Genomic DNA, 57,671 nt, shown 5'->3' on the forward strand with positions numbered 1-57,671 from the left:
AACGAAAAATAGGGCGTTTCGGCTTTTAGAAGTTAGCTTGACCGAACAAAATGCTGTACGGTTTTCCCCCCTTGTCTTCTTTCCATCCTTGTCCTCCTTGTCTTGTCCCCACCTAAGAGTAAAAAACCTACACCTGTCAGCCCTCTTGTAGGGGGGAACGAGGGGGGTGGGAGAAGGGGTTAGGGGATGAGGGTGAAACACTTGCCAGTATTAGTTCTCACCTTAAGTTGACATGCATGGATAGTATCGTGTCCCTACAAATGGTGATTTAGATGCCAAGAAAGCGTAAGCTCTGAAACGGTTATGCATTTAATTGGCATACCCTACACCTCACAGCCCTGACAACGATTTCACTATCGTTTATTTAGATGCACATCAGTTTAATCGAATGAATCCCGCTACTGTCAAAGAAACGCTAATCATTTTCACCCGCTATCCCGAACCGGGAAAAACCAAAACACGCATGATTCCCGCCCTAGGAGAGAAAGGTGCAGCAAACCTGCAACGCCAGATGACAGAAAATACTCTGGCTAAAGCCAAAAAACTACAAGCATTTCATCCTGTATCTGTAGAAATTCATTTTGCTGGCGGGAATCAACCGTTAATGCAAGCCTGGTTAGGTGCTGATGTGATTTACTATCAACAAAGTGAGGGAGATTTAGGCAAACGAATGGTATCGGCATTTGAGAAATCCTTTACGGCGGGAATGACAGGTGTAGTAATTATTGGGACAGATTGCCCCGATTTAAACCCTCAAATAATGGCTGAGGCATTTCAATGGCTGGAAACCCATGATTTAGTATTAGGACCGGCACAAGATGGGGGATATTATCTGATTGGTTTGCGGCGGTTAATTCCGGAACTCTTTGTGGGAATTGATTGGGGAACCTCGCAAGTTAGGCAACAAACCGTCGAGATTGCCGATCGCTTGGGATTAGCGATCGCATCTCTGCCCATACTCCATGATATTGACCGTCCCGAGGATTTGGGCAGGTGAGAACACCCGTTTATTTTGCCAAAAGAGAATAGAAGTAATTCTAATGTAATGAAAACCGAAACGATTTCAGTTATTATTCCCGTTTTAAATGAAGCGAATACGATTGGTTCTATCTTAGAGAGGCTTGTAGATACTGACAATGTGGAGGTTATTGTCGTTGATGGGGGGAGTCAAGATCAAACCGTCAGTGTAGCGCGATCGCGAAATGTCCAGGTTATTTCTACCCCACCCGGTCGCGCCTGTCAAATGAATGCAGGTGCAGCAACAGCGACGGGTGATATCCTCCTCTTTCTCCACGCCGATACCCGTTTACCAGCAAACTTTGATCGTTTAATCCGCCAAGCGCTGCAAGAACCCCAAACCATTGCGGGGGCGTTTGAATTAGGCATTGATTCTCAACAGTTTGGCTTGCGTCTAATTGAACGACTGGTAAATTGGCGATCGCGGCTTTTTTCGATGCCTTATGGCGACCAAGCTCTATTTTTAAAAGCGACTGTTTTTCATGATATAGGAGGTTTTCCAAATTTGCCAATTATGGAAGATTTTGAATTCATTCGTCGCTTGCAACCACAGGGACGGATTACGATTGTTTCAGAATCGGTTCTGACATCAGGACGACGCTGGCAACGATTGGGAATTCTTAAAACCACCCTAATTAATCAGCTTATTATTTTGGGGTATTTTTGGAGAGTTTCTCCTGACAAACTGGCGCGATGGTATCGGGGAAAAGGGTAAGCTTCATGCATTTAAAGTGGGTATTAGTAGCGAGCAAGATGCAAAGCCTGCGGCATGGCTTCGCTAAACGCACTACGAGACTTTGACAATTCTTAATATTAAACCACAGTCGAATTTTTAATGATCACAGGTTCATAAACAGCCTATGTCTCGATTTCTATTGCTATTTTATAATGAGTAAATATAGGAATTACAATTCTCGGATCTTGCCAACCTGTCAAAGTGCCTGTATTCACCTCTCCCTCTGGTGATAACAGCACCTCTCCGGCACTATTTAGTGGATTAAGACCATCACTTATACCTAAATATAACGTCTCGTTTTCAGAAACATTAAACCCAACTTCTCCAATTCCTGCTGCTAGCCCTTTGCCCATTTCATCAAATAAGAACAAAGACAAAGATGATAAAGATGATACAGATAATAAGGGATTTTGAGCAACACTAAATTTTAAAAAGGCTTGACGTTCAGATTCAAGTTGGTAGAGATCGATATCTGCCGGATTAAACAAACTGCCCTCAATTGTGTTAATCGTTGGCACTGCGATTGGACCTTGAGCGGACGAAATCAGGTGTCCTGCATCATCATCTTCAATAAAGGTTGATTCTGGGTTCGTGTTGTCTGATTTTCTGGGGAGAGTCTTCCCACCAAATAACGTATTTAATAATGATTGAAATTTTATCATCAGCTTTCTCCTAAAAAACGTTGATTCGTCCGTTTGATTAACCTTAAAATCATTCTATGATATTTTCAATTAATTTTATGTATTCTCAATAATTTTTAACTTAACTTGTTTTTTTATTCAATAATGTTTACACTTAGGCAAGTGCTATAGCTTATAATCTTACCTTACAGCGCAAAGCGCTGTAATAAAGTACAGTAGATAAAAGTCCCCCTTAAAAAGGGGGATTTAGGGGGATCGACAATGTACCGAATAGCAGAGCAAACTGCTGTATTATCTAAATTCATATTCTCGTTTTTTGTAATACAACAACAGTATCATGCTTAATTATTCCCGCCCACTTTACATTTCTAGGTAAATTTAATCGACGATTCTTTAGCAACAAATGAAACTGAAATATTTTAAAAAAGCCAATTTTTTCAGCTATTTCCGTTAAAAGTTTAGCCACTGGAATCTCAACACCGCAAATTTTACTAATATCGCCAATAGCAAAGCAATAATAGCCACCTGGATTCAGATGATTAAAGCCGCTTAAAAAATGCGCCTTCATATCCATAAAGTATTTATAAACAACTCTTGCTCGAAGCTTATTTTGTCCTTTGCTCGCTTGATATTGTGTGCCGTAATAAATATCAGCAATTAAATCATCCAGATAAGAATTTCCGGTTTTTCCCAATTGACAATACTCATTTCTAGAAATTCTTTCTGTGCCAATTTCTTGAGTATATAAATCAAGTCTTTCGCGATCATTACTGACTAAGCCCAACCAATGTAACTCAAATTTAGACGCCCAAACGTAATCAATTGCATTAATATAAGGCGGCGAAGTAATAACCGCATCACAACGCCAATCGCCTGTAAGATTAATAGCTGTTTTTGAATTCAATTCTATGGCATTTTCAAACGAGTTATTCAAAACAAACTGCCATTCCCCAATTGCTTCTAAAGCTTTATCAAGATAGTCTTTAAAATACCGATAAACATCTTCGCGAGAACGCTGGGGAATTTCTTTGATATTCGCTCGTTTTGCGGCGAGAATCATCCCATCATTCATATCAGATGTTTTGCGGACTGTAGAAGCAAAAACCAGCCAAAATAAAGGTTGTATCGCTTCCGGAACTTGAAGAATTTGCGTTCGGAGACTTTCTAATCCAGCTTGGACAGGTTTTTGGAACCAAAAATCTTTATTGGCGAAATTGATGGTTTCTAATGGATGTTTGACTGTATAAGCATTTTGCAGTATTTGCTCGGTATAGTCTAGAATTTCTGCTATATTATAGATATGAGTTTTAACGCGACAGATCAGGCGACTTAGAGGATGATAATCAAGCCAATACACTGATGAAGCTTGTAATAAAGTTTCAATAATTGTTGTTCCTGAACCGGCAAAAGGTTCTAAGATTTTACATTGTTCTGTACCATACTTTCTTAAAAACCAATGTGGGATTTCCGGAATGGATTTGGCAGGTTGGAAACCAAGGGAATGAATTTTAAGAGGTTGTTTTCGTTGTAAAGAAATTAGGGAATATTCGGGGAGATCGATCGGAATTTCACCCTCAAGATGCAAGTAGGAGGATTGGGGTGTAGTCTTATCGGTTTCAAATAGCGAAAGTTGTTTCATGCTAATCTAGGATAACGAGTCCCATTGGGTTAGACACAAGCCAGATGGAAGCCTATAACCGTTGTCGGTTTAGATTGGGCTGAGTCTTATTTTTCCATCATCCAACGCCAGGGGCTTAGTCTGTTGGGTTTCGCTGACGCTCTACCCAACCTACTTTAATGTTTACTCTATCCTAGAGGAACGACATACACCCAGTCTTGATAATTGGGATCGCGATTTTCCGTAATTGCCGTAATTTTATCTCTCAGTTTCTCTGTGATGGGTCGCGTTTTCGATAATTCATAATTCTCAATCCGTTTAATTGGAGTAATTTTAGCCGCCGTTCCACTTAAAAATGCTTCATCTGCAATAAATAACTCTGATTTATCCACAGGGCGTTCGATTGTGGGGATACCTAAATCCTTTGCCAGCGTCAGGATACTATCTCTGGTGATTCCTTCTAAAATATCTTGATCATATCCCGGCGTAATCAGTTGCCCATTCCGCACCATAAAGATGTTCATTCCGGAGGCTTCACATATTTTTCCCTGAGCATTCATTAATAATGCTTCATCAAATCCAGATTCTACCGCTTCTGTTTTTGCTAGAGATGATGTGATATAGGCGCCACTAATTTTACCTCTCAAGGGTAAACTGTGATCTGCTTGACGATACCAGGAACTAATTCGACAGCTTACCCCTTCTGGGGATAAATAATCACCCAGTTCTAATCCATAGACGAAAAAGTCTTTTTCAATCTTATGCAGTCTGGGGGCAATTCCCAAATCGGATGTATAAATAAAGGGTCGGATATAAAACGAGGTTTTAACTTGATTCTTTTTGACGAATTCTACAATTATAGTTTTGATTTTATCAGCGGGTAAGTCGTAATGTAAATATTTGGCACTGTCACTTAATCGTTTACAATGACGGTCTAAACGAAACAGGAGAATTTGTTCAGGGTTTTGGGGGTCAGGAATCCCCCGCAATCCGCCAAAAGCGCCTGTCCCATAATGCAGCGCATGGGTAGCAATAGAAATTTTGGCATCATCGAAGGGAAGAAATTGGTTTTGAAAGTAAGCGATTGGCAGAAATTTATGCATTTTTAAACTAGACAGTCAAGGCTGGTGGAAGGTATGGTTATCGATTGTACTACAGGTCAGTGATTTTGCCAGGGACTAGAACACTGATTTAGGCATCGGACAAATTAGGGAGGAGGAAGGTTGAGTTTTGTGTAGGGGCGGGTTTCACTATTATCGTTTCTTGTCTCACCCAGATGAGACTAAACCCGCCCAGTTTCCAGACGCATAGCCCTCGTCATAAAGGTTAGAGTTTTCTTTAACGGCTTAAATGACTATTGGCTTGACACAGCTAAAATCTAAAATGGTGGAATAGATTTTACCATTGAATCGGGCGCAAGTCTTTGCGCCCCTACAGTTGCTGGGTATGCGCTTAATCCCCCTGGGTGTTCAACCACCGGGCTAAATTCTGTTTTTGAGTCTCTGAGTGATTTTCAATCTGCACCACCTGGTAGCGGGTGGGTTGGGATTCGCCTAGGGTAACGGGTAAGGTACAAAGTTCGTCTTGATGGAACAGGGTTACCTGAATTGTGTCACCGGGATGGTAATCTTTTAGGCGATCGCATAATTGATCAGCACTGACTCGCCAACCGTCTATTGCCAGTAATTGATCCCCAGCATCCACCCCAGCTATCCCCGCCGGAGAGGTGGCGTTAACAAATTTGACTACTTCTTGCCCATTTTCACTCTTGACAATTACCCCTAAATAAGGTTTAGAGTCCTCATCTTCTACTGCCGTGAGGGTTAAGCCAAAGGGTTCAAGATACTCATCGAAGGGCAATTCCTCTGTCCCCTCAATGTAGCGACGGAAGAAATCACTCAAATCAGTATCCGCGACAGACTCCAACACCTCTTGCAGTTGTTGGGGCGTAAAGCCAACTTCCTTGACGCCAAACTCTTGCCACATCCGCCGCATCACATCATCAAGGGAGCGCTGATTACCATGACGCGATCGCACCAGCAAATCCAGTAAGAAGGATACCATTTCTCCTTTAAGATAATAGGAGATCTGGCTATTATCACTATTGGCATCCCGGCGATATAACTTAATCCAAGCATCAAAACTGGACTCACTCAGGGGTTGCACCAAACGCCCTGGAATCAGTTTCATCCGGGTAATTTCTTTCCCCAATCCCTCTAAAAACGTCTTACTGTCGTAAATCTTTGCCCGTAAGGGGAGGACTAAATCATAGTAACTGGTTGTCCCTTCACAAAACCACAGGGATGTGGTGTAGCTTTCTTGTTCATAGTTAAACCGTTCCAAGACTTTGGGGCGAATCCGCTTAACATTCCACAAGTGAAAGAACTCATGGGCGACTAATTGCATGAAACGATTGTATTTATCTTTCGCCCGGAACGCGAAACGGGGATAATTTAAGGAACAAGAGGTTTTATGTTCTAAACCGCCAAAGCCTGTGGACGATAAATGCAGTAAAAATAAATACCGTTCGTAGGGTAATCCCCCATATAACTCAGCTTCTGTCTCAATAATTTTCGTCGTATCGGCAATAATCCGTTGGGGATCAGCATTTCCCTGTCCCCAAATTGCCAGTTGATGCGGTTTCCCCAGAACCTCAAAGTCGTAAACCTGTTGTGTGCCAATTTCAAAGGGACTATCGACTAAGGTGTCAAAATCCTCGGCTTCAAAGGTATTCTCAGCACCCTCGACGGCGGCTAAGGGTGTGGTTGTCTGCCAATCGGATTTAGGGGGTACAATCGTCACCTGAATCGGCTGTTGCTCAAAATCCGGGACAAACAGGAATAATGCCGCCCCATTAAAATAGCCGTGAGTGGCATCTAGGTGATTGGTGCGGACTGATAATTCATTGGCAAAGACGCGATAGCGGACAACGATGGTTGAAGCGTCTCCAGTTTGAACCTGCCAGTGATTTTTACTCTGTTTATTCCAGGGTAAGGGCTGGTTTCCAGTCTCAACTCGGAAATCCTGTAGGTGTTTGGCATACTCCCGCACTAGATAGGAACCCGGAGTCCAGACGGGCATTTTTAAATCTAGCACTGATTCCGACCAACCATTCACCTGTAGCATCACCTCAAACAGATGAGATTGAGGTTGAGGCATAGCGACGTGATAATGAAAGGTGGGTTTAGTCATTTCTCCTTTGTCATTTGTCATTCGTCCTTTGTTGATGGTTGATGGTTGATGGTTCATTGTTCATTGTTCATCGGTAATCCCCTCCCCCATCTTCCCCATCTCCCCCATCTTCCCTTCTATCCTAAAGCCGTCCAGCTAGATGGGTTAGTTGTTTGAGATTAATCAAACAAAGTTTTTGGTCTTGGGGGTCAACGTCAGTCCAACCCTTACTTTCCAGCTTTTTCATGATTTTAGCTGTATCTTCCACACTGATATCCGTAACCTCAGCTAAGTCTTTATAGGGAATGTTATAAATTTCGGTTCCCTTTTCCCCCACTTGACCATAATTCTCGGCTAAGTTGACTAAGGTATTGGCTAACTTAATCGCCGCAGGTTGATGGCGTCGTTGAAAGCGAACATTGGTCTGACGCAGCCGTCTAACCATCAGTTGTAGCATCCGGTGGTGTAACTGGGGATCTTTGAATAGGGTTTGAATGAAGCGCTGGGCGGAGACGCTGAGTAATTTGACCGATGAAAGGGCGACAACATCTGTAGAACGGGGAGATTCATCCAGGATTGCCATCTCGCCAAAAAAATCTCCCCGACCCAAAATTGCCAACGTCACGGCTTTGTCCCCATACAGGCGTCGAACTTTGACCCAACCGGACATGATAAAGTAAACGGCGTTGCCCCAGGCATCTTCCATTAAAACGGCTCGCCCGGTGGGATACTCATGTTCGACTCCAACTGACAATAGCCATTCTAGTGTCTCGGGGTTCGCCGTATTAAATAGAGGGAAAAGCTCACTAAAAGCTTTGGTGTGCATGAAAGGTTTATTAACGTTGGATCATCTAAGATTCCATTACACCACACCAGAACAACAGTCCCCAACTTCCTTAAGCTAGTGGTCTGTGAGCAGGGGTGCAGGAGTGCAGAGGGGTAGGTGTGTAGGAGGGCTTAACCGTAAGTTAATTGACCAACCAACAGTGTTTTTATTATCGCAGGGAAACCACGCGATCGCTCTTTTCTAGGGTGGGATAAATCCGCAATACTTCCTCTCTTGCCCAGCGATCAGCGGCTAGAATATCCTCTAGTCCAGGATCAGGGCAGTTATCACGGCTGTGGCGATCGCAGGTTTGATCAATACACCGGGCAATGTCTAAATATTGGATTTTCTCGTCTAAAAAGAGTGCTACGGCTTGTTCATTGGCGGCGTTTAATACAGCCGGCATTGAACCCCCAGTCCGCCCGGCTGCGTAGGCTAATTGCATACAGGGATATTTATCATGGTCAGGTTCTTTAAACGTCAGCGTCCCCGCCTTGACTAAATCCAAGGGTTCCCAGTCCGTATAGATGCGATCGGGCCAGGATAAGGCATAGAGTAGGGGTAAGCGCATATCGGGCCACCCTAACTGGGCTAAGACGGAGGTATCTTGTAGTTCGATTAAGGAGTGAATAATGCTCTGGGGATGGATGACAATATCGATATCGTCATAATCCATACCGAAGAGGAAGTGCGCTTCAATCACCTCTAGCCCCTTATTCATCAAGGTAGCGGAATCGACAGTAATTTTGCGCCCCATCGACCAGTTAGGATGTTTAATCGCATCGGCAACTGTTACTTCCCCTAACTTATCGACTGACCAATCCCGGAAAGCGCCCCCAGATGCGGTGAGGATAATCCGCCGTAATCCGCCCTCTGGGACTCCCTGAAGGCATTGGAAGATAGCAGAATGTTCCGAGTCAGCCGGAAGCAGTTTAACCCCATGTTTGGCAATCAGGGGATTGACAACGGGTCCCCCGGCGATTAGGGTTTCTTTGTTGGCTAGGGCAATATCTTTTCCGGCTTCAATTGCGGCAATGGTCGGTAGTAATCCGGCACATCCAACAATCCCAGTGACTACCGCTTCAGCATCACCATAACGGGCAACCTCCACCACACCTGCTTCTCCCGCGACTAGAATCGGTTGGGGATCAAGATCTGCGATCGCGGCTTTCAGGTCAGGTAATTTTTCCGCATCACATAAGGCTACGATTTCCGGTCGAAACTGCCGAATCTGGGCAGCTAACAGTTCCACATTGCTACCTGCTGCCAATCCCACCAACCGGAATTGGTCTGGATGGTGAGTCAGAATCTCTAAGGTTTGGGTGCCAATCGATCCAGTGGAGCCGAGGAGAGTAATTGATTTCACAACAGTTTCTTAAGAATTCGCCGCTCTTTAATTACTATAGGATTATTTTGCACATCGTTCATCAGCCTGGAACTAAAGTTCCGGCTAAAAGCTTAAACCCGTTAAAACGGGTTCACCGGAAACCGTAGGGGCGCATGGCGTGCGCCCGATTCAATGGTAAATCTATTCCACAATTTTAGGTCAGTCCAGTAGATTGGGTTGACGCTAGGAAACCCAACACCATTATTGATTGGCTGGTTACGGTTTTTAGTAGTGCGATCGCGTATGGCGAAGACAGCGCAACGACAAGCTCAAGATATTACTCCCCTGTCTCTCTGGCAAACCAGCGCCGGATTAGTTCCACCTGGAAGCCGTAGCCGCAACCACTATCTTCAATTAACTCCCGTTGCAACAGTAAATTGAGGCTAGGATTCAAATGATCCGAAAACTCGCGGGATAAAACCACCTTACCAATACTCACTCCTTCCCCTTGTGCGGCTAAAAAGCGCAATATCGCCAATCCCAACTCATCCACTTGATTGCGTTCGATGTCGGCGAAGAAGAAACTACCACTGCTTAAGGCTTCGGGTATAGCGGCTTCCACATCAACTACAGTTGCCAGTCGGCGAATCGATACCTCTTGCTCATTTTTCAGAGCGACAATCTCAGAGCAAAGTAATTGTACCAAGCAGGGATGACATCGGGTCAGAGACAGGACTCGCTCAACCGCATCGGGTTCATAGCGCAGGGTAAACTCTGGGATGGGGTGTTCAATCAGTTGGCGGGCTTCGGGTTCGTTCAGATAACTGATAGGCACAACCTGGACGTTAATTAGGTAACTCGCCCAGCGCTGAAATTCTTCAATCGTATGAGAGCCAGCCAGTAAGACTTTAAAGCGGGGGCGGTGTTGGATGAGATGGCGTAGCATCCCCAGAACATCGGTTTCGCTGAAACGTCCTTCAGTTAAGGCTTTATCCAGTACCTCGAATTCGTCTAATGCTAGGAGTGCGGTGTTTTTGTCTAAGGTTTGTTCAACATCATCCAGCCATTCGTCAAAGGTGGTAAAGGGGTCAGAGATTAAGGCTTCACGAGTGAGGGGAGGTAAAGTTAAACCTGCTTGCCGTTTAGCTGAATTGGTCATCCCTTTGGCAAGATTATAGAGAAAACCTGCATGGTCACTCGCTGATGTGGGTGCGCCTTGTAAATCCACAAACATGGGGATGATGGAATTGGGGAGGAGGCGTCCTAAGTTATTCAGCAGAGAGGTTTTGCCCATACGTCGCTGACCATAGAGGAGTAAGGGAGGGCGGCGACGGTCTAAGATTAATTTCTCGATGCGAATCCCTATGCTGGTGCGTCCTAGGAAGAGTTTAACCTGTTCATTCAGGGGTATGCCAAAGATATAGGGATCGTCAATTTCTTGGCGTAGTTCAGTGGCTGCAATTAATGTTTGTATAGACTCAGTGACTATTTGCTGCCAACGAATAGCAATGGGATGAAAGCGAAGAGCGTATTGATTACTACTTCTAGTTAACTCTTGGACAAGAAGGTCTAGAGCTTTGGTGATATTTTCTAGGGCGATGCGTTGGTTATAGATACTATTCTGGTTGAGAGCGGCATCTACATCGGCGCTGATAGAATGAAACTTATCTAAAATTGCGTTAGCGGAACCTTCCAAATTTCCTGGAGCGAATGAGTAGTAAGCTTTACGGATAGCCTCTATCTCAGTACAGCGTTCTAATTTCCTGGTATCTAATTCAATCTGTGCGGCTTGAGCTGCCCAACGGTGACGGCTAGTATTGATGTAGTTAAGGGCGGCTTGTCCCTCCGTCGGGTTACGTTCCAACACTAGGACAAGGTGTTTGTCTAATCCTGAGAGACGTAAAAGCTGCCACTCGTACCAAAAGGCTGAATGCCAACGCAAAACGTGAGATTTTGTATCTGGGCGTTGTTGGTCAAGACGGTAAAGTAGCTCATTCCAGAGGATTACCAAAGGATAAGTTACGATAGGTAGCCACAAGTTTATACTGACGCCGACGCCTACCGCCACGCCTACTGCCAAGCCTACCGCCACACTATACACCACGCCATACGCCAAGCCTACCGCCACACCATACGCCACGCCTACCGCCAAGCCATACGCTACGCCTACCGCCAAGCTTGCCGCCACACCTCCCGCCAAGCCATACGCTACGCCTACCGCCACGCCTACCGCCACACTATACACCACGCCTACCGCCCCGCCTACCGCCAAGCCTACCCCCACGCCATACACCACGCCATACGCCAAGCCTACCGCCAAGCGAGGGACAATCTCATTCAATGACTCCCCAAGAACTAACAACACTAAAGCCACAATTAAATTGGCAAGTATCGGTAGAACGATGTATCCCTGAAACAGAAGCTTCCAGAATTTGAGATTTTGCCACTGCAACGGATTTCTTCGGTTATTGTGGAAGTCTAAGGCAGGGTCAATACGTTTTAGATGATTCCGAAACGCTGAGGGATGAAAGAACAGCCAAAACAGCAGTTGTACACTCCCCATAATCAAGTTCGGGTGCTGCTCAGGTGAATCGGTATAGGCGTTGCGGGGAACCGAGGGGGAAGACATCTCAGTTTAAGTTTAAAACGTGACTCTTTGAATCGTAATAAAATTCAGTAAGCTGTTTGGCATTTAAACCTTAATATCAATAATGGCACAATCCTTGTAGTGCGAGCATCTTGCTCGCTACTAATACCCAATTTAAATGCATTACAGCTTATAACGATTTACGCTGGCTACTCCAACTGTAACTCACACTGTTGAAAAACATAATTAACCGCAGCAAATAACCGCTCCAAGTCCTGAATTGTATAAAACCGCTTATTTTGGGTAAACTTATCAGTTATCAGTTGACCAAACTGCCATATCGCCCCATTGGAAACAACACCAAAAATCCTTTGTTCTGGATCATTGTTAATTTTCTGCACCGCCACCATCTCTGCTAAACATTGCCCCCATTCTTCAGTAAAATCACTCTCTTTCTTTGCCTCAACCACTACAAAATAGGGCTTATCGAACACCACTGTCCCCAAGGGGGAGCGCTTTGCCACGATATAATCAGGAGTCCCCGATAAATTTTCATCGTAGGTCAAGGCTTGGTGACTCCAAAGCAGGAAATTGCGGCGATAAGCTTTCCAAACTTCTTTTAATATGGGATAAATAATCGTCTCACAAATCGCCATCTCGGAATTGTCAAACACTCCCTCATTTAAAATTAACTCTAATTCATTCCGAAAACTGTCACTCACATCAAATTCAATCTCGGTAATAAAATTGTCTCGAATATATTTGATTTGAAACGTTTTAGCGACGACGCCAATACTTTTATAACTGCTAAACGGCATGGTTGACCTCTGTATCGTGGGTGGGCGGAAGCCTTCATCCGTGTCAACTTAAGGTAAAAACCAATGCTGGTAAGCCTTTCACCCTCATCCCCTAACCCCTTCTCCCATCAAGGGATACTGCTGGCGAATTTAACATTCTGCCCTAGAATGACCGAAATACGTTAGAGCGGCTAACGATTTTATTGGATTTCACGCTATGCCAGTAACATTCGCCAGCAAAGTCATCAAGGGAGAAGGGGAATCCTTAAATAAAGACGCTTTTGGTATCACGGAAAGGAAAGCACATGGCTGCCCTCTTACTCCCCTCTCCCCCGGTGGGAGAGGGGCTGGGGGTGAGGGGTTTACTGACGTTTTCCCAACCTATTTTAATAGTTGTGTAAGTATCTGGCTCACTGGTAGAAAAATCTTGCTGTTTAGAACCAGCCTTGATATCGTAGTTTCCAAATAGATGGGGTAAACCCGACTGTAGGGGCACCATCCTTGCGCCCTCTGCGGCAACAGGTTAAGGTGCGTTACGCTACGCTAACGCACCCTACTGGCGTGACCGGGTTAAAATAGGACTTTGTTTGTAGTAAGCACTTTAGTGCTTTAACGCCTAGCTGGAGAGGGCTAAAGCCCTCACTACGAACCAAATCTATTTCACCATTTTAGCTGGGTCACGCCACTACATAGGCGCTGGGTTCTCTAAAAATTCGTAAAGGGTTCTATCTGTCTTAACCCCTCCTCCCGCCAATCATCCCCCGTTTCCCCCTCTTCCAAACTAAACAAACGTTCGCGACAAAGAATTTGCAGCAGCAGGGGTAAACATTGACTTTTCTCCAAAATCCAGGTTACATCCTCAACCGGAAACGGAATCGGTGAACTGTCAATCAATTCCCGCGCCTCCACCTCCGTTAATGCGCCCAGAAAAGCAGTATAACCAAAGATATTGAAAAAGGGAGAACTATGTCCGGTATGAGACGCCAAATCCAAGGGAGATTCCGGTGTGGCTAAAATAAAAGCCAGATTTCCCCCTGTCTGATTCGTGGCTAAAGAGCGTAAACTGTCCCAAAACCCATCATCTAACTCTGGACAACGCTGCAATCCCACGCCAATTTCATCCAATAAAATAACGGTGGGTGAATGCAAATGGCTACTCACCACATCCATAAAATAATCTAGGTGACAAGGATTCGGGACTTTCATATTCATGGCTTCTAGAATATAACCCAGCAATTTCTCTTGGCTTGCCATCCGTGTATCCTGAAAATCCACAAATATCCAGCAGTAGCGTTCTGGATGGGGTAACCAGTCCGACTTTTGACCGGGACGTAATTCCTCCGGTGGCGTCGTGGTAATGGTTTTCAAGTAGTGCAACAGGGAGGTTTTGCCAATGCGCCGCTTCCCGATAATCGCAGCATTTTGTAGGGGATGGCGTTTGAGTAAATTGAACAGGCGTTTGAGTTCCCGTTTGCGCCCAAAAAAGTAGCGGGGATGAGTGATGGGTGTCCCGGTGATGAAGGGTGAAGACTCCTCTAGGATTGGGTTTGAAACATTGGGAGAGGGCGGATTGTCTGACTCATCTAAATAAATATCTCGCCACTCTAACCCCAATGCTTCGCACAGTTCGACAAAATACTCAAAATCAACGGGTTCGCCATTGAGGAATTTTTTCACCGTGGATAACGATGGGGTAACGTGTTCAGCAAACTTCTTTTGGCTGGGGTAGCCATTGCGCCGAAGTGCTGATTTGACGTGGTTTATGTACTCTGGGGCAACTTTAAGCGATCGCGCCATTACTCATAATCAGCGACAAGTGGATTCAGGTCAACTCAAAGTTAGCCATAAGTCAGCTACCTCAGCCAAATTTCTCAACCCGGTACTCACCTAGCCTTCTCCTTGAATAGGATTAAGAGTTCAATCTGATTCAATGAAACGATTTGAAGACCTTAAAACCATCCTGGAGATTATTGTAATCTTAGCGGCGCTGCCTGAATACCCCCTGCTGCTAGTGACGGCGGTTGTCGTTGTCTGGATGTATGTGCTAATCAACGATAAGGATATGGAAGGGTAGAATTGCTATAGCCGTTGGTTTGACATAAGGGGAATTATCCTGATTGGGAAGTCTCTCAATTGTAAATAATTAACATTTAACTCCATCAGGTGCGAGACAATCTCAAATCCTCCTTTTAAAATCGAGAAAGCCACTTTTACTCTTATTTAAAACAATAAGTGGGTGGACACAATTAAAGTTAACGGTGGATAGTGTCATTCGTCATTCATTTATGTAAGGGAACTTTAACGGTGAAACTGCACTGGCTACTTCCCAGTTTTCTCGGCTTTTTTTTGCTCTCCTTTCCAGCGCAAGCGGCGAGATTACTCTCCTGGCGCTTTGATGTGAATCAAAATCAACTCGTCTTTACCACTGATGAAGGGGTACAACCTACTGGGCAATTTCTTACCAATCCCAACCGCCTGGTGATTGATTTACCCGGTATCCCCCTGGAGAATGCCAAATTAGAACAATTAGTCGGTGGTGCAGTGCGGGTGGTGCGTGTTAGTCAATTGAACCCCCAAACCACGCGCTTGGTGATTGAGTTTAATCCGGGTTATACGATTAATCCCCAACAAGTTCTATTGAAGGGATTCTCCCCTCGGATGTGGACAGTGCAGTTACCACCACCGCAACAAGTTGTCCAATTAACTACACCAACCCCCCTACCGTCGCAAAATTCTGTTATACCTCCAACAACCAGCAATCCTCCCTTCAATCTCTCCCAAGTTCCCAACCGCCGTATTGTGGTTATGGTTGATCCCGGACATGGGGGAAAAGATCCCGGTGCAGTTGGGTTAAATGGATTGCGGGAAAAGGATGTAATTTTGCCCATTTCTCAACAAGTTGCCGCCATTTTACAGCAACAAGGAATTCAAGTAATTCTCACTCGAACCAGCGATTATTTTGTAGACTTAGCACCCCGCGTGGAGATGGCAAAACAAGCCCAAGCGGACTTATTTGTGAGTATCCATGCGAATGCTGTTGGTCGCCGTCCTGATGTGAATGGATTGGAAACCTATTATTACTCGAATGGTCAGGGTCTGGCTCAAACCATTCATAATAGTATTTTACAGAGAATTCAGATTCGCGATCGCGGCGTGAAACAAGCCCGATTTTACGTCCTGCGTAATAACCCAATGCCCGCCGTCCTCGTAGAAGTTGGCTTTGTTACCGGACGAGAGGATAACCCCCGCCTAGGGACACCCGAATACCAGAGCCAAATGGCAGGCGCGATCGCACAAGGTATCTTACAATATATTCGGCAGAATCCATAAATAAATCGTAGGGGCGGGTTTAGCCCCTTAATTTTGCTATTGACCGATAACCTTTCAACAAAACCCGCCCTTCCTAACTCATGCCTTCTCGAAATAAATCTCATCAGCCATCTGCCATCTGCCTTGCTGCTAAGCTGTTCGGCATTTAAACCATAATGTCAAGAATTGCGAAATCCTTGTAGTGCGTTAAGCGAAGCCATGCCGAAGGCTTTGCATCTTGCTCGCTACCCATTCCCAATTTAAATGCGTGACAGCTTAAGGTAACCAAAAATCAGGTAATACTGTCTTCCCCCAATCCCGCACCGTTTTATTAATCATCCGCCCCAATTGAATATGAGGTTCATCAGGTTCAACCGGAATAATAGTTGCCTTATTTCCATACCCAAAACGGTCAATTACCAAATTTGCCGCCTCTAAACCCGTTATGTATGCCTTCTCCTGTGACCAAGAACCGTGATTTGTAACAATCCAATCCCCACTCATAAACACATTATCAATCGGAGTTGTCGCTGGCAGCAAATACTGATAACTTCCTGGGGCAAAATGCGTTACCCCTTGCGGTACACGAATCACACTGCTATCAATAACCTTGGCATTCCGAAACTCTGGCACACAAGTGGCTAAATCGCGATGAACCTTTGCCACAATTTGTTCATCACTCATCGGCAATAACTGATTCCCATGATAAAAATCTGCTTCAATGACACTTCCCGGTTGATATGCATATTCATCATGCAACGCATTCAAATCAAAAAATGTCCACCCCGTCGTCGGATCAAAGCCAAAACAAGCATTAGACGGATTCCGCAGAATAACTTTTCGGTCAAACCATAACCGGGTTGCCAGAACATCAATTGCGCCTAAGTTTCTCAAATTTCGGAATTCCGAATAGGGTTGCAAGCTACTACTCGCACTGACAATTTTTTTCATGCCATTAACACTAACGGCAAAAATAACCGCATCGGCTTCAAAGACATCCTCACCGCAGACAACCGCTTTAGCCTTACCCCTATCGTCCAAGAGAATATCGTTTACCCGCTTATTCGTCAGCACTCGTCCCCCGGCTTTCTCAATCCGCTCCACCCAGGGTTTAAAAATCATCTCTGCCACCGTTCCCCGACACCAGACGACATCAAAATTAGGTTGGTGAGCCAAAATGAAGTAATAGAGCATTCCCAGGGCGGCGGCGGCTGAACATTGCTCACCGGGGGCAAATAACCCCACCAACAGCATCGGTTCAAAGGAATCCCGATATAATCGGGCAGAGACACCAAACTGTTTAAAGAGTTCGCGGGCAGTTACCTTATCGTAACGTCGCCATGCTTGATCAGAATTATCAAAATCAATCAGAGCATACAGTAGAGGTAAAGCCGAAAGCCTGTCAATTAGAGGTAAGCGTTTAAACTTAGGGTAGAGAAACGTTCCCAATGGGGTAGGCAGCGGGAACTCATTCTGAAACAGAGGCGATTCGACTTCTAACCCAGCAGGAGAATATTGGGAGGAATGGGTAAAAGGTGTGAAAGGTTGGAGTTTTAATTCGTTAACCAGGCGAAAGATATTGCGATAGGGATACCAGAACCCATGAATACCCCCCTCGACTGAACGTCCGCCAGAGGTTTTCCATCCAGCTACTAATCCACCGGGATAGGGGGCGGCTTCTAGAAGAGTAACATCGTAGCCTTGTTGAGCAAGATGATAAGTCGCACCTAAACCTGCCCATCCTGCACCAACGACGACTATCCGTTTTTGTGCTAACGCTTCTGACATCCTTGATCTCATAACTCTCTCTTTATTTAGGATGCCACGATTAGTTGGGCTTGCGTCAGCCCAACTGAAGCCCAAATAATGAAGCAGGCAAGATGCCCACTCTTATTCAGGTTGGAAAAAGCTGGTTGAAGCTTTCTCACTCTCCATTCCCTAAACTCTCGAACAGTGTTCCAGGTATGAAATTGGGAAGATGAGGGGCCAAAAAACGGTGGCAATGATAAAGACTATCCGACACCGGAATTTTTGCTCCGACGATAAATTCGTCTCTTTCTGGAATGCATTTAACCAGTTTATGCAAAATAATCCAGCGATTAATAAGTAAACTGTAAGAAGTCCTAGTATCATAATCCTATTGAGTAGAGAGGTTTACTGCATTTATTCCAAGTGATAATGGAACAAATTAGTTTTTTGACTCCAGCAGTTTACCAAACAAGTCTTGATAATAGGCAAGTTAGTAAGCTGTTCGGCATTGAAACCTTAATGTCAATAATGGCGAAATCATTGTAGTGCGTTTAGCGAAGCCATGCCGCAGGCTTTGCATCTTGCTCGCTACCTATTCCCCATTTAAAGGCATGACAGCTTGCTGACTCTGCATCAGATTGCCCTAGTGATTACATGATTAAGCATACACACCAGTTTTTTCCCACAGAAGAGTGGAATGTGCCTCTATCTAAAGGAAGAGTTTTCAGGAAAGTCAAAAAGGAAAGCTGCTTGAGGTAACATCGTCCCCCAAATCCCCCTTCCGTCCCCCTTCTAGATCCCCCTCTTCCCTTCTAGATCCCCCTTCCGTCCCCCTATTAGATCCCCCTCCCGTCCCCCTATTAGATCCCCCTCCCGTCCCCCTATTAGATCCCCCTCCCGTCCCCCTTAAAAAGGGGGAAGCCAGCGGATGCTTCGCTTTTTGTTCCATGGGGGAAGCCAGAGGATGCTTCGCTTTTTGTTCCATGGGGGAAGCCAGAGGATGCTTCGCTTTTTGTTCGATGGGGGAGAATTCAAAGCCTCTCTCCTTGAAGGAGAGAGGTTTGGAGAGAGGTTTTCCAGATCCCGACCAAAAGTAAGATCAACATGGGAATAGGCAGGGAAATTTTTTATTTGGTACAGATTGCCGTTTTTTCCAAATCAACGTTATAATCTGATTTGTGTCAGTGTGTTTCCTTTGAAACGCCGTTGCACAAGAGGGCGCGTAGCTCAGTGGATAGAGCACCAGATTCCGGTTCTGGGTGTCGGGGGTTCAAATCCCTCCGTGCTCGTTAAACAAGAAACTCCAGTATTCTTATTCGACTAGGGGTTTCAGCCAATAACTACTTAACTGTCACATTCCTGTATGTGCCGGCTTTTTGGTGTTCCTGCTGTTTTTTTTGACTGTGCTATGAGAGCATCCGATTAGCAAACTTACCCGATGAAGGAAAAATACTCGTCCATCGGAGAGCTTAAGGCGGGGAGTGTCAAATAAGATTTGAGAATACTGTTGTTTTATCAAAAACCTAGAAATTCATCGATGAGATTGTTTCGCTCATCTTCAGATAACTGATAGAATACCTTTTTAGCCAGCTCTGGAGAGGCATTTTGTGAAAACCAGTCACTATTAGGGTTATCTTGTATTACCAAAAAATAGTGTAATCGTTTCTCTATCGCCTCTTTGTCGGATTTGTCTAACTGTCCTATGCGCTTCAACCAATGATGGTTAGAATCTTTAAAACAGGTACTATCAACAGTGTATATTTGATGTATTAAAGCATAATATTCAGTATCAAGCTCATTCCTTTGAGTTGGATTAATCGGGTAAACCGTTGGTAAACCCTTGTATATCTCTCGTGAACTCAATGGAATAATTGCAAATGTCTGTATGTCATCCGAGTTATTTCTAAATTGCTCACTTGTCCAAACGAGGTGAGGATGACTGCCTCTCAAAACTCGACTAGCATTAAGCTTTTCTGTACAATCTTTATGATTACACTCGATCTGACTGGGTTCTTTTAAATCATAAATATGAACATGACCCTGCTTACAGCGCAAAGAAACACGATCAGGATTAATCACGTAGATCCATCCTTGCCGAGGTTTTTGTCCAGCCATTTTACAATCCTAACTCACTCACCAATTTTTCTCGTTCGGCGTTTAAATTAAGCTTAACTTTTTCTTCGGCTTTATGAATTTGCCTCATTTCCAGCATTGGAGCCGTATTCTGTACATAATCTAATAACTGTTCAAATTTTGCTGCACTAGCCCACTCTCTTCTAATATTATCAAGCATTAGTTTTAGACCCAAAGGTAAATTTATATCAGTTGTGATATCTGCTTCTATACCTAGTCTAATAAAGGTGATCCTGCCTTCAGCTTCCTGGGCAATCTCTTTCCCGTCCATTTGACTGAGAGCTGTGTCTATATCTTCATGCCAGGGACTATTGTGGTAGTAACACCAGTTTAATTCAGTAAGCTGCTTTCCTGTCCATTTAACCGTATAAAGATCAGCCAAATATAAAAAATTAACGAGCTGTGTTTTCGTGATATGCCCTTTTGTCTTATAGACAAAATATTTGATGAGTTGCTCCAACATCATTCCTTTTAATGCTGATGTCTAGATCGTCGGTCAAGTATTATGAGAAACCGGGTTTCTCGTGAAGATGACAGAAATATCAAGTTTCACCCAAAGAAACCCGGTTTCTTGACCGAGGCATCCAATTACATCCCCATAATTTCATATCCAGCATCAACATATAAAACCTGACCCGTGATCCCACTGGCGAGATCACTCGATAAGAAGGTGGCGGTATTGCCAACTTCTAGCTGGGTAACGGTTCGCCGTAGGGGTGCTACCTGCTCCACATGATGAATCATATCCAAGATGCCGCCCACTGCTGAAGATGCTAGGGTGCGGATTGGACCTGCGGAAATCGCATTGACCCGAATATTACTCGGTCCCAATTCGGCGGCGAGGTAACGGACGCTCATCTCCAATCCTGACTTGGCAATCCCCATGACATTGTAATTGGGGATCACCTTCACGCCGCCAAGATAGGTCATGGTGACAATACTTCCTCCCTCCTTCATTAAGGGTTTAGCAGCGGCGGCTAATCGCGTCAGGGAATAGGTACTAATTTCTAAGGCTGTGGTAAACCCTTGTCGCGAGGTTTGGCTAAACTCTCCAGATAAGTCCTCTTTATTGGCAAAGGCAAGGCAATGGATGAGGATGTCCAGTTTGCCCCACTGCTTCTCAATCGCCTCAAAGGTGGCGTCGATTTGAGCATCATCCTGGACGTTACAGGGTAAGAAGACACTAGGTTGTAGGGGTTCTACCAAGTCTCTGACTTTCTTCTCGAAGCGTCCCTTCTCATCGGGTAAATAGGTGACTCCCAACTCAGCACCCGCTTGGTGCAACTGTTGGGCAATGCCCCAGGCGATTGATCGATTGTTGGCAATCCCAGTCACTAGGGCATTCTTTCCAGTCAAATTCAGCATAGGTATCTTAATTCTTCAAGACAATAAAACAATTCGTTAAAGAATAACCGTGTTTGGGCGATGTTCGTTGTATGATAACGCCAAACCGTTAGCTATCAACTCAATTCATCAGGTGTCCGTTGACATCTCACCTCATTATGTAACAATTGGTACAAAAAACCTATTGGGACTCAGATTAAGTATTCTTGAATACAATATAGAGATCGTTCATTGAGCCGATTTTGGAGTCTCAAGCTTCATCGGCGATCACTTAGAAGTCAGTAAGGCTTTGGCGCAAGGGTAATAGGTATGGTCGTAATGCAAGATAGACCGTTAGCAGCTGTGTTCCGTCAAATCGGCGGAAGCTCATTTCCTCCCGTTGTTGAAACCTTTGAGCGGGGCAAAACTATTTTTTTCCCAGGAGATCCCGCTGAACGGGTCTACTTTCTCATGAAAGGCGCTGTGAAGCTTTCCCGGGTATATGAGGCGGGTGAAGAAATTACAGTTGCCTTGTTGCGGGAAAATAGTGTCTTTGGGGTATTGTCATTGATTACAGGTCACCGCTCTGATCGGTTTTACCATGCGGTGGCGTTTACCCCGGTTGAACTGCTTTCAGCTCCGATTGACCAGGTAGAGCAAGCGCTCAAGGACAACCCAGAGCTATCCATGTTGATGCTCCAGGGACTGTCCTCGCGGATTTTACAGACGGAAATGATGATCGAGACATTAGCTCACCGGGATATGGGATCTCGCTTGGTCAGTTTTTTATTGATTCTCTGCCGTGACTTCGGTGTCCCTGGTAAGGATGGGATTACCATTGACTTGAAGCTGTCCCATCAAGCGATCGCGGAAGCGATTGGCTCCACACGAGTAACCGTCACTCGGCTACTGGGGGATTTGCGAACGGATCAAATGATTTCTATTCAAAAGAAAAAAATCACGGTTCACAACCCTGTAGTGCTGAGTCAGCAGTTTACATAGACGTCGTAGACAATTTAATTTATTTATGGCTCAGGTTCATCAATTTTGAAGGCGACAGGCTTCAGCTTGTTTCATTTGATGAACTTTAAGCCGCATTGCGCTGACAATGGAGATGTCCGGTTTAGGGACGCCGCAAGACTTGAATTTCGGAGTCTTGATTCTCTGAATTCCCGGTTAGTCCCGCTAAGACTTTACCATCCGAACTCACAACCAGATTACTCATTTTTTCATACTTTAAAGTAGCTTCTAGCTCCGCTGTTTGTAAATTCCACACCTTAATCCCTTCATCGGTACTGCCAATAATGCGATCGCGACTCAGAACAAAGGTATCATACCCGAAATAGTTTCTCGTCGAAGACACACGTCCTTCAGCTTTCAGCATTCCCGTCGTTAAATCCCATACTCTCAAATCCGTCACGGGTTGGCGATAGTAAATTGTCACGGCTGTCTTCCCATCCCCACTGATGTACGCCGAGTGCATATACCCAAAACCGTCCGACCATTTTTTCTGGAGGATAATTTGCTGGTTAGTGAGTAAATCCCACGCCACAAGTTTGCCACCCACACCCAATTCAACCAGTGCTGTTTTGCCATTAGAACTAATCACACGAGGATAGAAGCGTGGCGAGTTGTCTTCGATTAAAACAGGACCAATTTTGATTTCAGTAGACGGCGAATTGGGTAAGGTTAGCGTTAGCTTACCTGTTGCCAAATCCCAGACTTTGATTTCAGTATAACTGCGACTAATAATCCTCGTTCCATCAGATGAAATCTCAACCCCATTGATAGTATCAGTATGTCCCGCGAGGACTTGAGGCGGTTGGTTAGTGGTCATATTCCAAATCCGAACCATGCGATCGCCACTACCACTGACAACCACCTTACCATCGGGCGCGATCGCGAGCGCCTGAATCACACCCGAATCACTCTGGAGTGTTTTTTTCAAGGCTCCAGTTTGCAAGTCCCACACTTTAATTGCCTTATCCTTCCCACCACTTATTAAGGTTTTACCGTCAGCACTGATGACAAGAGCCAAGACAGTCGGATGTCCCGTAAACGTGCGAAAGACAGACAAATTACAGTAGGGAGACTTTGTTGCATTTTGAGAACAAGATTTCAGCTCGACAGGTTGTGTCTTCTGTTTCAGTGATGGGAAAAACTGATCGAGATGCCATAAAATATTGGTAGTAACTACCACAAACAAGACGCCTCTGATTAACCAAGAGCGACTGATTTTATGACTAGAGTTGGGCGGCTCAAGGGGTTCTCCCTGGGAGCATCCCAATTTGGCACGTTGCCTCTTTGAATGGGACTGAAACCTTTGCAATTGCGTTAGTTGAGATAATGCTTTGTCCAAAACGGGATGCTCCCTTCTCCCTGAATAATCTGGGTTAACTCGCGGCGACTGCGATTTGCCTCATACCAAAACGAGCACCAGAAAGTAAATAATACAAAAATCGGTAGTCCTAAAAACAGCAAGCCTTCAACTCTAACCCCATCCCCCGAAGAAATGCTCCACAGAAATAGTGGGATAGTGGCGCTGTACCAGGTTAAGTACCAAAACACTAAGAACCCAATAACCAAAGGATGTAACCTCATCGTGATGCGAATCACCGTTCCCTGAGATCCCGATTCAAATCGCCCTCGGATTGTGGGTAAAAATGAGTTTTGGTAATGAATAATTCGCCGCACCTCAAACCCATCACTAGAAATTCTTCCGGTATAGGGTGCATGGTTACGAGAAAAAGTCCAGCGAAATGTTTTGGGCGCTTCAATGTGAGCATTGAGCTTATCAATAACATCCGGTAATGGCTCGTGAGTTTGAATGGTAAAGGCATTGTCGGGTAGGATGGGCATGGGTTGAACCCTTAAGAATTAAAGGCTTTATTTTGACCTGAATGGGTCATTAATTCATCTGGATTTAATGCTTGGTGTTGCACCCGTTCCGGACGTCCCATCCCCGTTGTTATCGCATAATATTGGGCTAACAGTCGCAACCATAGGGCGGGATAATGCTTTTCAATCCAGGGTTGTAAGCGGCGAATCAGATTCGGGAACCACCCTTTAAGGAATCCACTCACTATAGCATTGCGAGTAAACGTGAAGTAACTACCTATCCAGCGTAAGAAATCCTTTGTCCCTGCCATGTCCCAAATCCAAAAAATCAGGGCAGGATTACGTCTGGCTGCTTTTAATGCTAGTCGGTTGAAGGTTAACCAATCAAAACGATCTTTAATAAACGTATCAGCAACCTCTGGCGGTTCATCCGCTAAAAGCCCAAAGAAGGTATTCAGCATGGCATTAACCCGTTGGGGAGGCAAATGACGCCCGGTTGGCACCATCATGCCTTTGGAAAAGAGCCAAGTGACCGCAACATTGCTTTGATGAGCGCGAATTTGGTTTAAATCGTTGGCAGTTAGGAGATTATGGCGTAGGGCGGTATCGAGTAAGTCGGTTAACCGATATAGGTTACGCACAAGGGAACCAAATCCGGTAAACACCAGAGGCGATTGTAGGGAAGCCGCATCCCCAATGGCAACCAGCCGATCAAACGCCACCGTGCGATCGCGACTGCTGATGCTAAAGTGTCCAGGAATATAGCCGAATGTTGGTTTCTTCCACACCAATTTTTCCATGTCGCAGCGGCGGTACTCTGGCAGAATTGTAAAAAAGTCTTCATACATTTCTAATAAAGAGCCAGGGTTCTCAGGATGCACCTGATGGTAATGGAACAAATAGATCGTCAAGTCCTCCCCCGCCCCCGGAAACAGTTCCCAAATCAACTGCCGTCCCCGGGAAATGTCGCCGTGGCTATTGAGAACGTCTCCATAGTTAGAATCCCACACCCCTGGCTCAAACCCACTGGCAATCACCGCACCGACGGTGGGGCAGACGCTATCAAACGCCCTGCCCCCATTCAGTTGCCAAGCGATGGGGGAAGCGGTGCCCATGGCATCGACTAAAAGTCGTCCTCTGGCTTGTCGAGGGGTTTGGCTGGGCAAATGCTGTAGACTGACGACAACTTCCTCTGGCGTGATCTCTGCCCGGATAAACTCCGTCTCATCCCAGATGTCACCGCCGGCTTTTTGTAACTTTTCTCCACATAAATGTAACAATTTCTCTGAATCAATTGCCACATTGAGTACTGTTGGTGTATGTAGTACAGGTGCTTTTAGATGAGGAGGATTGTTGCCATCAAAGAATTTGTTGAAGCCATCAATATATTCTCTGGCGATCATGGCTTCAAACTCATCGGGCGTAAATAACCCCAAATCGATGAGACTCTGAAACTCAGCCCGGGAAATATTCCATTCTCGGTTCATGCGCCCAAAGGGTAATCGTTCTACCAGTAGAACTCGATACCCCCGTTGTGCCATCACGGCGGCGTGAATGACTCCCAGGGCGCCACCGATGTAAATCAGGTCATAGGTTGAATTGGAGTAGCTGTGTCCTCGAAGCTGTGTTGGTTCCTCGGTTGTCTTAAACACAACCTGTTTAGGCTGCTGTGGATTCCGCACCCCTTCGCGCCATCGTTTTTCCCACCAATAGACGCGGTTGAGGTCATATTCCCCTTTGGGCATTTTTTGGAAGAAATGAACCGTCTGGGGATAATAGGGCGCTAGCGCCTCAAAGATCGACTGTTGCGATAAATCGACCTCTGGGGGTTCAGGATAGCGATAGGGAAACTGACGGCGTAAATCCCCTGTCAGCTTCTGGAGTAATTGCCGTTCTCCCGCGATCGCGCGATCGCAACAGCGAAAGGCTTTCAAGTAGGTGGTTCGCTGCACCGACCAAACAAAAATGGAGATTTCCGGAATCGGGACGTAAATCGGTGTAGATGAATTGGCTGAAGACGCATGTTCAATTTGTACCAGGATTCCATCCGGGGTTATCGTTTTCTTCCCCAGCTCAAAGTACCAGTCCTGCTGCAACCAGGTGCGAACAGCGTCGGTATCGGGGTTCGGTATTTCTACGTAGAGAAGTTCTTTCATCTGAGTGATCTGATTCGCTGAGGAATTACGCAAGATGACGGAGGTGACTTGAAGCAAAATACGCTACACTTCCGGATACTGATTGGTTTAATATTAGTAAAAAAAGTTTACACTCTTCTCATTTTCGGTAAATTAGGGTGCTTTTGTTAACTCGCCATGAATTATCCCATCCCAGTTAGTCCCCAAGAAATGACGGCTCTCCGTCAAAAACCAGTGAACGAAGAATTAGTAGCAGCGGCAATTGCCGGTGTCATTCAGATTGCCCGTTCTCAAGGACAGTCCTTAGACGAGCTTACCGCTGAAGTGCTAGCGGAAGATAGTGTCTTAGATCAGGCACAACGACGCTGGCTTAGTGATATTGTCGCCCAAGCCTGGAACATTCTGCCATCCATAGAGGCGGTGGGGAGTATCTCGGTTTCTTGAGGATATCAAGCGGTGTCAATCATCGCTTGACCCCAGGTTGCGATCGCGTCATTATTGTAATTCTAGTGTTGACGGCTGACTGGTGGCTGATGACTGGTGGCTGTTGACAGTTGATTAGTGGGTATTTGCCGCCTATTTTGTCACGGTTCGGTAGTCAGGGATGCGAGCCTAGAGTTTGTTGGGTTTCATACCTCAACCCAACCTACAACATGAAACTACTACAATAACGACACTCATCACTGGACGTTAATTGTACCGACTACTTTAACCATGATTTCTCAGCCGGAAGCCAGAGAACTGATTCGCCTCGCCACCTTAGCACCATCGGGTCACAACACCCAACCCTGGAAATTTTCTATTGATACCAATACTATCCGTATTTACCCGGACTATTCCCGTCGTCTACCTATAGTAGACCCTGATGACCATGCGCTGTTTATCAGTTTAGGTTGTGCTTTGGAAAATCTGTTGATTGCGGCACAGCATAGCGGTTTCAACGGCGATGTTGAGTATTTTCCTGATGGAGAAGCCCAAGATTGTTTGCTGGTTCATTTACACCCCAATTCCCATCCTCCGGATACAGCCCTGTTCCACACTATTTCTAAACGTCAATCCACTCGTTGCGCTTATGATAGTCGGAAAATCCCTCGAACAGATTTAGAAGAGTTGGAAAAGGCAAATACTCAAGACGGGATTCAGTTAAGAGTATTTACGGAGGCTGACGATATTGAACAGATTACTGACTTGGTTAAACAAGGGAATCGCCACCAGTTTAATGATCCGGCGTTTGTTAATGAACTCCTTTCCTGGATTCGCTTTAATCAGCATGAAATAACCTCACATCAGGATGGCTTAATTGCGGCAGCTTTAGGTTTTCCGCCTGTATCCATACCTCGCTGGTTGGGTCAAACCCTGATGAAAGTATTAGCCCCTCCAGAAGGTGAAGCGAAGCGGTGCGAAAAACTGATTCAGAGTTCCTCAGCACTGATGTTATTTATTGCCCAAAAGCATGATAAAAAATATTGGGTAAATTTGGGACGCAGTTTCCAGCGTGTGGCTCTCACAGCAAGTTCGTTGAATATTAAACACGCGCACATTAATATGCCCTGCGAAGTGTTAGATGTGCGACGGCAATTCCAGAACTATTTGGGATTAGAGGAAGCACAACCCCTGTTACTACTACGGATTGGTTATGCTCAAGCCATGCCCACTTCACCGCGTCGCCCCCTTGAGGAGGTGCTGATAGATGGGGGTTGAGTTGGATTGCACAGGTGTAGAAGGTAAATGGCAGAGGGCTTCAAGGGAAAAGTACGCACGGGATAAAGGGGATTCCTGAAGCAGATGTGGTATCACACTATCCGGACGATTATGAGGGATAAAGGTAGATCCGAATAGTACACTGTTGAGGAAAAATTCGGTCAAGAAACTGGGTTTCTTTGGGTGAAAGGTTAATATGGCGTCGTCATCCTCACGAGAAACCCGGTTTCTAGGAATACTTAACCGACGCTCTAGATAGGGGCTGCTGAATAAGTATTGTGGTGGGGGTAGGGAGCAGGGGAAGCAGGGGAAGCAGAGGGAGCGGGGGAAGCAATGATACATTTTCCCTGATAATGGTGCAAAGGTATGAAAGGGTTTTATCCTTTTTCTTTGAAGATGAGCCAATGTTCATGCTACTCAAAGCTTTGGTAGCCAAGGGTTTCGGTCTTGTGCAGCAAGCCCTAGATAAGCTAAAGCGTTTGCCAAGGTATTTTTCTTTGTCCAGTAAAATATATCTTAATTAAAGATTTCATAAAAAATTAGCAATTGAGTGAATTTTCTGATGGCTTCAGGAACTGACTAAGCTAGCATGAGATTAACCTGGATAACCCCAACGTTATGTTTAAAGCCCGTACTCTGGTTAAATTCCTGCTCATTTTTTTACTGACGGTCTTTATTTTAACCTTTAATTGCCTTCACTATTGGATGTTCGGTGTCTTCAATGTTTTGGGTCAAGACTCTCTAGCAGGAAATCAGTACAATTACGGAGAAGTCTTACAAAAAGCGGTCTATTTTTATGATGTTCAGCGATCCGGAAAACTGCCTGCCAATAATCGGGTGGAATGGCGGGGGGATTCGGCATTAACTGATGGTGCAGATAATGGGATTGACTTAACCGGAGGCTGGTATGATGCCGGGGATCATCTAAAATTTGGCTTTCCCATGGCAGCTTCAACTACGCTTTTGGCTTGGGGCGTGATTGAATACGAAGACGCTTACAAACAAAGTGGTCAATATAATGCCATGCTGGATAATTTACGCTGGGTTAATGACTATTTTATTAAAGCTCATCCTGCACCAACAGTGTTGTGGGGTCAGGTGGGTAAAGGAAGTTTAGATCATGGGTGGTGGGGAGCAGCGGAGGTGATGCCGATGGAGCGTCCTTCCTATAAAATTGATGCCACTTGTCCGGGTTCTGATTTAGCTGGAGAAACCGCCGCCGCGATGGCAGCTTCAGCTATGGTTTTTCAAGCAACCGATGCGAATTATGCCCAAACTTTGCTCAAACATGCCCAGGAACTCTACGACTTTGCTGAGCAATATCCGGGCAATTATTCCGATTGTATTACCGAGGCGGCGGAGTATTATCAATCCAGTGGGTATACCGATGAACTGGTTTGGGGTGCAGCATGGCTTTATCGAGCTACACAAATACCGGAGTATTTACAAAAAGCTGAAGCCTATTATGAGCAGTTAAGGGATCAACCTAATGCGACTCTCGCTTATAATTGGACGCATACCTGGGATGATAAATCTTATGGCAGTTATGTCTTATTAGCCGAATTAACCGGGAAAACCAAGTATCGACAAGACGCCGAACGTTGGTTAGACTATTGGTGCGATCGCTGTCAGTGGCAACACGTCTCCTATACTCCAGGAGGACTGGCTTGGCTGGATGAATGGGGTTCGTTAAGATATACGGCAAAAACTGCATTTTTAGCCTTTATTTATGGGGACTCAGTAGACTCGGCTTGGACGCGACGAAAATATCATGCCTTTGCCGAACGGCAGATTAATTATATGTTAGGATCGAATCCAGATCAGCGCAGTTATGTGGTCGGATTTGGCAATAACCCACCCAGACAACCCCATCATCGAACAGCCCATGGTTCTTGGGCAAATAGTAAAGAAATTCCAGAAGAAACGCGACATATTTTGTATGGCGCTTTAGTTGGCGGACCGGATCAGGAGGATAATTACATCGATGAACGGTCTAATTTTCAGATGACTGAAGTTGCCACAGATTATAATGCCGGATTTACGGGTGCTGTGGCGAAACTTTATCAGAAATATGGGGGTAAACCCTTAGCCAATTTTCCGGAACCAGAACAACGAAGTGATGAATTTTTTGTCGAGGCGCAAGGGAATCAACTGAGTGATAATTTGATGGAGGTTCAAGCTACCATTTATAACCAATCCGCGTGGCCCGCCCGGATTATTCCTAATTTATCGTTTCGCTATTTTATTGATAGTAGTGAGGTGATAGAAGCCGGAGGAAACCCAAGCGATATCAAAGTTAATGCTAATCCTGAATCGGGAATAACGGTATCTGGACTTAATCCTTGGCAAAATTCGCCAACGATTTACTACATTCAGGTGGATGTAGATGGGACACAACTCTATCCTGGAGGAGAAGCTTATTATAAAAAAGATGTCCAATTGCAGGTGAATACGCCGACAGGTATCTGGACTATGACTAATGATTGGTCGTACCAAGAGATATTAGAACAAGCCGGGAAGGGCAAACGTACTCATATTCCGGTTTATAATAGTGGACAATTAATTTGGGGAGTTGAACCGCCACAAGATGGGTGAAATAGTTTTGATGCTTCACGACTTTCGAGGGTATAGTGCGTGAGTGTGTAGGGGCGGGTTTAGGGACTTTCGTGCAGCTATTGATAATAACATTTGTACAAAACCCGCCCTGACTTGAGTCGGGTCGCTCTCTCCTTAAACCTTTAGGTGATTAATCTTTTAGGGATTAAAGGTGCGTCTACAGATTAAAATCTGTAAATGAATAGGATGGAATAATCTCATGAAAATCGATAGACGTTTCTTCCTCGGTTGGGCAATATCGATGGTGTATGGATTCTGGGCTAAAGGACAAGCGCAAACGGTAAACCCAGATAACCCAAGTAAACTTTTGATTAATCAAGTTGGATATTCACCAACCCATCCTAAGGTAGCCTTTTTACTCAATTCCAATTTTTCTACCACCAATCCCGTCCAATTAATTAACGTCCGAAATAACCGTCCGGTTTTCGAGACTGAGTTGTCAGCGCCGAGACAAGATACAGCCAGTCAAGATAGTATCCAACGGATTGATTTCACCTCATTCAACCGCCCCGGACGCTATTATCTGAAAATTGGAGAGATTCAGTCTTATCCCTTTGAGATTGGTCAGGCTATTTATCAAGATGCTTTCAACAAAATGCTACGTTCCTACTATTTACAACGCTGCGGGGTAGCCATACGAGATTCTATTAATGGAATTGGTCATTCTCCTTGTCATTTAAATGATGGCACCTTTGCCCATACCGATGATATGCATCGGGCGGGTGAAATGAAACGCGCCCAAGGGGGTTGGCATGATGCGGGCGATTTTGGTAAATATGTGGGACCAATAGCGGTAACGGTGGGTCGTTTATTAAGTTTATATGAGCAATATCCGTCGCTATTTTCTGACCGCCAATTGATGATTCCTGAAAGTGGAAATGGCAGACCCGATTTGCTGGATGAAATGAAGGTGGGATTGGATTGGATGCTGACGATGCAACGGCGCGATGGTGCAGTTTATCGCAAGCTTTCGGGGAAAGAATGGCCCCCCATGATTCTACCGAATGAAGATATCCAACCGCGTTATATTTATGGAATTTCCACACCAGAAACAGCGAAGTTTGCCGCCGCGTTAGCTATGGCAGCGCGAGTATATTCAGACTATGATGTGTTGTTGGCGAAGAATTATTTAAAAGCGGCGCAAAAAGCTTGGGGATTTTTGCAAAATGAGCCCTCAATGCGTGTGGATTGGGTTGAGGGCGATGATAGTGGTTCAGGAAAATATCTAGCTGGGGAATGGGATACGGAAGCGTCGTTAAAGACAGATAAAGATGACCGTTTTTGGGCGGCAGCAGAGTTGTTGATTACGACAGGAGAGGCAAGTTTTGCGGCGTATTTAGAACAAGAGCTTCCTGACTTGCCTTATACTCTATTTGAATGGAAAGATCCCTCGGCTTTGGGGATGGCAGATTATCTGTGGCAACCGCGTCAGCAAGGTTCAGAAAATCTGAAGGTGCAAATGAAGCAGAAGTTATTAGAACGGGCAGATCGTTTACTGGATACGGTGAATCGCAGTGGCTATCGCTTGGCACTGGATAAGTTTATTTGGGCGTCGAATAAGATGGTAGCGGAGGAAGGAATTACCTTGTTTTATGCCTATAAACTGACCGGGAATCAAGCGTATTATCAGGCGGCGGTGGATCAGTTAGATTATTTGTTAGGACGCAATCATTTTAATCTATCCTTTGTTACGGCTGTGGGGTCAAATTCAGTCCGCAATGTCCATCACCGAGTTGCTGTCGCGAAAAAAACGGTGATTCCTGGGTTAATGGTAGGGGGGGCGAATACAGAAGCCCAGGATGGAATTGCTCCGAAAGGATTGGGTCCGCTAAGTTATGTGGATGATCAGCGATCTTATGCCACGAACGAATATGCGATTGATTATAATGCTCCTGCGATCGCACTGATAGGGATGGTGATGGCGGAAGGTTCGTAGTTGCGCTGTCTTCGCGATCGCATCCCGTTGATGGGGATAACAATACCACAATCCCGTAGGGGCGCATAGACGTGCGCCCTAACCGAAGCGCGATCGCATTCCGTTGATGAGGATTGTGATAATAAAAAATTCCCCACAACAATTTAGCTGGGCGGTTAGAAACCGCAGCTACACAAACAAAACCGTTCGTAGTAAGCTGTTCGGCATTTAAACCTTAATGTCAATAATAACGAAATCCTTGTAGTGCGTTTAGCGAAGCCATGCCGCAGGCTTTGCATCTTGCTCGCTACTAATACCCAATTTAAATGCATGACAGCTTAAGTGAGGATTTATTACCAGTGCTGCAAGATAGGAGTTTTATCCATATCATTGAATCAGAAAGGTTGTAGGTTGAGTTGAGTGAAAGCGAAACCCGTTAAAACGGGTTCACAGTCTTAAATTTAGGCTGTAAACTGATTATTGATCATTGGAATAATGCATTTCGCGATGCGGCAAAATTCGGTCATTTTGAGCGCAGCTTAGTTAGTGAATTACTACAAGATTGAGGAGAAGACAGCCGGGTTTGTTGGGCGTGAATTTGTGTTTCAAGCAATAGAGGAATTTCTGACAAGTCAGTCTAGCGGCATCCGTGTAAACTTAAGCCCTGAAGAACCAGGAAATCGCGGAACCAAACGAAACTTTCGTTCCCTTGACAAGGAAATAGAGAAAAACTAGGGTGCGGAAACCCGCGCAGGCGGGTGCAAGTTGGTGTAGCTGTGGTTACCCTACGGGAAGCCGCTGCGCGTCTACAACCGCCCAGACCAGTTAACATTTAGATTCACTATGTCTACAACTCCAATCATCACCCTATTAAGCGACTTTGGCATCAACGATGTCTACGTGGGAGTCATGAAAGGCGTCATCGCCCAAATTAACCCAGCCATCACGATCATCGATCTCACCCACGAGATTCCTAGACAAAACATCGCCGCTGCCCGATTTAACCTGATGAACGCCTATCCCTATTTTCCCGATCGCACCATCCATATCGCTGTAGTTGATCCCGGTGTCGGTAGTCAGCGCCGTGCGATCGCGCTACAAGCGGATGACGGTTTCCTCGTCGGACCTGATAATGGATTGTTTAGCGGTATTTTAACCCAAAGTACGATTGTTTTTGCTGTTGAACTCACTAACCCAGAATTTTGGCGCACCCCCACCCCGAGTCAAACATTCCATGGTCGAGATATATTTGCCCCTGTTGGCGCATATCTTGCCAGTGGTGTTTCCTTAGACGAGTTGGGATCAGTGATCGAACCCAGCACTCTGGTACAATTGCCAATTCCGGAACTAACCACAACCGCGACTGGGATCACCGGTTCTATCCAGTATATTGACCATTTCGGCAACCTAATCACCAATATTCCCGCTGCTGACGTGAGGGGAAAAATGGGGTCTGTCACCGTCAACCAACGCCAGATCCCCACGGGTCAAACCTATAGCGATCGCCCCCTCGGAGAACTGATCGCCCTAATTGGGAGTCACGGTTGGGTTGAAATTGCTGTGAATGGCGGTAGCGCTCAATCTGAGTTGCAGTTAGAGTTAGGAAATAGGATAGATGTGGCTGTCGCCACTGAAATCAAAGGTTAAATTATATGAGGGAGATGAGGGAGGGTTTAGTCACATCTGGGTGAATTCAGAAACGATAATCGTGAAACCCACCCCTACAACCTTCAAAACTTAAAACTTTCCCAGCCCCTTCCTGGTATTGAGAGGAGATGAGATAAACATGGTATTACAGCAACAATGGGACTCTGAGGTGTACCAGGGTCAATTTGGCGAATTTACGATTACCGACAGCGATCGCGTAGGGGTTATTGTATACCGAACTAGCCTGATGATCGCGGCATTGAGTTTTGCGATCGGTAGTGGTTTGGTCTTGTGGCAACTGGATAATCCCACCATTTTAACCGCCCTCACGCCCCTGTATGGCTTGTTCTGTGTAGCGTTAGGCGTAAGTTTGGCAACGATTCATATCTATTTAGCCCCCCTACACCGCCTCCTACAACTGTTTTGGGGAATTGGCACGATTGCGGCTGGCTGGTTCGCCATCCAGAGTAGCGAACCCCTCGCCCTTTTCGTGTATAACCAACCCGTTACCCTGTTCGGGATTGGCTTTGTGTTTGTGGCGTTAACCGGGATTTACTTTAAAGAAGCCTTTTGTTTTAACCGCTTTGAAACCAAACTGCTGACTCCCTTAGTACCCGTCTTGTTACTGGGACATTTAGTTAATATGTTACCCGCCACGGCGGAACAGGTGCTTTTAGGACTTTGGACAGTTCTATTTTTAGTCTTTGCGGTGCGTAAGGCAATGCAGCCAATTCCCCCTGACATTGGCGATAAGTCAGTGTTTGCCTATCTTAAACAACAACGGGCGGCTCAATCCTAAGGATTAGGGTATAATAACCGATGAGCTTGCCAGGAAAAGTTGCCATTGTTACCGGAGGCGGACAAGGGATTGGTAAGGCGATCGCGAAAGCCTTCTTAGAACAGGGGATGAATGTCGCGATCGCAGAAATTGATCCAGAAGCCGGAACAGCTACAGCCGCCGAGTTTCAACCCCTTGGTGCAATTCAATTTATTCAAACGGATATTTCCAATGAAGAGTCCGTGAAACAGGCGATTCAAGCCACCCAAAATCAATGGGGCAGAATCGATGTCTTGGTCAATAATGCGGCGATTGCCAATCCCGAAAATCCGCCAATCACAGAACTCAGTTTAGACGATTGGAATCACAAGCTAACGACTAATCTAACTGGGGCATTTCTTTGTACCAAATATACTGTTCCCTATCTCAAGCAAAACCAAGGCATAATTATTAATATTGCTTCGACTAGAGCGTTTATGTCTGAACCGAATACAGAAGCGTATGCGGCGGCTAAAGGCGGAATTGTCGCCTTAACTCATGCCCTCGCCATTAGCCTCGGTCCAGATATTCGAGTCAATTGTATTAGTCCAGGATGGATAGATGTTAGTGAATGGCAAAAGCCCTCAACTAGACATCAACTCCAATTAACCCCCCAGGATCATCAACAACATCCGGCGGGTAGAGTGGGCAAACCCGAAGACATTGCCGCATTTGCTGTTTATCTCGCCGCTTCTCCAGCCACATTTATCACGGGTGCGAATTTTGTCATTGATGGCGGGATGACCCGGAAAATGATGTACTCGTAAAAAAAGAGCGGCAGTTTTCTAACCGAATTATTTAAGGCGTAATGTTTTGATAGTCCTAAAAAATGCGCCATCATTTGAGTATAAATCTAATCCTATTTCTAACTTTGTAATTGCCAATTATTAGGTAAGTTAACTCAATTATCGGCGGTGCTTTACCACTCTAAATCTTAAGAAAATTATCATGGTAATAGTCATCATTATAAATTGCCTGATAGCCGAGGTTTTCCCTGTTGTGCTATCCGCTCAATTTTTCTCACCACTAACGCGGTTACAACTGAGTTCCCTACTTGCCTCAAAGCCCTCTACATTCCCCTTAGAATCCATCAACGTCTTTCCACCTCCTCTAGGGGACATGATTGAAACGCGATGTCGAGAAGTCCCGACTGGTGTTGGTATTCCCGCCTTTCAGCCAGGAATTACCAAAGAAGATGTGATGCGTTTATTAGGCGCTCCCACCGGAACCGCACGCGGTTATTGGCCCAATACTCGTGCTGTTTTCTATGAATTAATACCGGATCAGATTAGCTTAGGTTTCCTGTTTGACCGAAATTCTCTACGAATTCGACAAACCGAAGCCTCCTTTACGGCTGAAGTGGATTCTCAGACAGTATTGTTGACATTGAATGGAATGTTAGGGTGCAAGCTGAACCAGCAAATCCAACAGGGATTAGAACAAGTGTGGCAACGTCAATCTCGGCAGTTTTCCTTTCAGCTAGACTATCTCGAAGGCGTGATTGAACGCCAACAAGAGGGACGAATCTATATCGGGATTTGGGAAGAAGATTTACATTGAAAGCCGTAAGTCGGTGTTCGTAGTGAGGGCTTCAGCCCTCTCCAGCTAGGCGGAGCGAGAACTAAAGTTCTCACGACAAACAAAGCCCTATTTTAGCTGGGTCATACCAGTAGTGGCGTGACTAAACTAAAATGGTGAAATAGATTTTACTCGAATCCATCCCTCATCTGATCATGATTCGTCTGCCCACCCAATCCAATCCCCCACCTTTCCCCCGGCAAACCTTGCCGACAATGTATGATTTACCCAGTGATAATCCGGAGGACCCTGGATTGCCCGATGAGTTTCACTTTTTTCAACCTCTGCTACTCCTTTTAACCTTTCAACCCACTAATTGGAATTGGGAGCAGGTGTTTTCTGCCTGCGATTTGAATCTTTATTACGATGTCAATCATACTCACTGGTACAAGCGTCCCGATTGGTTTGGCGTTGTCGGGATTCCGCGCTTGTATGAACAGCGAGATTTGCGCTTAAGTTATGTGATTTGGCAAGAAGAAATTAGTCCCTTTGTGGTGGTAGAGTTATTATCTCCCGGTACAGAGGATGAGGATTTGGGACAGACGGTACAACAAACGGGAAATCCACCCACAAAATGGCAGGTTTATGAACAGATTTTGCGAGTACCGTACTATGTAATTTTTAGCCGCTATACTCATGAGCTTTCCATCTTTCGTTTAATTGAAGGGAATTATCAACAGGTGAATTTAACCGATAATCGGTTTTTCATGCCAGAGTTAGGGTTAAGCTTGGGATTGTGGTCAGGACGGTTTCGTGAGATTAACGGACAATGGTTGCGATGGATGACGCCTTCAGGAGAGTTGATTCCCACGGATAATGAGCAAGCAACTATGGCCCAACAACGGGCGATCGCGGCACAAGAACAAGCTATATTAGCCCAACAACGGGCGATCGCTGCCGAAGAACGCGCCCAACAGGAAGCCCAACTCGCACAATTAGCCCAAGAACGTGCCCAGCAATTGGCGCAACGGTTGCGAGAATTAGGCATTGATCCAGACAATTTATAATTTTTCTGGATACCCCTCTATATTTTGCCAAAGACGTTGCTTCGTCAATAATTCATGCTTTGTTCCCCAAGATATATCACTATCGTAACGGTTTTGATTAAAACTATAGGCGATCAAACCTTGGGGTTTGGTCACCCTAATAATTTCATCCAAAGATTCTTGAGGAGCTAAACCAATGACACCAGCACTAAGAACTGCATCAAAAATGGATAAGTTGGAATTCTGTAAATCCAGGAATTTACTAACTGTATCAGTTAACTTAACTGGTGTTTTTGCGCTGGATTCAATACTCCCCTATGATCCTCATAAGCATTAATTAATCGATCTATAAAAGCCCTGTCTTCAGTCGGATGGGATTGACTCATTAGGATTTCTTAAAAATATGAATGACTAAAAGCCCGAATTCTCTCTTCTGTGTATTCAGCCAACTCCAGTAACCGATCCATGCGTCTTGTTGTATCCTATTAAGGTATAAGTTCTGAAGTTGCCTAAATCACCTAGGAGTACAGACAATGGTTTCAGACTTTTGACCAGGGTAGCGCAGGCGATCGCTCATCCCTTAGCTGTGCTAGCGGAGAAATTGTCCACTCCTAAAGGCTAACCGTTCCCAGGTATCGGTTGAGTTAAACCCTTTTGCTATAGTCAATTCAGCAAGTTATCCTATCTGTTTTCTCCCAATGGAGTCAGCCGTCTATTGTTGAAGATATCAGCAATGAAGGCATACTACCATGGAAAAAAATGATATTGGCGTCATCCTCATTGGACTCGCGATGATTACCGCGACTCTCGTCTATTTCGACAGAGCCTCAAATTTAGAGGTGAAAATAGCCCTCAATATACCCAGTAATTTGTTATCGAGGATACAAAACCCTATCCAAACTGGATTATGAGTATTGATTTACACCAGTATTTTTGATACGATCACCAATAATTATTTTTTCAATTGAAATTGACCAAAAAGTCGGTGGATTAAATGTATTTCTCGTTCAGAGTCCCCCAAAAGATTCAAGCAAGATACATTGACTTAGGCTAGAACCAGATAAATTTGTTCGAGCAATTGACTCATGGAATAGGAACGTCCGGGCAAAATTTTAGTAGCAAGGCTTTGCAATTGCGACTCGAATTCTATCATTATCTGATCTGACTCAGAAACTCCAACATTGAGGGATAAATCGGGCAATCGATGATCCAGAAAAAGAATCGGGGGTCGATTGGGTATCTGACTCAACGATCTTAATCCTTGAACCACGCCTGAATAATCCCGAATATCTTTGATCCGAATCAACAGTACATCAACCATTTGTTGTTGAAGTTGATGGTAGACATCTGACCAACAGTGGGATAATAGACTCCTAAATCCAGTCGCTTGTAGATATTGAATCAATGCCCGTAGCCAAGGGGTGTAAGGTGTGACAGGATTCGTGTTGAAGCCATTGGGACTAATCCCTTGAGTGTCGCCCAGATCAAAAATGAGAAGGCTTGACTTGCGACTCACTCCCGCCGCAATTTGAATCACTTCCAGCAGTGTGGTAATTTTCTGGGGGTTATCCGGTGCTAAACAAGGATAGACAGAAAGACCGATCGCTTGATTGGCAGCTTGCGTGGTTTGATGATCCAGGGTAATCAGGGGTAGATCCGCTAATGTGGGATATAACAAATAGGTTTTAAAGTAACCTGGGGCATCATTGATCCCAGCCCCATCCAGCAAAACGATATCTGGATGCCAAACCCGCGCCAATAATTCTGCTTGTTCTAAATCATCAGCTTCCAATACCCGGTATCTTAGATCTGAATGTTGGCAACTGAGTATATCAGTTAACTGAGAAATTAGTCTTGACGATTCCGGGGGAACCTCGACTAACCCCGCACTGACATAAAGCAGCGTTAGTACCTGAGTGGCGGGAGGCTGATGTTTACCCAAGTGGATCAGACTTGTCGCTAATGCTTCCTCTTGAACCGGTAAACTTAAGAAGCCATCGGCGTTATTTTGATCAGCCTGTTCTTTTTCAGCTTGAGTCGCTGTCACTAAGATGGGGATGTGACGGGTTGGCAGATCAGACTTAAGTAATGTCAGTACATCCCAACCCGAAACTTGTGGGAGAAGAGGATTGAGTAAAATGATGCTCGGTTGTAAGCTACGAGCTTTGGAAAGTGCTTCTGGACCAGAACGAGCATTGACTACCCAGTAGCCTAACTGTTTTAGCTGCACCGTCAGGCTTTCTAGATACCGGGGTACAGTTTCGACAATTAACACCAAGCGGTTACGATTGGGGGATGGGACGTTGGTGTTTGTCTGTCCCCAGTCCTCAGTCTCTGCCAAATCTTTGCCAGAAGGAGGACAGGGGGGAAGGAGCAGGGTAAACTCGCTACCGTTGCCGTTTTTAGAGATAAACGAGATATCTCCTCCATGCAAGCGAGCCAAGCGTTGGGTTAAGACTAATCCTAACCCTGTCCCCTCAAACTGACGAGTGAGCGGTTCTTCCAACTGCTGGAATTTCTGGAAAATCAAGTGCTGCTTGTCTTCGGGAATGCCAATCCCTGTGTCCCAGATGGTAAAGGCTATCCAGCCATCTTGATTGTTAACCTTTAAACCTACGGTGTTTTGGCTATCAGTAAATTTGAGTGCATTGGATAGCAAGTGTGCCAGCATTTGCCGCAGCCGCAGTTGATCGGCAATGATGGTGTCTAGACCGGGTTCGATGTCTAACACAAAGGAGATGTCGGGGGTTGCGCCTTCGTGGTTGGGATTGTTGTCTGAGTAGACTTGGAGTGCTTGTTGATAAGCGCGATCGCACAGGCTTTGAATCTGCACTGGTTCTAACGTCAGTTCAAGCTGACCCGTTTCCATGCGCGTTAGATCCAGAATATCATTGACCACTGCCATCAGTTGACGCCCATTTTGGTAAATCAACCGAGCATAACGCGCTTGACGCTCATTGAGTTCGCCTAATAACTGGTCTTTGAGCAGGGTTGATAATCCTAAAACGGCGGTGAGTGGCGTCTTCAGTTCATGGCTAATACAGGCTAAAAACTCGTCTTTCAGGCGGTTGAGTTGGACTAAATCCGCATTTTTGGCAGTCAGTTCTTGGGCGACTTGCTGTTGAGTCGTCGCGTCTTGCGCCATGACTAACCAAAGCTGTGAATTAGGGGGATTGAGGGTATTTTTCGGGATCGTTGGGTTGGCTGTATCGGGTTGGGTACAGACGTGCCATGGTGTATCTTTCCATGGTGTGTCTTTCCAATCCTCAGTTGTCAATTCGGGGAACAACGAGGGAGGTAGAGGCATTTTGGTCAACACAAACTGGCGATCCTGGATTTTTTTCGTCATTTCTAGGGTTTCCCCATCCCTGTGTGAGTCTTGAGGATACTGAGATGTTGCTGGAGACTCAAGTTCTGGATGTTGAGCATGGGGTGTCATGAGGTGAGTGCGATCGCCTGCACAGTCAAAACCCATCGCTCTAGGGGAAGTGAATGTTGGCTGAGTTTGATCACCAACCCCCCAAGTTACTGGCTTCTCCCTACTGTTGAGCGGTTTATGGGTGGGGTTCGGTTCAGCTACCGCTAATGGTTCTGTCACCTGAGGATTTGTCTGCCCATTGGCACAGTAGCGGGTTGAGTCGGGCTGAGTGTTATGACTGAGGATACCTACATTGGAGGGTGATTCAACCGAGGTTGATTCTATCCCAGTTGGCTGCTCCCAGGATAACCCTATCTGCTGACGCCAAGCCCGATTTTCAGACAAGACTTGCCCGGTTGCGGTTTGTAAACTCAGGGGGAGTGGTAGTTGTTCGAGGAGTTGGATTAAGGGTGATTGGGGATTGGGGAACCCTTCGCGACTATCGAGGGAATGGTTTGTCGGGGCGGGTAATGAAACTTTCTTTTGGCTATTGATGGTAGCGTTTGTGCAGAACCCGCCCTGACGTAGAGACGTTGCATGCAACGTCTCTACATCCTCAGTCTGGGGTTTAGGCGCTAGAAATTTCAATAATTGCCAGCTATTGAGCAGTCCCAAAAAGCTACCATTGGGTTCGACTAATGCCCATTGTCTGGAACCTTCCGGGTAGGGAATGGTGGATGTATCGAAGGGTGTGTCTGGTCTTCCCCTACCCAAGTCGGTTAAGATAGTCCAGAACTGGCTGATTGTCAACGATGCTGGTAGAATCTCTAGGGGTTCAATTACAGAGGGTTCCAATTCCGAGAGCCGTTGAGAGAAATCTCTAGTTGCGGTTGTTCCTAGAGTTGCTGCTGACGTCGCCCCGGTCAGGAGATGGGGCATAACCTGTCGCAGATTCACGACTCCCAGAGGATAGTGCTGCTCACTGACCACAACAATCGAGTCACTCCCTGATGCGTGAAAAATCTCCAGTAGGGCAGTTAGATCAGTGGTTTGGGAACAAATCGGAACAGAAGCAGCACATTCTTTTAAACTGGGAGTTGACATGGATATGACCAATTAGCTCAAATCAGGGGAAGCGGCTAGGTCGCAGGCTATAAATTATTAAGTTGCCCATAAGCCGAATAGCGCCAGGGACTTGCTCCCCTGACCAGCACAACCACCGCTCTAGTTCAATTATTGCGCTGGATGGGGGGGGGGAAGAGCAAAATGCTTACAATTACTTACAATTCTTAGAGTACTTAACGTAATGTTAATTAACTTTAGAAAAATTTTGTTAAAATACGTTACAGTCGAGAACTTCAACTCGGCAATTGGTAAGGTTGTTTTTCAACATTAAAGTTCTATCGTTTTGCATCCTCAACTGTCAATTGGTATTTTTGTTCGTTCCCCAGCCCTGGCGCAGTCACTGAGCCAGGTTTTAAGTGGCGATCGCTATGTTTTATCGATCACGAACTCAGCCTCTGAGTTTCTGGAGTTCGTGGAACAAAAACAGCAGCATATCGATTGTTTAGTGCTGCAAGATGACGACTCCTTACCACCCGTTATTAATCAGTTGTACGAACAAGGAACCCTACTTCCTCTAGTTATTTTTCCAAAAGAATCAAAAAACAATGATTTTGTTGTTGTCACAAATGCTCAGTCAAACCCAATTCAGACAACCGTTCGTTGTACTCCAGGGGAGGTGCATTATTTGTTTCACGCCGCTGAAGTGCGACTCGATAGTAGCCAAGTCTCTGACCTAGAACATGCTCTGGAACAGGCAATTACCCAGTTCCTTTCCCTTTCTCCGAACTGCAACTTGCCCACTCTTCTGGCTAATGCGGATAAGAAAACCGAGGAAATTCATCGGGGTTCTTTAATGAAGCAGCAGTATCGGTTATCGGAAAAACTCAAAGAGCGACTGGGATATCTCGGTGTGTACTATAAACGAAATCCTCAGTTTTTCTTTCGCTATTTACCTCAAAATGAAAAAAGTAAACTGATCGAACAGCTTAAGAGTGATTATCGTGACATTGTTTTAATGTACTTCAGTCAAGACACCGCGATTAACCAGTTAATTGATAACTTGGTAAATGAAGCATTTTTTGCCGATATATCCGTTTCTAAAATTGTAGAAATTCACATGGATTTGATGGATGATTTTGCACAACAACTCAAGCTAGAGGGTCGCAGTGAAGATATTCTCACCGATTATCGTCTAACACTGATCGATGTAATTGCTCATTTAGGTGAAATGTATCGTCGCTCGATTCCCAGAGAGTTATAATTATAATTGTGGTATTAGCAATTCGCTCCCGACCCATCAACGTCAACGGTGAACGAATTTCTTCCGGGTTACTTTTAAATTGGCAACTATCCTTCGCTTATTAGTAATGGCTAACCCTATGAGTCCCTTAAAAAAAACTTATGTCCTCAAGCTTTATGTGGCTGGGAATACTCCCCACTCAGTTACAGCATTGAAAACCCTCAAAAATATCCTGGAACAGGAATTTCAAGGGGTTTACGCCCTGAAAGTGATTGATGTTCTCAAAAGTCCTCAACTTGCCGAGGAAGATAAAATTTTGGCGACGCCAACTCTAGCGAAAGTTTTACCCCCTCCGGTGCGAAAAATTATTGGGGATCTGTCTGATCGCGAAAAAGTTTTAATCGGATTGGATCTGCTGTATGAAGAACTTCGGGATGGAGACATAGATTTTTAGGGCAGGTTCAGATTTTATGAGATAATAGCAAATTCGAGATCTATTCTCAGATGACGGCGATTTTAGTTATATGTTTAAATTTGACGAAAAAATATGAGTCCATTTAATCTAGATGAGCAAAGACCCGATGAATTTACCACCCCAGGAGTCCATAAAATCCGGACGATGATTGAAGGGTTCGATGATATCAGCCATGGGGGGTTACCTGTGGCTCGAACCACATTGGTGAGCGGCACGTCTGGTACGGGTAAAACCTTGTTTGCGGTTCAGTTCCTTTATAACGGGATCACTCAATTTGATGATCCGGGTGTATTCGTTACCTTTGAAGAATCTCCTAATGATATTATTAAAAATTCCCATAGTTTAGGCTGGAATCTGCAAAAGTTAATTGATGACGGTAAACTGTTTATTCTGGATGCTTCTCCTGATCCCGAAGGACAAGAAGTTGTCGGCAACTTTGATCTGTCTGCTTTAATTGAGCGGATTCAATACGCGATTCGGAAGTACAAAGCCAAGCGGGTTTCGGTTGATTCCATCACCGCCATATTTCAACAATATGATGCGGCTTCAGTGGTGCGGCGAGAAATTTTTCGCTTAGTCGCTCGTCTCAAGCAAATTGGCGTGACGACAGTGATGACGACGGAGCGCGTGGAAGAGTATGGACCTGTAGCCCGGTTTGGTGTGGAAGAGTTTGTCTCCGATAATGTGGTAATTGTTCGCAATGTTTTGGAAGGAGAACGGCGACGCCGCACGATTGAAATACTTAAGTTACGGGGTACAACCCACATGAAAGGGGAATACCCGTTTACCCTAAGCAATCAAGGATTTAATATCTTCCCCTTAGGTGCAATGCAATTAACTCAGCGTTCGTCTAATGTTCGGGTATCCTCTGGAATTAAAACCCTGGATGAAATGTGTGGTGGTGGTTTCTTTAAAGATTCCATTATTTTAGCAACGGGAGCTACGGGAACCGGAAAAACTTTATTAGTTAGTAAGTTTATTCATGATGCTTGTTTAAATGAAGAACGGGCGATTCTCTTTGCTTACGAAGAATCTAGAGCGCAGCTTACGCGAAACGGCTTATCCTGGGGAATCGATTTTGAGGAAATGGAGGAAAAAGGATTATTAAAAATTCTTTGTTCTTACCCAGAATCGGCAGGATTAGAAGATCATTTGCAAATTATTCAAACCCAAATTCAGGAGTTCAAACCGTCTCGGATTGCCATTGATTCTCTTTCGGCGTTAGCGCGGGGAGTGAGCAATAATGCATTCCGTCAGTTCGTGATTGGTGTGACGGGTTACGCTAAGCAAGAAGAAATTACCGGGTTTTTTACCAATACAACGGATCAATTTATGGGATCGAATTCAATTACAGATTCCCATATTTCTACGATTACTGATACAATTTTAATGTTGCAATACGTAGAAATTCGCGGACAAATGTCCAGGGCACTTAATGTATTTAAAATGCGGGGATCTTGGCACGATACTGGAATTCGAGAGTATATGATTAGCAAAGATGGGGCAGACATTAAAGATTCATTCCGCAATTACGAGCGGATTATCAGTGGTTCCCCCAGTCGGATTACGGTTGACGAAAAGAGTGAACTCTCGCGGATTGTCCAAGGTGTGCGGCAAAAGTCAACGGAATAGTTATGTCAGGATTTGGTGAGGAGGGCGGGTTTTGTTGTTCCGTTATTGGTGAGGAGGGCGGGTTTTGTTGTTCCGTTATTGGTGGATATTTGAATTGAGTCCCTAAACCCGCCCCTACAGGCGCCTCTACAATTGATTCGCGATCGCGTCCACTAACCGATCCATTTCCTCATAGTCTGTAAAGTAATGAACGCAGGCGCGAATGCAGTCGGGATCGCGCAGCGTGCGAAGCTGGAAACCTTTGTCTTCCAATTGGTTGACAAGTTGGGAAGAGGGGGTACTATCGGTTAAGACAAAGGACACTAAACCCGCTTGGGGGGGAGAGTTCAACAAGCAACGCACCGAGTTTAACTCAGATAGGCGTTGCCAAAGATATTGACTACGCTGACAAATTTGTTCATAGCGACTTTGATCCGTTCCCCATTGCTGATGAGTCGCGATCGCCTCTCGCAATCCAACATAGAGAGGATAGGCGGATGTGGCGACTTCAAATCTTTCTCCATCCGGTTTCCAGCCGATGGGTTTAGCGGTTTTGTCCATGAGAATACCGCGCCAACCAATAAACGTCGGATGCAGGTGTTCTAACGCATCAGGTTTCACGTATAAACCACCAACCCCCGCAGGTCCACACCACCATTTATGACCCGTAAAAGCATAAAAGTCTACCCCAAGTTCGCTTAAATTTAAGGGTAAAGAACCAACCGATTGAGCCGCATCGACTAAAATTCGGATTGGGGTGTTTTCTGTCGCCGTATTACGACAGGTTTCCACAATTTCTTTTAAGGGCAAAACTTGACCCGTATTCCAGAGGATATGACTGAGAACCACTAACCGGGTACGCGGTGTCAGGTGTTGTTTGATTACGGCGGTAGGATCACCCTGGTTCAGCGTCGCCATAATTGGACAGGTGGACACCTCTACGCCAAATCGCCGTCCAATCTCTTCTGCTGTCGCCACAATACCCGGATGTTCACAATCCGTCAGCAGGATGCGATCGCCCACTTGCCAGTCTATTCCCCAGAAGGCAATATTACAGCCAACGGTGACATTTTCTGTAAGGGTAATCGTTTCGGGAGGCGTTCTCAACTCAGACGCGATCGCACCTCGAAGTTGCCCGGTTTGTGCCAAGCGCCACTCATTAACCTTACCGGAGAAGGGTCCGTGATCCTGAGTATACTCATAAGCCTGTTGAATCGCCGTTAACGACCTTGTGGGGAGAAGCCCTTGACCGCCAAAGTTGAAATAGGCTTTATTGGCTAAAGCCGGAAACTGCTGTCGATGGTGTTGCAGATGAGTTGATGCACCAGAGATGTCTGTCATTGGCAAGTTTTTACTATCCCCAGGAATGCATCATTATAATCCCAATCATCCCAATTTTTCAACACGATAAGCATATATACTGGTGCAGTTTCTGAGAAATCAGCCATTCTGCGTAGGATTATTCAGCGAATTAACGGATTATTTGTTACAGAAAGTAAAGATAGTCTAATAATAAGCAGAGACATCTAAAACCAATTTCCTATTTTTATTCCTTCCCAGCTCATCTAAACTTGCAGGATAATCGTTCCATGAGTAAGATTTTATTGATTGAGGATAGTATCAGCCAGTTAGCATTGATGAATCTTTACCTGCGCGATAGCGGTCATACGATTATCAATCTAACTAACCCAAAAGAAGCGCTGAATAAGGCAGTTTTGTATAAACCCCATGTCATCGTTACCGACGTACTGATGCCGGACATGAATGGGTTTGAGGTGTGTCGTCAGCTTAAAAAACACCCAGAGACTCAGAACATTCCCATTGTTATATGTTCAGCTAAAAATTATAAAATTGACCGAATTTGGGGCATGAAACAGGGCGCTATTGCCCACTTAAGCAAACCATTTTCTCGCGACCAACTGGTTCAGACTATTAATAAAGCTCGTCTCAGTTCGCCGAAAAATTATCAACAGTATAGACTGCGGGAATTAGTTGAACTCTATCCCCTTGAATGGGGAACCCTGGCAAATGTTGGTTAATCGGATTTACTGGAATTTGGACAAACAAAGTGCGATCGCTGTTGGGAATCTGGTGTTTTTTGATCGGGTTTCAGGTTGATATTAAAATATGATATCGGGACATAAAACCCGCCCCTACATCTAATTTTTCTGTCCCAAATGCCTTGGCGAATAAATTACGCAAATTTATTTTTTTGTCCAAAGTCCAATACTTAAGCGCGAAGCTTAAATTGGGCAATAATAATACCGATGACGGCTAAAATGGCGGTGGGATAGAAAGCGTAGGTATAACTGCCAAATAAATCCCGGAGTTGTCCGATGGCGAGAGTCCCTAATAAGGCTCCAGCGCCATAGGCGGTGAAGACAATCCCATAGTTCTTAGCATAGTCCTCTGGAGGAAACAAAATCAGCGTCGCTGTTGGTGCGATCGCTAACCATCCTCCTAAACAAAGCCAGAACAGAGAAAAAGCAACCAGATAGGTCAAAGCTTGCCCCTCTCCCGCACTGAGCATCAAAATTGAAGCGATCAGAATTAACACATAGGAAATAATCGCCGCTCCCTTGGGCTGTAGGCGATCCGTTAACCAACCAAATAGAGGACGCCCGATGCCATTAAAGACAGCAAAGATAGAAACCGTAATCGCAGCAGTCGTCGCATCGAGTTGAATAATTTCCTGTGCCACGGGGCTGGAAATACCGATCGCCGAGAGTCCGACAAACGTGCCGATGGTATAGCAAAACCAGAGCGCATAAAAAGACGGCGATCGCAATAGTTGTCGTCGCTGATTTTTGCTTGTTTCAATCTGTTTTGGCGTCCAGTTTTGGGGTTTCCATCCGACTGGGGGTAATTTGAGCGTGATTGAGATAACCAGAATAATTCCCGTCAAGCTAATTCCCAGAATTGCAAAGCTAGGAAGAACGCCAAATGCCTCAATTAAGCCCTTGGCTAGCGGTGCTGTCACCAAGGGAGAAAGTCCAAACCCGATCGCCGTCAATCCTACTGCCAAGCCTTTGCGATCGGGAAACCATTTAGCGGAAACGGCTAGGGGAACACCATAGGCAATGCCAACTCCCGCCCCAGCGATTACCCCATAGGTAATCGTTAAGAGGATGATATTCGTGGCGAAACTGGAAAGGATATAACCAATTCCCGTCACCACACCACCAATCGCGGTAATTTTGCTCACGCCAATCTTATCAATGTAGAATCCCGTAATGGGCATCAACAGGGCATAGAGGACTAATAAAACTGTGAACGGTAATAAACTTTGAGTGGCGCTGATGCCAAATAAGTCCTCTAGCGGTTTACGGAAGATACTCCAAGAATAGACTGTGCCTAGGCACAATAAGACAAGCGAGCCTAAGGGGATTAAAAACCATCTGCCTTTCTCTGCTGGCAAGCCAAAAACGCTAACAGATTGCCAGTTATCCATAGAATCTCCTACACATAGCTGATCATCCAAAAGGATACCACCTGAATAGAATCTGATCAGCTAACTGGATCAAGCTAATTTTCGGCTCTATGATCCCCTTTGTCGATTGGGTTGAGGTACGTAGGTAGAGCCTTCTGGAAGAATAAACCAACTTAGCAGATAGCTGAACAATTGTCGGCTTTCTCTGACATGCTCCCTCAGCTTCCCCTGCCCCCTCTCTTAACCGAACAATATTGTTATGTTACCCGATTGTTACTCGCCCCCACTTTTCCCAGCCAGATAGCGCATTTGAACCCGAAGCGATTCAGGGATATCAAGAGCCGACTTCCGCCTAAGTCGAAATAGTTCGGAAGTTAGACATCATAGTTCTCCCCTGCGACAGAAGCACCTTTTGAACTCTTTGTTTAAAGTTAAGTTCAGTAATAAAGATTTGGGTTACTCAATTAACGTCGAGAGCCAACGACTTATCGTTGGTAAATCGGTGAGTATCCCTGAATTGATAATGAGAAGGATGAACACGTATGACAGCCACACAAACAAAAAATCAACTTTATGATATTGATAAGATCCGTCAGCAGGCGCGTCAATCTATTGAAGAGGGAGCCGTTACTGAAGATTATCCCCTCAACCGCGAACAAGCTTGTCAGTACCTCAACGAAGCGCTAGCCACGGAAATTCTATGTGTAATGCGCTACCGTCACCATCAGGTTATTGCTAAGGGAATTAATTATCCTCAGGTTGCGGCGGAGTTTGCTGAACACGCCGAGCAAGAACAAGAACATACGATGATGCTCGCCGAGCGGATTGATCAGCTTGGGGGTGATCCCGATTTTAATCCGGCGACAATCATGGAGCGCTCATCTACGGAGTATGGTAGCACGGGTGCGAATATTGAGTTGACTCAATTGATCAAAGAGGATTTAGTCGCCGAGCGGATTGCGATTGAAGTTTATCGCAAGTTAGTTGGCTTTTTTGGTCATGCTGATCCCACAACTCGCCATATCGTCGAAAGCATTCTCGAAGATGAAGAAGATCACGCCAGTGAACTTGCTGATCTGTTAGCGGCTATCGATCCCAGAAATAAACCCAGCTAATTAATTGGTTCTATTGGGCGTGCGATCGCGCAATTCAGGTAAAAGGTATCCCGTGCTACCAGCATCACTGACTGGGGGCGGGATTTTTTCCTGATTCCCACAATAGTGTTGTATTCAGCGTTACAAGCTAACTTAACTCAACATTCATTCTTTAGATAGAAGAAATTGCCTCACTAACATTGATAATCTTAAGCTCTGGAAGCCCAAAAGCTCTAGCGTATAGCGTTTTCAGAAAATGAACCCGCCAATAATTTTAAGAGCGGCATTTTTGATTTTATCTATAATTCAAAACGCTTTTCTTAGTCCGATTCCAGCAAATAAATAATTTTCCTTCAAAGACTTTTAACCAATCGTATACTTGACCCAATTTATTTAATTTTTTATAAAGAGGATAATTGTCGAGGCAATTGAATCCAGGGGGGGGTGTGGTTAAATGCTCTACTCCCGTTGAACAGATCCAGGTTAAAAAGGGTCAAGTTCAAGCCGTCGTTGCTGGTGGAGAAACCTATCAAGCCAAAACCTATATCAGTGATTTAGATCCCAAGTTAACCGTGCAACTGATGCAGGATGAGCAGGCATTAAGTCAGCGAGAACGCAAACGCCTCACCGATTATAAGTATTCCTGTAGTGCCTTCAATATTTACCTGGGTTTAGATGAACGATTTGATCCAGAACGCTATGGAATTGGCAACTGGAATGTCTGGTATTATCCCAAAGGAAAATTAAATCAAGCCTACCAGGAACAACTCGAAGATAACTTTGAGAAGCCCTGGATTTTTCTCTCCTGTCCCACGATGAAATCAAGGGAAACCGGAATGGCAACGGAGGGTCATCATGTGTTAGAAATTAGCACGATTTGTCCGTATCAGCCGTTTAAACAGGTTCACGAAACCGACTCCAAAGCTTACAAACAGAAAAAGCGGCACGTCTATCAAAAACTCATGGAGAGTGTGCAAGATTTAGTCCCCGATATCGATAACTATATCCGGATGAAAATCTTTGGTACGCCGACGACGACGGAGTATTATTTGGGTCAACCCCAAGGAAATATTTACGGGGCAAAGCTGATTCCTAAACAGGTTGGTTTAAATCGGTTAGGATATCAAATCGAGTTACCGAACCTATTTTTAGTTGGCGCTAGTGCAGGCTATCCTAGTGTACCCGGAGTGATTGGCAATGGCATGAATGTGGCTGAATTGCTGACTGGAAAACTGGTGTGGGATCGAACTCGTGTTCCTGAATTGCCTGAGGTGCATCCGGCTTTTGCTAATGCTTAGTTTAGATGAGGGAACAGGGAATAGGGCACGGGGAACCAGTCTTTCTTCGCCAATTCCTGGGGATAAAAAGAACCCTGCCAATGGGGATAGTGCCAACCTGAAGTACCGATATGGATGAATGCAGCGTTTTTCATGAGAGTTGGGTGAATCAAGTTTTGCTCTATCCTGATTAAAGCGAAATCCGTCCCCCTTTTAGATCCTCCTCCCGTCCCCCTTCAGATCCCCCTTCCGTCCCCCTATTTGATCCCCCTTCCGTCCCCCTATTTGATCCCCCTCCCGTCCCCCTTAAAAAGGGGGAAGCCAGTGGATGCTTCGCTTTTTTTGCACGGGGAAGTCAGCGGATGCTTCGCTTTTTGTTCCATGGGGGAGACCAGAGGATGCTTCGCTTCTGTTGCACAGGGAAGCCAGATGTTGCTTCGCTTCTGTTCCATGGGGGAGAATTCAAAGTCTCTCTCCTTGCAGGAGAGAGGTTTGGAGAGAGGTTTTCCGGAACCCGTGAAAAGTAAGGTTGTAGGTTGGGTTGACGACAAAGCCCATTTATATAAGTAAAACTTTTAAGTTTGACGTTTACGTTTTAATAGTTTAAAGCTAAGCGGAGTTCGGGCAGGCAGAAAATGCCCCGGGCAAATCCTGATTTGACCTGGGTTTGAGGATGTAGTATAACGTTATTGTTATACTGTATTGGGTTATTTTTGTAACCATTTTTAACCAGCTATTCCTAAAATGCCTTAATACTGCGTTATTGGGTTATCCCTAACGCCGGAAAAATTAAAATACTACAATCATGTTTCATTACCCAGTTTGATGGACTCATGCAGAGGCAAATTTGACAAAAAATCTGTTTCATGCATCTTTTTCCGGCTCAAAAGGGAATGGGAATGCAATTATCCACCCGTCATATCAAAGTTGTTCCCATCAGACAGATAGGATGTCATGTGGTTTTGCGCCAGAGAATTGAGGCAAGAGCCACCCGATTTGAGCGAGTGAATTGGGCGCGATCGCACTGTGATGTAGTCATCTTTAGAGTTGTGCGATAGAGTTGTGCGATCGCCCCTCTTATCCTTCAACATCACCCATTTTTTTGCCCATTTTCATCCCGATAGTCAAAACAGCCGCCAGACCTAGCCGACTCCATCTCTACCGCCTGATTCTGGTATTGCCCAGCAACTGACAAATTGTAGTGCTACACTTCAGTGAAGACAATTACTCAAAGCTAACAGAAACCGAATCAACACTAGGAATAGGCTGGAGAGTCAGGCACACCATGACACTGAATTTAGCCAAATTTTACCGAGCATCCAACCCTAGCAAAACCCTCGATCTAAGTCAGTCTGAGGCTCGACAGTATTATATTGATTTTTCTTCCGTGCGAGGAAATAATATCATCAAGGAACTGGGACGCACGATTAGCCGATTATCTCCCGATGAACCAACCTGTCAACTCTTTACCGGACATATTGGCTGTGGCAAATCCACAGAATTACTGCGCCTGAAAACTGAACTCGAACAGCAAGGCTTTCATGTCGTCTACTTTGAGTCCTCCCAGGACTTGGATATGGCAGATGTGGATATTAGCGATATTCTACTCGCGATCGCACGTCAGGTGAGTTACTCTTTAGAAGCCAATTACATCAATGTCCAGCCTACCCGTTTTCAACAGTTACTCCAGGGTGCGACTCAGATTTTACAGGCGGAAGTTAAGGGTGTAAAGGTCAAAGTCCCTAAGGTTGGGGCGTTGGGGATGACCACAAAAAAAGAAGGTGAGTTTTCCTTGGCGCTGGGTATTGGTGAAATTACCGCTCAAGCGAAGAATAGTCCCGAAGTGCGTTCTCTATTGCGTCAACATTTAGAACCACGAGTTAATGGTATTTTAGACGCGATTAACAAGGAATTAATTGAACCCGCTATCCAGCAGTTAAAGCAGCAGGGCAAACAAGGATTAGTCGTCATTGTCGATAATCTTGACCGCATTGATAATAAACAAAAGCCGGGAGGACAACTGCAACCGGAATATTTATTTGTAGACCGAGGCGAACAGTTGAATCAATTAAACTGTCATGTTGTCTATACCATTCCCCTGGTTTTAGCCTTTTCCAATGCCTTAGGGCGATTAACGAATCGTTTTGGCGTTGAGCCGAAAATATTGCCGATGGTGCGGTTGAAGCAGCGGGATGGTACTATTTGCCAGGACGGAATGGCATTGCTGCGACAGATGGTATTAGCTAGGGCATTTCCAGGGGTTGAACCTCAACAGCGATTGAGTTTGATTACAGACGTATTTGATTCTTCGGAAACCCTAGACCGTCTCTGTTTAGTCAGTGGGGGTCATGTGCGAAACGTGCTGGTTTTATTGTTTTGCTGTATCCAAAAAGATGACCCACCTATCAGTCGGGATTGTTTAGACAATGTAATTTGTCAGCGGCGGAATGATTTATGTTTGGCAATTACCCCCGATGAGTGGGAATTACTGGAACAAGTCGAACAAAACAAAACCGTCAGGGGTGAGGATGGATATCAAGTTCTTTTGCGGAGTTTGTTTGTCTTTGAATATCGGGATCAGCAAGGGTGTTGGTTTGACATTAATCCTATCTTAGCCGATCGCTTCCCTCCAGGACATGGTTTTCAATTGTAGGGGCGGGAATGACATAAGACGAATGACAAATGACAAATGACAACGAACAATCCTTAAAAACGCTGATCCGAGCCATCCAATTATCTCAAGGTGAGTTTTCACTCATTCTAGCGCGTTGTAATTATTACGACTTGCAAAATCAGATCACACAGCAGTTGCAAGAGCAATGTTCTATTGACATTCAAACACTAATTCTCCAGCCCTCTGTTACCCGACTTTATTCAACCATTATTGAACATATTTCCTCTTCAAATTCAGCGATTCATAGTCCCAACTTCTTTAAGAAGTCGGGGATCTCGCCTGCAACTGATAAGCAATCTCCTAATGCTCTTGTTGTATTCGGTTTAGACTCTCTAACCGATCTGGATCAACTGCTAACCGCTACCAACCAAATCCGGGAAGAGTTTCGCAAATTGCCCTTTCCCTTAATCCTGTGGGTAACTGATAACCTGCTGCGAAAACTAATTCGCTTAGTCCCCGATTTTGAAAGTTGGGCAACCCAAGTCGAGTTTGCGATCGCGACCCAAGATTTAATCGATAGAATTCACCAAACGGCTGATACAATTTTCACCGAGGTTTTAAATGCAGGGGCGGGTCGATTTCTGGATAATGCTGTGTTTACGATCGCTGTGGGTTCCCGTCGTCGTTCTGAATTAGAATCAGCGCTGAATGATTTGCACCGTCGGGGCGAACCCTTGACATCAGAGGTTGAGGCAAAACTGCACTTTCTCCTGGGTAGAGATGCTCAGGCTAATCAGGACATGGAGAAAGCCCGCCAGTATTATCAGCAAAGTCTGGCGTTTTGGCAACAGGGAGATTATCCGGAACAGCAAGGCTGTTTGTTATTTTATCTGGGGTTATGGTGGCGGTGTTATGCGGTTTTGCATCGGGCTGACTATTGGCGATCGTGTTATCGGGCAAAGGATTATTTTCAGCGCTGTGTTCGTGTGTTTCAACAGGGGAATCGTCCGGATTTAGCCGCCCGGTTTATTAATCCCTGGGGAGAAGTGTTAATTCGGTTGCAGGAGTGGCAGGAATTAGAAAAGGTGGCTCAAACGGCCGTTAATCTGCATCAAACGTATTTAGACAGCACTCATCTGTATGCCGGGTATGCTGATGCCCTTTTAGCTGAAGTCGCCCTAGCCAGAGGCGCTTGGCGTGAGGCTAAACGGTATGCTGAATTTGCACGACAAAAGAATAATCAGCAATCCGTTGTTGACTTAGCCTCCCAGCATAATCACACCCATTGGGCTTGGGCATGGCAACACTATCAAAGTTTATATTTATTACTACTGGCAAAAGCCCAACGTCATCTTGACGAGACGGCTGAAGCGATTCAAAACTTAGAGACGGCTAAAAACCAGAGTCTACCCGACTATGACCCCCAACTTTATATCGATATTTTAAAAGAATTGCGCGGACTTTATTTTGAACGGGATGATTATCTGAAATCCTTTGCCCTCAAATTAGAGCAACGTTCGATTGAAGCGCAATATGGGTTCCGCCCCTTCGTCGGTGCTGGACGTTTAAAACCGATCAAACGAGTAATTAATTCCTCTATTGATTCCATTTATCCCCAAGTCAGAACCCAAGACCGAATTACAGCATCGGGGCGGGGTCAAGATATTCAAGCGTTAAGGACAAGACTGAGTGAACCTTGCCATAAATTGACGGTCATTCACGGTCAATCCGGGGTAGGCAAAAGTTCCCTCTTATCGGCAGGATTAGTCCCCGATTTGAAACAGCATCCTGTTGGCGATCGCTATGCGTTACCGGTGACGCTGCGAGTTTATACTAATTGGGTCAACGAATTGGGGATTAAGTTGGCGGAGGCGTTAACCGAACGGGGAATTGAAGCCCTTGATTTATCCAATGAAAGCCGTTCTTTTTCCCGGAAAGCCGGAGAATCGGTTAAGAGACTTGATGGGATTCTGGAAACCTTGAGAAAAAATGGCGATCGCCATCTGCTGACGGTGTTAATTTTTGACCAATTTGAAGAGTTTTTCTTTCATTGTAGTCATATAAGTACTCGCCGTGAGTTTTATCAGTTCCTAGAATGTTGTTTAAGTATTCCCTATCTGAAAATTATCATAGCGTTACGGGAAGATTATTTACACTATCTCTTAGAATTTGAACGGCTAGCCAATTTAGAGGCGTTTCATCAGAATATTCTGGATAAAACGATTCGCTATTACCTCGGCGACTTTTCACCGGAACGGGCAAAATCTGTGATTCGGGACTTAACCGAGCGATCGCAGTTTTATTTAGAGCCAGCGCTCATCGATGAAGTTGTCCAGGATTTAGCCGGTGATGTGGGGAACGTTCGTCCGATTGAGTTGCAGGTGGTGGGGGCGCAACTGCAAACCTATAACATCACAAAGTTACATCAATATCGCCAACTTTTGGATCATCCCAAAGAAACCCTAGCCCAGCGTTTTCTAGAAGAAGTGGTTGTGGATTGTGGGGCAAAGAATGAACAACTTGCCCGACTGATTTTGTATTTACTTACCTATGAAAATGGAACACGCCCCCTCAAAACCCTTGCTGAGTTGGCAGCCGATTTAGACGCCTGGGGATTTCCAGCCGGAATCCAGCAATTGAATTTGGTATTGCATATTTTAGTTGGTTCAGGAATAGTCTTTTTAGTCCCCGATTACCCCGTCAATCGTTATCAGTTATTTCACGATTATTTAGTTGACTTCATTCGCCAGAAGCAAGCACCCGGCTTGTTAGCCGAATTAGCCGAGGCAAAAGAGAAGCAGCAGTTAACCGAAGCCCAACTCAGACAGGCGTTGAAAGAGAAAGAAGAGGCATTAACTCATGAACAACAGGCACGTAGGCGGACAGAAATTGCCGAAATTGAAACCCTAAGTTCGTTAGCTCAAGCCATGTTTCTGTGTCATGATCAACTGGGGGCATTAGTCACCAGCGTTAAGGCAGGTCAAAAGTTAAAGTATATCAATGCGCCAGCGACGATAAAAACGCGAACATTGTGTACACTCTGGCAAGTCATCTACTCAATGAAAGAATGTAATCGCTTCCAGGGACATAGCGGTGGGGTTTGGAGTGTCAGTTTTAGTCCCGATGGTCAAACCCTTGCTTCAGCTAGTACGGATGGAACCGTCAAACTTTGGCGTCTTGATGGCACAATTTTGCACACGTTTGAGGGGCATCGCGGTATGGTGAGGAGTGTTAGTTTTAGTCCCAATGGTCAAACCCTTGCCTCAGCCAGTACGGATGGAACCGTCAAACTTTGGCGTCTTGATGGTAAAATTCTGCACACGTTTGAGGGGCATCGGGATTGGGTGAGGAGTGTCACCTTTAGTCCCGATGGTCAAATTATTGCCTCAGCCAGTGGTGACGGAACAGTAAAATTATGGGGCATAAATGGTAAACTTATCCACACATTAAAAGGGCATCGGGATTGGGTCAATAGCGTCACGTTCAGTCCCGATGGTCAACTGATTGCCTCAACCAGTCATGACCGCACCGTTAAACTTTGGCGTTTAGATGGCAGCGTAATTCAAACCTTTAAAAAACACAACGGTGGGATTAATAGCATTAGTTTCAGTCCCGATGGTCAACTAATTGCCTCAGCTAGTCATGACCGTACTGTTAACGTGTGGCGTTTAGATGGCACGACGGTGCAAACGTTCCAGGAACATAGTGATGGGGTTTATAGCGTTAATTTTAGTCCCGATGGTCAAATACTCACCTCAGCCAGCAGTGATGGCACCGTGAAACTCTGGCGTCTTGATGGTACGATTGTGCAAACCTTTCAGGGGTATAGCAGTTGGTTGTGGAGTATTAGTTTTAGTCCTGATAATCGCACCCTTGCCTCAGCCAGTACTGATGGTACAGTAAAACTTTGGCGGACAAATAGCACTGTTGTCCACACATTTCACGACCATAGCGATGGCGTCAATAGTGTTAGTTTCAGTCCTGATGGTCAGAGGATTGCTTCAGCTAGCGGTGATGGCACGGTAAAACTCCGACATTTT

At 45.2% G+C, this 57,671-nt stretch carries 44 protein-coding genes, 1 tRNA gene and 1 pseudogene (1 of these 46 running past the window's edge); 25 read left to right on the plus strand and 21 right to left on the minus strand.

The features are described from left to right. Positions 1-388: 388 nt before the first annotated feature. Complete coding sequence (locus RH949_RS03650) at positions 389-997, plus strand: TIGR04282 family arsenosugar biosynthesis glycosyltransferase (RefSeq protein WP_006105856.1); 609 nt, start codon at positions 389-391, stop codon at positions 995-997. Between the two features lie 48 nt (positions 998-1,045). Then, positions 1,046-1,732 (plus strand): TIGR04283 family arsenosugar biosynthesis glycosyltransferase, encoded by a 687-nt coding sequence (locus tag RH949_RS03655; RefSeq protein ID WP_446351954.1) that lies wholly within the window; start codon positions 1,046-1,048, stop codon positions 1,730-1,732. Positions 1,733-1,875: 143 nt separating this feature from the next. Here RH949_RS03655 and RH949_RS03660 read toward each other — a convergent pair whose 3' ends face one another. The 9 genes from RH949_RS03660 to RH949_RS03700 all read right to left on the minus strand — a co-directional run bounded on the left by RH949_RS03660 (position 1,876) and on the right by RH949_RS03700 (position 14,517). Beyond that, on the minus strand, positions 1,876-2,415 hold the full coding sequence (locus tag RH949_RS03660) for a hypothetical protein (protein ID WP_446351955.1): 540 nt from the start codon (positions 2,413-2,415) through the stop codon (positions 1,876-1,878). 280 nt (positions 2,416-2,695) lie between these two features. Beyond that, positions 2,696-4,033 carry a DNA methylase gene (locus RH949_RS03665; RefSeq protein ID WP_446351956.1) on the minus strand — a complete coding sequence of 446 codons (1,338 nt, stop codon included), beginning with the start codon at positions 4,031-4,033 and terminating at the stop codon, positions 2,696-2,698. 167 nt (positions 4,034-4,200) lie between these two features. Next, positions 4,201-5,115 (minus strand): branched-chain amino acid transaminase, encoded by a 915-nt coding sequence (locus RH949_RS03670; protein ID WP_006105849.1) that lies wholly within the window; start codon positions 5,113-5,115, stop codon positions 4,201-4,203. 349 nt (positions 5,116-5,464) lie between these two features. Next, positions 5,465-7,225 carry a M61 family metallopeptidase gene (locus RH949_RS03675; protein ID WP_446351957.1) on the minus strand — a complete coding sequence of 587 codons (1,761 nt, stop codon included), beginning with the start codon at positions 7,223-7,225 and terminating at the stop codon, positions 5,465-5,467. A 100-nt stretch (positions 7,226-7,325) separates the two neighbouring features. Continuing rightward, positions 7,326-8,009: a Crp/Fnr family transcriptional regulator gene (locus RH949_RS03680; protein WP_044210874.1), complete on the minus strand. Its 684-nt coding sequence runs from the start codon at positions 8,007-8,009 to the stop codon at positions 7,326-7,328. Positions 8,010-8,178: 169 nt separating this feature from the next. Then, complete coding sequence (gene dxr / locus RH949_RS03685; protein ID WP_446351958.1) at positions 8,179-9,375, minus strand: 1-deoxy-D-xylulose-5-phosphate reductoisomerase; 1,197 nt, start codon at positions 9,373-9,375, stop codon at positions 8,179-8,181. Between the two features lie 298 nt (positions 9,376-9,673). Then, positions 9,674-11,965 carry an AAA family ATPase gene (locus RH949_RS03690; protein ID WP_446351959.1) on the minus strand — a complete coding sequence of 764 codons (2,292 nt, stop codon included), beginning with the start codon at positions 11,963-11,965 and terminating at the stop codon, positions 9,674-9,676. A gap of 167 nt (positions 11,966-12,132) precedes the next feature. Then, positions 12,133-12,741, minus strand: coding sequence for a hypothetical protein (locus tag RH949_RS03695; protein ID WP_446351960.1), 609 nt, complete (start codon positions 12,739-12,741; stop codon positions 12,133-12,135). A gap of 684 nt (positions 12,742-13,425) precedes the next feature. Beyond that, on the minus strand, positions 13,426-14,517 hold the full coding sequence (locus RH949_RS03700) for an ATP-binding protein (RefSeq protein ID WP_446351961.1): 1,092 nt from the start codon (positions 14,515-14,517) through the stop codon (positions 13,426-13,428). A 133-nt stretch (positions 14,518-14,650) separates the two neighbouring features. Between RH949_RS03700 and RH949_RS03705 the strand changes: the two genes are divergently transcribed. Next, the gene (locus RH949_RS03705) at positions 14,651-14,794 is read left to right on the plus strand and encodes a hypothetical protein (RefSeq protein WP_446351962.1); all 144 of its coding nucleotides are present in this window, start codon (positions 14,651-14,653) and stop codon (positions 14,792-14,794) included. Positions 14,795-15,024: 230 nt separating this feature from the next. Beyond that, positions 15,025-16,050, plus strand: coding sequence for an N-acetylmuramoyl-L-alanine amidase (locus tag RH949_RS03710; protein WP_446351963.1), 1,026 nt, complete (start codon positions 15,025-15,027; stop codon positions 16,048-16,050). A 255-nt stretch (positions 16,051-16,305) separates the two neighbouring features. Here the strand turns inward: RH949_RS03710 and RH949_RS03715 are convergent, their stop codons facing one another. After that, positions 16,306-17,817 (minus strand): hydroxysqualene dehydroxylase, encoded by a 1,512-nt coding sequence (locus RH949_RS03715; RefSeq protein ID WP_006105844.1) that lies wholly within the window; start codon positions 17,815-17,817, stop codon positions 16,306-16,308. Between the two features lie 1,177 nt (positions 17,818-18,994). Here RH949_RS03715 and RH949_RS03720 point away from each other — a divergent pair. Then, positions 18,995-19,067: transfer RNA gene (locus RH949_RS03720), tRNA-Arg, on the plus strand. A gap of 226 nt (positions 19,068-19,293) precedes the next feature. Here RH949_RS03720 and RH949_RS03725 read toward each other — a convergent pair. The 3 genes from RH949_RS03725 to fabI form a co-directional block, all read right to left on the minus strand. Continuing rightward, the gene (locus tag RH949_RS03725) at positions 19,294-19,893 is read right to left on the minus strand and encodes a type II toxin-antitoxin system PemK/MazF family toxin (protein ID WP_446351964.1); all 600 of its coding nucleotides are present in this window, start codon (positions 19,891-19,893) and stop codon (positions 19,294-19,296) included. A 1-nt stretch (position 19,894) separates the two neighbouring features. Then, positions 19,895-20,374, minus strand: coding sequence for a type II toxin-antitoxin system antitoxin SocA domain-containing protein (locus tag RH949_RS03730; RefSeq protein ID WP_446351986.1), 480 nt, complete (start codon positions 20,372-20,374; stop codon positions 19,895-19,897). A 125-nt stretch (positions 20,375-20,499) separates the two neighbouring features. Continuing rightward, positions 20,500-21,276, minus strand: coding sequence for an enoyl-ACP reductase FabI (fabI, locus tag RH949_RS03735; protein WP_446351965.1), 777 nt, complete (start codon positions 21,274-21,276; stop codon positions 20,500-20,502). A 288-nt stretch (positions 21,277-21,564) separates the two neighbouring features. On the opposite strand from fabI, the gene ntcA reads away from it, so the two are divergent. After that, positions 21,565-22,236: a global nitrogen regulator NtcA gene (gene ntcA, locus RH949_RS03740; RefSeq protein ID WP_044210879.1), complete on the plus strand. Its 672-nt coding sequence runs from the start codon at positions 21,565-21,567 to the stop codon at positions 22,234-22,236. Between the two features lie 121 nt (positions 22,237-22,357). On the opposite strand, the gene RH949_RS03745 is transcribed toward ntcA, so the two are convergent. The 3 genes from RH949_RS03745 to RH949_RS03755 form a co-directional block, all read right to left on the minus strand. Beyond that, positions 22,358-23,434, minus strand: a complete 1,077-nt coding sequence (locus tag RH949_RS03745) for a WD40 repeat domain-containing protein (protein WP_446351966.1) — start codon at positions 23,432-23,434, stop codon at positions 22,358-22,360. 134 nt (positions 23,435-23,568) lie between these two features. After that, positions 23,569-24,093 (minus strand): hypothetical protein, encoded by a 525-nt coding sequence (locus RH949_RS03750; RefSeq protein ID WP_446351967.1) that lies wholly within the window; start codon positions 24,091-24,093, stop codon positions 23,569-23,571. An 11-nt stretch (positions 24,094-24,104) separates the two neighbouring features. Next, positions 24,105-26,228 (minus strand): NAD(P)/FAD-dependent oxidoreductase, encoded by a 2,124-nt coding sequence (locus tag RH949_RS03755; protein ID WP_446351987.1) that lies wholly within the window; start codon positions 26,226-26,228, stop codon positions 24,105-24,107. 156 nt (positions 26,229-26,384) lie between these two features. On the opposite strand from RH949_RS03755, the gene RH949_RS03760 reads away from it, so the two are divergent. The 4 genes from RH949_RS03760 (at position 26,385) to RH949_RS03775 (ending at position 32,460) form a co-directional block, all read left to right on the plus strand. Next, positions 26,385-26,651 (plus strand): hypothetical protein, encoded by a 267-nt coding sequence (locus tag RH949_RS03760; protein WP_006105795.1) that lies wholly within the window; start codon positions 26,385-26,387, stop codon positions 26,649-26,651. 270 nt (positions 26,652-26,921) lie between these two features. Continuing rightward, positions 26,922-27,908 (plus strand): Acg family FMN-binding oxidoreductase, encoded by a 987-nt coding sequence (locus RH949_RS03765; protein ID WP_446351968.1) that lies wholly within the window; start codon positions 26,922-26,924, stop codon positions 27,906-27,908. Positions 27,909-28,526: 618 nt separating this feature from the next. Further along, positions 28,527-30,503 (plus strand): glycoside hydrolase family 9 protein, encoded by a 1,977-nt coding sequence (locus RH949_RS03770; RefSeq protein ID WP_006105830.1) that lies wholly within the window; start codon positions 28,527-28,529, stop codon positions 30,501-30,503. 220 nt (positions 30,504-30,723) lie between these two features. Then, the gene (locus RH949_RS03775; protein WP_446351969.1) at positions 30,724-32,460 is read left to right on the plus strand and encodes a glycoside hydrolase family 9 protein; all 1,737 of its coding nucleotides are present in this window, start codon (positions 30,724-30,726) and stop codon (positions 32,458-32,460) included. Here the strand turns inward: RH949_RS03775 and RH949_RS03780 are convergent. Continuing rightward, positions 32,406-32,597, minus strand: coding sequence for a hypothetical protein (locus tag RH949_RS03780; protein WP_157453413.1), 192 nt, complete (start codon positions 32,595-32,597; stop codon positions 32,406-32,408). The genes RH949_RS03775 and RH949_RS03780 overlap by 55 nt on opposite strands. Before the next feature lie 685 nt (positions 32,598-33,282). Between RH949_RS03780 and RH949_RS03785 the strand changes: the two genes are divergently transcribed. The 5 genes from RH949_RS03785 to RH949_RS03805 all read left to right on the plus strand — a co-directional run bounded on the left by RH949_RS03785 (position 33,283) and on the right by RH949_RS03805 (position 37,488). Beyond that, a complete protein-coding gene (locus RH949_RS03785; protein WP_446351970.1) occupies positions 33,283-34,086 on the plus strand; it encodes an SAM hydrolase/SAM-dependent halogenase family protein in 804 nt (267 codons plus the stop codon). Positions 34,087-34,225: 139 nt separating this feature from the next. Continuing rightward, positions 34,226-34,885 (plus strand): DUF2301 domain-containing membrane protein, encoded by a 660-nt coding sequence (locus RH949_RS03790; RefSeq protein ID WP_446351971.1) that lies wholly within the window; start codon positions 34,226-34,228, stop codon positions 34,883-34,885. Positions 34,886-34,905: 20 nt separating this feature from the next. Then, positions 34,906-35,670 carry a glucose 1-dehydrogenase gene (locus RH949_RS03795; RefSeq protein ID WP_006105851.1) on the plus strand — a complete coding sequence of 255 codons (765 nt, stop codon included), beginning with the start codon at positions 34,906-34,908 and terminating at the stop codon, positions 35,668-35,670. Positions 35,671-35,851: 181 nt separating this feature from the next. Further along, positions 35,852-36,463 carry a hypothetical protein gene (locus tag RH949_RS03800; RefSeq protein ID WP_044210883.1) on the plus strand — a complete coding sequence of 204 codons (612 nt, stop codon included), beginning with the start codon at positions 35,852-35,854 and terminating at the stop codon, positions 36,461-36,463. Positions 36,464-36,636: 173 nt separating this feature from the next. After that, positions 36,637-37,488 (plus strand): Uma2 family endonuclease, encoded by an 852-nt coding sequence (locus RH949_RS03805; RefSeq protein WP_446351972.1) that lies wholly within the window; start codon positions 36,637-36,639, stop codon positions 37,486-37,488. Here the strand turns inward: RH949_RS03805 and RH949_RS03810 are convergent. Then, a complete protein-coding gene (locus RH949_RS03810) occupies positions 37,483-37,623 on the minus strand; it encodes a hypothetical protein (protein WP_157453414.1) in 141 nt (46 codons plus the stop codon). The genes RH949_RS03805 and RH949_RS03810 overlap by 6 nt on opposite strands. A 593-nt stretch (positions 37,624-38,216) precedes the next feature. On the opposite strand from RH949_RS03810, the gene RH949_RS03815 reads away from it, so the two are divergent. Next, positions 38,217-38,378, plus strand: a complete 162-nt coding sequence (locus RH949_RS03815; RefSeq protein WP_006105836.1) for a hypothetical protein — start codon at positions 38,217-38,219, stop codon at positions 38,376-38,378. A gap of 134 nt (positions 38,379-38,512) precedes the next feature. On the opposite strand, the gene RH949_RS03820 is transcribed toward RH949_RS03815, so the two are convergent. Beyond that, positions 38,513-41,929, minus strand: coding sequence for an ATP-binding response regulator (locus RH949_RS03820; RefSeq protein WP_446351973.1), 3,417 nt, complete (start codon positions 41,927-41,929; stop codon positions 38,513-38,515). A 304-nt stretch (positions 41,930-42,233) separates the two neighbouring features. On the opposite strand from RH949_RS03820, the gene RH949_RS03825 reads away from it, so the two are divergent. From RH949_RS03825 to kaiC, 3 genes are all read left to right on the plus strand, one after another. Beyond that, positions 42,234-43,151, plus strand: coding sequence for a circadian clock protein KaiA (locus RH949_RS03825; protein WP_446351974.1), 918 nt, complete (start codon positions 42,234-42,236; stop codon positions 43,149-43,151). 118 nt (positions 43,152-43,269) lie between these two features. Next, complete coding sequence (gene kaiB / locus RH949_RS03830; RefSeq protein ID WP_044210886.1) at positions 43,270-43,584, plus strand: circadian clock protein KaiB; 315 nt, start codon at positions 43,270-43,272, stop codon at positions 43,582-43,584. A gap of 93 nt (positions 43,585-43,677) precedes the next feature. Beyond that, entirely contained in the window at positions 43,678-45,237 is a 1,560-nt protein-coding gene (kaiC, locus tag RH949_RS03835; protein ID WP_006105815.1) for a circadian clock protein KaiC, read from the plus strand. Between the two features lie 126 nt (positions 45,238-45,363). Here the strand turns inward: kaiC and RH949_RS03840 are convergent, their stop codons facing one another. Then, positions 45,364-46,557 (minus strand): aminotransferase class V-fold PLP-dependent enzyme, encoded by a 1,194-nt coding sequence (locus RH949_RS03840; RefSeq protein ID WP_446351975.1) that lies wholly within the window; start codon positions 46,555-46,557, stop codon positions 45,364-45,366. A gap of 248 nt (positions 46,558-46,805) precedes the next feature. Here RH949_RS03840 and RH949_RS03845 point away from each other — a divergent pair, with 248 nt between their 5' ends. Next, positions 46,806-47,255 carry a response regulator gene (locus tag RH949_RS03845; protein WP_006105863.1) on the plus strand — a complete coding sequence of 150 codons (450 nt, stop codon included), beginning with the start codon at positions 46,806-46,808 and terminating at the stop codon, positions 47,253-47,255. A gap of 191 nt (positions 47,256-47,446) precedes the next feature. Here the strand turns inward: RH949_RS03845 and RH949_RS03850 are convergent, their stop codons facing one another. After that, a complete protein-coding gene (locus RH949_RS03850; protein ID WP_446351976.1) occupies positions 47,447-48,667 on the minus strand; it encodes an L-lactate MFS transporter in 1,221 nt (406 codons plus the stop codon). A gap of 521 nt (positions 48,668-49,188) precedes the next feature. Between RH949_RS03850 and RH949_RS03855 the strand changes: the two genes are divergently transcribed. The 5 genes and pseudogenes from RH949_RS03855 to RH949_RS03875 form a co-directional block, all read left to right on the plus strand. Next, positions 49,189-49,761 carry a ferritin-like domain-containing protein gene (locus RH949_RS03855; RefSeq protein WP_006105871.1) on the plus strand — a complete coding sequence of 191 codons (573 nt, stop codon included), beginning with the start codon at positions 49,189-49,191 and terminating at the stop codon, positions 49,759-49,761. A gap of 407 nt (positions 49,762-50,168) precedes the next feature. Then, positions 50,169-51,038 (plus strand): annotated as a pseudogene (locus tag RH949_RS03860) (phytoene desaturase family protein); the annotation flags it as partial. An 878-nt stretch (positions 51,039-51,916) separates the two neighbouring features. Continuing rightward, on the plus strand, positions 51,917-52,075 hold the full coding sequence (locus RH949_RS03865) for a hypothetical protein (protein WP_446351977.1): 159 nt from the start codon (positions 51,917-51,919) through the stop codon (positions 52,073-52,075). A gap of 227 nt (positions 52,076-52,302) precedes the next feature. Beyond that, complete coding sequence (locus RH949_RS03870) at positions 52,303-53,670, plus strand: ATP-binding protein (RefSeq protein ID WP_446351978.1); 1,368 nt, start codon at positions 52,303-52,305, stop codon at positions 53,668-53,670. Between the two features lie 29 nt (positions 53,671-53,699). Further along, positions 53,700-57,671, plus strand: partial view of a WD40 domain-containing protein gene (locus RH949_RS03875; protein WP_446351979.1) — the 5' portion only. It continues 858 nt past the right edge of the window; only the first 3,972 of its 4,830 coding nucleotides appear in the window; its start codon is at positions 53,700-53,702; its stop codon lies off the right edge, out of view.

Source organism: Coleofasciculus sp. A1-SPW-01 (genome assembly GCF_040217205.1).
In the GTDB taxonomy this organism is placed as follows: domain Bacteria; phylum Cyanobacteriota; class Cyanobacteriia; order Cyanobacteriales; family Coleofasciculaceae; genus Coleofasciculus; species Coleofasciculus chthonoplastes_A.

Excerpts from the sequence above, each read along its gene's own strand:
- RH949_RS03870 (WP_446351978.1), top strand. The coding sequence starts at position 52,303 with ATGACACTGAATTTAGCCAAATTTTACCGAGCATCCAACCCTAGCAAA.
- RH949_RS03650 (WP_006105856.1), top strand. The coding sequence starts at position 389 with ATGAATCCCGCTACTGTCAAAGAAACGCTAATCATTTTCACCCGCTAT.
- RH949_RS03690 (WP_446351959.1), bottom strand. The coding sequence starts at position 11,965 with ATGTCTTCCCCCTCGGTTCCCCGCAACGCCTATACCGATTCACCTGAG.
- RH949_RS03840 (WP_446351975.1), bottom strand. The coding sequence starts at position 46,557 with ATGACAGACATCTCTGGTGCATCAACTCATCTGCAACACCATCGACAG.
- RH949_RS03845 (WP_006105863.1), top strand. The coding sequence starts at position 46,806 with ATGAGTAAGATTTTATTGATTGAGGATAGTATCAGCCAGTTAGCATTG.
- RH949_RS03700 (WP_446351961.1), bottom strand. The coding sequence starts at position 14,517 with ATGGCGCGATCGCTTAAAGTTGCCCCAGAGTACATAAACCACGTCAAA.
- RH949_RS03730 (WP_446351986.1), bottom strand. The coding sequence starts at position 20,374 with ATGTTGGAGCAACTCATCAAATATTTTGTCTATAAGACAAAAGGGCAT.
- RH949_RS03805 (WP_446351972.1), top strand. The coding sequence starts at position 36,637 with ATGATTCGTCTGCCCACCCAATCCAATCCCCCACCTTTCCCCCGGCAA.
- RH949_RS03815 (WP_006105836.1), top strand. The coding sequence starts at position 38,217 with ATGGAAAAAAATGATATTGGCGTCATCCTCATTGGACTCGCGATGATT.
- RH949_RS03725 (WP_446351964.1), bottom strand. The coding sequence starts at position 19,893 with ATGGCTGGACAAAAACCTCGGCAAGGATGGATCTACGTGATTAATCCT.
- RH949_RS03675 (WP_446351957.1), bottom strand. The coding sequence starts at position 7,225 with ATGACAAATGACAAAGGAGAAATGACTAAACCCACCTTTCATTATCAC.
- RH949_RS03755 (WP_446351987.1), bottom strand. The coding sequence starts at position 26,228 with ATGAAAGAACTTCTCTACGTAGAAATACCGAACCCCGATACCGACGCT.
- RH949_RS03795 (WP_006105851.1), top strand. The coding sequence starts at position 34,906 with ATGAGCTTGCCAGGAAAAGTTGCCATTGTTACCGGAGGCGGACAAGGG.
- RH949_RS03655 (WP_446351954.1), top strand. The coding sequence starts at position 1,046 with ATGAAAACCGAAACGATTTCAGTTATTATTCCCGTTTTAAATGAAGCG.
- RH949_RS03800 (WP_044210883.1), top strand. The coding sequence starts at position 35,852 with ATGGTAATAGTCATCATTATAAATTGCCTGATAGCCGAGGTTTTCCCT.
- RH949_RS03665 (WP_446351956.1), bottom strand. The coding sequence starts at position 4,033 with ATGAAACAACTTTCGCTATTTGAAACCGATAAGACTACACCCCAATCC.
- kaiB (WP_044210886.1), top strand. The coding sequence starts at position 43,270 with ATGAGTCCCTTAAAAAAAACTTATGTCCTCAAGCTTTATGTGGCTGGG.
- RH949_RS03715 (WP_006105844.1), bottom strand. The coding sequence starts at position 17,817 with ATGTCAGAAGCGTTAGCACAAAAACGGATAGTCGTCGTTGGTGCAGGA.
- RH949_RS03850 (WP_446351976.1), bottom strand. The coding sequence starts at position 48,667 with ATGGATAACTGGCAATCTGTTAGCGTTTTTGGCTTGCCAGCAGAGAAA.
- kaiC (WP_006105815.1), top strand. The coding sequence starts at position 43,678 with ATGAGTCCATTTAATCTAGATGAGCAAAGACCCGATGAATTTACCACC.
- RH949_RS03785 (WP_446351970.1), top strand. The coding sequence starts at position 33,283 with ATGTCTACAACTCCAATCATCACCCTATTAAGCGACTTTGGCATCAAC.
- RH949_RS03750 (WP_446351967.1), bottom strand. The coding sequence starts at position 24,093 with ATGCCCATCCTACCCGACAATGCCTTTACCATTCAAACTCACGAGCCA.
- RH949_RS03770 (WP_006105830.1), top strand. The coding sequence starts at position 28,527 with ATGTTTAAAGCCCGTACTCTGGTTAAATTCCTGCTCATTTTTTTACTG.
- RH949_RS03855 (WP_006105871.1), top strand. The coding sequence starts at position 49,189 with ATGACAGCCACACAAACAAAAAATCAACTTTATGATATTGATAAGATC.
- RH949_RS03680 (WP_044210874.1), bottom strand. The coding sequence starts at position 8,009 with ATGCACACCAAAGCTTTTAGTGAGCTTTTCCCTCTATTTAATACGGCG.
- fabI (WP_446351965.1), bottom strand. The coding sequence starts at position 21,276 with ATGCTGAATTTGACTGGAAAGAATGCCCTAGTGACTGGGATTGCCAAC.
- RH949_RS03670 (WP_006105849.1), bottom strand. The coding sequence starts at position 5,115 with ATGCATAAATTTCTGCCAATCGCTTACTTTCAAAACCAATTTCTTCCC.
- RH949_RS03760 (WP_006105795.1), top strand. The coding sequence starts at position 26,385 with ATGAATTATCCCATCCCAGTTAGTCCCCAAGAAATGACGGCTCTCCGT.
- RH949_RS03775 (WP_446351969.1), top strand. The coding sequence starts at position 30,724 with ATGAAAATCGATAGACGTTTCTTCCTCGGTTGGGCAATATCGATGGTG.
- RH949_RS03820 (WP_446351973.1), bottom strand. The coding sequence starts at position 41,929 with ATGTCAACTCCCAGTTTAAAAGAATGTGCTGCTTCTGTTCCGATTTGT.
- RH949_RS03660 (WP_446351955.1), bottom strand. The coding sequence starts at position 2,415 with ATGATAAAATTTCAATCATTATTAAATACGTTATTTGGTGGGAAGACT.
- RH949_RS03765 (WP_446351968.1), top strand. The coding sequence starts at position 26,922 with ATGATTTCTCAGCCGGAAGCCAGAGAACTGATTCGCCTCGCCACCTTA.
- RH949_RS03865 (WP_446351977.1), top strand. The coding sequence starts at position 51,917 with ATGCAATTATCCACCCGTCATATCAAAGTTGTTCCCATCAGACAGATA.
- RH949_RS03695 (WP_446351960.1), bottom strand. The coding sequence starts at position 12,741 with ATGCCGTTTAGCAGTTATAAAAGTATTGGCGTCGTCGCTAAAACGTTT.
- RH949_RS03705 (WP_446351962.1), top strand. The coding sequence starts at position 14,651 with ATGAAACGATTTGAAGACCTTAAAACCATCCTGGAGATTATTGTAATC.
- RH949_RS03790 (WP_446351971.1), top strand. The coding sequence starts at position 34,226 with ATGGTATTACAGCAACAATGGGACTCTGAGGTGTACCAGGGTCAATTT.
- ntcA (WP_044210879.1), top strand. The coding sequence starts at position 21,565 with ATGGTCGTAATGCAAGATAGACCGTTAGCAGCTGTGTTCCGTCAAATC.